Genomic DNA, 55558 nt, shown 5'->3' with positions numbered 1-55558 from the left:
TCCAGCCGCCACCATGGCCTGTCGTTCCTGATGGTGCCGCTGGATGCGCCCGGGGTCAGCATTCGCCCGATCAAGGCGCTCAACGGCAAGGACGCCTTTGCTGAAGTGTTCTTCGACGACGTGCGCGTGCCGGTGGCCAACCGCATCGGTGCCGAAGGCCAGGGCTGGCATGTGGCGATGGCCACCGCCGGCTTCGAGCGCGGGCTGCTGCTGCGCTCGCCGGCGCGCTTCCAGTACACCGCGCGCAAGCTGGTGGAGCTGTTCAAGGCCCACCCTGAAAGCGCCGCGCGCGACCCGGCCCTGGGCGATGCGGTGATCGACTGCTGGATGGGCGCCGAAGCCTATGCCTTGTCGGCCTATCACACGGTAGGGCGGCTGGCCCGTGGCGAGCAGATCGGTGCCGAGTCGAGCATCAACAAGATCATCTGGTCCGAGCTCGACCTGAAGATGCACGAAACCGCCATGCGTCTGCTGGGTGCCCGTGGCGAGCTGCTGGCCGGCGCAGCGGCGGGCTGGCTGGAGGGCTTTCTGTTCGCCCAGGCCGGGCCGATCTACGCCGGCACCAACGAGATCCAGCGCAACATCATCGCCGAGCGCATGCTCGGCCTGCCCAAGTAAGGACCAGGCCATGGACTTCACCTTTACCGATGACCAGCTGTCGTTTCGCGAAGCCATCAGCCGTTTCCTGATGACCGAAGCCGCCCCGGAGATGCTCCGGGAAATCTGGGAGACCGACGCCGGCCGCTCGCCGGACCTGCGCAACCGCATCGCCGCCCAGGGCCTGACCGCGCTGTCGGTGCCCGAAGCCGAGGGCGGGCTGGGCATGGACGATGTGGCCTGGGCGTTGATGACCCAGGAGCTGGGCTACTACGGCATCCCCGACTCGCTGGCCGACACCGCCTACGTGGCCGCCGGCCTGCTGGCCAGCCTCGACCCCGGCCACCCGGCGCGGGCCGAGCTGCTGCCGCGCATTGCCGAGGGCAGCGTGCGCCTGGCGATCAGCCATGGCATCAACCCGCTGGTCAGCGATGCCCAGCTGGCCGAGGTGCTGATCCTGCCGGCGGGCGACGACCTGCACTGGGTGTCGCGTGCGGCGGTGGATGTGCAGGCCAACCCGAGCATCGACGCCTCGCGGCGCCTCGGCCAGGTGAGCTGGAACCCGACGCCGCAGACCCTGCTGGCCAGTGGCGAAGAGGGCCGGAGCCTGCAGGCGCAGCTGCTCGACCGAGGCGCGCTGTCGGTGGCCGGCCAGTTGCTCGGCCTGGCTCAGCGCATGCTCGACCTGTCGGTGGACTACGTGGCCCAGCGCAAGCAGTTCGGCCGGCCGATCGGCAGCTTCCAGGCGGTGAAGCATCACCTGGCCGACGTGGCACGCCAGATCGAGCAGGCCAAGCCGGTGCTGTACCGCGCCGCCCATGGGCTGGCCCAGGGTGAAGCGAACGCTTCGGTGTGGGTTTCGCAGGCCCGCCTGGCGTGCTGCGAGGCCAGCTGGCTGGCGGCGCGCCAGGGCATCCAGGTGCATGGCGCGATGGGGTACACCTGGGAAGTCGACCTGCAGATGTTCATGAAGCGGGCCTGGGCGCTGGACGCGTCCTGGGGCGACCGCGGTTTCCACAAGTCCCGTGTCGGCGCCTTCCTGTTCGCCGACAACACCCGGCTCGGGCCGGGGCATACCTTCGAGGAGTAGAGCATGGCACAGGCATATATCGTCGATGCACTGCGCAGCCCCACCGGCAAGCGCAAGGGCGCGCTGGCCGAGGTGCACGCCATCGACCTGGGCGCGCATGTGCTCAAGGCCCTGGTGGCGCGCAATGCCATCCCGGCCGAGGATTACGACGACGTGATCTTTGGCTGCGTCGACACCATTGGCGCCCAGGCTGGCGACATCGCCCGCACCAGCTGGCTGGCTGCGGGGTTGCCGCTGTCGGTGCCGGGGACCACCGTCGACCGCCAGTGCGGTTCGTCGCAGCAGGCACTGCACTTTGCCGCCCAGGCGGTGATGAGTGGCACCCAGGATGTGGTGGCGGTCGGCGGCGTGCAGACCATGACCCGCATTCCGATCGCCTCGGCGATGCTCGCCGGGCAACCGCTGGGCTTTGCCGACCCGTTCAGCGGCAGCGAGGGCTGGCGTGCGCGCTTCGGCACGCAGCCGGTCAACCAGTTCTATGCCGCGCAGCGCATTGCCGACCATTGGCAGATCAGTCGAGAGCAGATGGAGGCATTCGCCCTGGAAAGCCACCAGCGGGCGTTGGCGGCCATTGCCAGTGGGCGCTTTGCCCGCGAGATCGTCGGTTACCAGGAGCTGAGCGTGGATGAAACGCCGCGCCAGAGTAGCCTGGCGAAAATGGCCGAGCTACAGCCGGTCGATCCGCAGTTCCCGTCGATCACGGCGGCAGTGTCGAGCCAGACCTGTGATGCATCGGCGGCCTTGTTGGTGGTCTCCGAGGCTGCGCTCAAGCGCTACGACCTGACCCCGAGGGCGCGCATCCACCACCTGACGGTGCTCGGCGACGACCCGATCTGGCACCTCACCGCGCCCATCGCCGCCACCCGCAGGGCGTTGCAACGCAGCGGCCTGCGCATGGCCGACATCGACCGGGTGGAAATCAACGAAGCGTTCGCCTCGGTGGTGATGGCCTGGAGCAAGGAACTTGACTACGACCCGGCCCGCACCAACGTCAATGGCGGCGCCATCGCCCTCGGCCACCCGCTCGGCGCGACCGGCGCCCGGTTGACCACCACGCTGCTCAACGAACTGGAATGCAGCGGTGGCCGATATGGCTTGCAGACCATGTGCGAGGGCGGCGGCCAGGCCAACGTGACGATCATCGAGCGCCTTTGAGCTGCGCTCTTCATTCCAAGCAAAAGGATTCAGACATGGCGATATGTGAAGGCCGCACCGTGATCATCACCGGTGCCGGCGGCGGGCTGGGCCGCGCCTACGCACTGGCATTTGCCGCGCAGGGCGCCCAGGTAGTGGTCAATGACATCCGCGCCGAGGCGGCCCAGGCGGTGGCCGAGGAGATCCGCGCCAGCGGTGGCCAGGCCATCGGCAACAGCGACGACATCACCAGCCTGGCCAGCGCCCAGCGCATCATCGATGCCGCGCTGGCGGCGTTCGGCGAGGTGCACGTGCTGGTCAACAACGCCGGGGTGCTGCGTGACCGCATGTTCATCAGCCTGGAAGAAGACGACTGGGACCTGGTGATGCGCGTGCACCTCAAGGGCCATTACTGCCTGGCCAACCTGCTCGGGCGCCGCTGGCGCGACCTGGCCAAGGCCGGCACCCCGGTGGCCGGGCGGATCATCAACACCAGCTCCGGGGCCGGCCTGCAGGGCTCGATCGGCCAGTCCAACTATGCCGCAGCCAAGGGCGGCATCGCCGCGCTGACCCTGGTGCAGGCGGCGGAGCTTGCGCGCTACGGGGTTACCGCCAATGCCTTGGCACCGGCAGCACGCACGGCCATGACCGAAAGCGCGATGCCCGAGGTGGTCAAGGCGCCGGTGGACGGCAGCTTCGATGCCTGGGCGCCGGAGAACGTCGCGCCGCTGGTGGTGTGGCTGGGCAGTGTCGAGTCCGCCCAGGTGACCGGGCAGGTGTTCGAAAGCCAGGGCGGGCGGATTTCGCTGGCCGATGGCTGGCGCACCGGCACCACCCAGGACAAGGGCGGGCGCTGGCAGGTCGAGGAAATCGGCCCGGCCGTGGCGCAGATCCTGGCCCAGGCACCCGCGGCACAACGGGTCTGGGGCAGCTGATCAGCGCCTGCAGACCTTCGACTTGAGGAAACCCCCCATGAAACACGTTCCCCCTTATGTACCTGGCCACCAGTTGCTGGCCGGCAAGTCGGTGCTGATCACGGCTGCTGCCGGTGCCGGTATCGGCTACTCGGCGGCCCGGCGCAGCGCCGAGGAAGGCTGCCGGGCACTGATGATTTCCGATGTGCACCCGCGCCGTCTTGAAGAGGCGGTGGCGCGCCTGAAAGCGGAAACCGGCCTGCAGGCCATTCATGGCCAGCTGTGCGACGTCACCGTTGAGGCTGACGTGCAGGCCCTGGTCGACCGTGCCGAGGGCCTGCTGGGCGGCGTCGATGTACTGATCAACAATGCCGGGCTCGGCGGCCAGAAGGCGGTGGTCGAGATGACCGACCAGGAATGGTCGCGGGTGCTGGATGTGACCCTGACCGGCACCTTCCGCATGACCCGGGCGATGCTGCCGCACATGCAGCGGCGCGGCGCCGGGGCCATCGTCAACAACGCCTCGGTGCTGGGATGGCGGGCGCAGAAGGAGCAGGCCCACTATGCCGCGGCCAAGGCCGGGGTGATGGCGCTGACCCGCTGCAGCGCGCTGGAGGCGGCCGAGCATGGCGTGCGCATCAACGCGGTGTCGCCGTCGATTGCCCTGCACGATTTCCTCAAGAAGGCCTCCAGTGAAGCGTTACTGGCCAGCCTGGCCAGCCGCGAGGCCTTTGGCCGCGCCGCCGAGGTCTGGGAGGTCGCCAACGTGATGATGTTCCTGGCCAGCGACTATGCGTCGTACATGGTCGGCGAAGTGTTGTCGGTCAGTTCGCAGCAAGCCTGAGGAGCGCCCCTATGAGTCATGTCTTCAACAGTGCCCAGGCCTTGCTTGCCGCCGAGGGCACCGACCTGGGTCACAGCGAGTGGCTGACCATAAGCCAGCCGCGCATCGACCTCTTTGCCGAAGCCACGGGTGACCACCAGTGGATCCATGTCGACCCGGAACGCGCCGCGCAAGGCCCGTTCGGTGCCTGCATTGCCCACGGCTACCTGACCCAGTCGCTGGTCAACCTGTTCCTGCCGCAGTTGCTGACCCTCGACAACCTGGCCATGGGGGTGAACTACGGCAGCGACCGGGTGCGCTTCCCGGCGCCGGTGCGCGTCGGTGCGCGGGTGCGTGGCCATGGCCAGATCCTGCGTGCCGAACAGCTGGCCGACAGCGTGCAGCTGGTGGTGCGGGTCAGCGTCGAGATCGAAGGCGAGAGCCGCCCAGGCTGCGTGATCGACACCATCAGCCGCTACACCTTCAACCCCGTTACCGAGTGAGCCGTCATGGACCAGAATGAAGCCGTCATCGTTGCCACCGCCCGTACCGCGTTGGCCAAGTCGTTCCGTGGGTCGTTCAACGATACCGAGGCCCCTGTACTGGGTGGGCACGTGGTGCGTGCCGTGGTCGAGCGCAGCGGGGTCGAGGCCGCGGCCATCGACGATGTGATCATGGGCGCCGCCGTGCAGCAGGGCACCCAGGCCTACAACATCGGCCGGCTGTGTGCCTATACCGGCGGGCTGCCCCACAGCGTGCCGGGCATGGCCGTGGACCGCATGTGCGCCTCGGGCCTGATCAGCATCGGCATGGCCGCCAAGGGCATCGTCACGGGCGAGCTGAACATTGCCATCGGCGGTGGCGTGGAGTCGCTGTCGCTGACCCAGACCAAGCACAAGAACAGCTACCGGGCCCAGTCCCAGGCGGTGCAGGCGGTGATGCCGGACGCCTATATCCCGATGCTGGAAACCGCCGAGATCGTGTCGCGCCGTTACGGCATCAGCCGCGCTGCGCAGGATGAGTATTCGCTGCAGAGCCAGCTGCGTACCGCGGCGGCCCAGCGTGACGGGCTGTTCGCCGAGGAACTGGTGCCGCTGGAGGTCGACAAGCTGCTGTTCGACCAGGACGGCCAGCCTGCCGGGCATCAGCGGGTGCGCGTCGAACGTGACGAATGCAACCGCCCGGGCACGCGCCTGGAAGACCTGGCCGCGCTGAAGCCGGTGTGGAAGGACGGCAAGTGGGTGGGCCATGGCGAGTTCGTCACGGCGGGCAATGCCTCGCAGTTTTCCGATGGTGCATCGGCCAGCCTGTTGATGAGCCGCGCCGAGGCGCGCAGGCGTGGGCTGAAGCCGTTGGGCATCTATCGCGGCATCGCCCTGGCGGGTTGTGCGCCGCAGGAGATGGGCATCGGGCCGGTGCTGGCGGTGCCCAAACTGCTCAAGCGCTTCGGCTTGGGGGTGGCGGACATTGGTTTGTGGGAGATCAACGAGGCGTTTGCCTGCCAGGTGCTGCATTGCCGGGATGCGCTGGAGATCCCGCCAGAGCGGTTGAATGTGAATGGCGGGGCGATTGCCATTGGGCACCCGTTTGGCATGTCCGGGGCGCGGATGGTGGGGCATGCGTTGTTGGAAGGGCGGCGGCGCGGGGTGCGGTATGTGGTGGTGGCGATGTGTATTGGTGGCGGGATGGGGGCGGCGGGATTGTTTGAGTTGCCATGAACCTGGCTTGGGATTTTCAGCGCCTGTGAGATCGAGCGCCGCCCGCGCGGCGCATCGCGAGCTGCGCTCGCTCCTACGTTTGTTTCGGGCCAGTAATGCCTGCGACAGGCGCGCGCGACAGCCTTGTTGGTACGACGCGATATCGAGCCATGCGCCAAGGCGTTCGCGCGCAAATCCCACAGGAATAATTGGCCCGAAACAAACGTAGGAGCGAGCAAAGCTCGCGATGCGCCGCGCGGGCGGCGCTCGATCTCATAAGCGCCACACCTCTAAAGGCGAACACCCCCGCGCTACCCCATTTGGACGATGCACCCAGCCCACCCCACCCAGATCATCCAGGCATAATTCCAAGAGGGTCACCCAATGAAGCCTGCCTCGCGCCAGCTGACCGGCTATGTCATGAGCGCCATCGTCATCGCCGCCGTGGTCTTTGCCTTCGCCCCCCGTCAACCCGCGCCCCTGGCGGTCACCGAGGTGCTGGCCGACCGGGTCCAGGTCAATGCGCTGATCAGCAGCGGTAACCGGCTGATCGCCGTCGGTGAGCGCGGCACTCTGCTGGCCAGCCGCGACAGCGGCCGCAGCTGGCAGGCCAGCCAGCCTGATGCCGGGCGCGAGGTGACGCTGACCGGCGTGGTCGCCCTCAGCGACCAGGTACTGGTCGCGGTCGGCCACGACGGCTGGATCCTGCGCTCGGGCGATGCCGGCCAGACCTGGCAGGAAAAACACTACGACGCCGACCTCGGCGAGCCGCTGCTGGGCGTGTGGAGCGCAGACGGCAAGCAGGTGGTGGCCTACGGCAGCTATGGCAAGTTCCTGGTCTCCGACGATGCCGGTGAGCACTGGGCCGCGCGCGAAATGCCCGGTGACGGTGCCCACTTCAACGGCCTCGATGGCGGCGCCGACGGCCGCCAGATGCTGGTTGGCGAGCAGGGCCTGGTGCTGCGCTCCAGCGATGGCGGCCAGCACTGGCAGCAGCTGCCGGCCTTCTACAATGGCTCGCTGTTCGGGGTGGTGCGCCTCTCGACCTCGACCTGGCTGGCCTACGGCATGCGCGGCCATGTGTTTCGCAGCCGCGACTTCGGCGACAGCTGGGAGCGTATCGAGGTCGGCAGCAACCAGCCGATCTACGGCCACGCGCGGTTGCCAGGGCAAGCCGGGCTGGTGCTGGTGGGGGGCGGCAGCCGGCTGATCAGCCTGGATGCCGAGGGCTACCTGCTCGGCATCGAACAGCGCAGCGGCTTGGGTACCTTGACCTCGGCGGTGGGGCTCAATGGCCGGCACCTGCTGGTGGCCGGTGAGCGCGGCGTGTTCCAGGGCGCACAGCCTGGCATCGCGCTGAGCACGCAACCGGGGCACTGATGCGGCCCGTCGCTTGAGGTGCGTTAGTCCGAGCGGACGATGCTGCTGCCGCGAGGGCCTATCGATACTGGGCCACCGCTATCGGTAACCAAGGAGAACAACAATGACCGAGAGTATTCTGGCGCGTCGCGGCCTGGCCCTGGGCCTGCTGCTGGTGGTTGCGGCGCCGGGTGTGGCGCTGGCCGCGCCCGAGGATGTCGAGCGCCTGGGCAAGGACCTGACCTGCCTCGGCGCCGACCCCAGCGGCAATGCCGACGGCAGCATCCCGCCATTCTCTGGCAAGTGGCTGGGTGTTCCGCCGCACGTTGCGTTCAAGGGCACCGGCCAGCACCCGGTCGATCCGTACCCTGATGAAAAGCCCTTGTTCGTGATCACCGCCGACAACCTCGGGCAATACGCCAATGCCCTGTCCGACGGGCAGAAGGCGCTGTTCAAGTTGTACCCGGCGACCTACAAGATGCCGGTCTATCCCAGCCACCGGGACTTTCGCTTTGACGATGCGGTGTGCCAGGCCACCCGCGAGAACGCCAGGCTGGCCAAGCTGGTGGACGACGGCGAGGGCGTGGTCGGCAAGACCGGCGGCACGCCATTCCCGGTACCGCGCAGCGGCCTGGAACTGCTGAAGAACGCTTCGACCTTCACCTTGCGCGCCTGGACCGAGGAATACACCTCCGACAACGCCTACGTGCTCAAGAGCGGCAACATCAACTGGGGCCGCGTGCATTCGCGCAACCTGGCGCCGGCGCTGGAACCGGGCAAGGTCGGTGACACGGCGGGCAACTCGTCGTTCTACCTCAACGAAACCCTGTTGCCGCAACGCGACAAGGGCGAGATCAACACCGGCACCGAGTTCTGGAACGACAAGACCGAACCCCGCCAGGCCTGGCGCTACGACCCGGGCACACGGCGGGTGCGGCAGTCGCCCGGCTATGGCTTCGACATGTCGTTCCCGGGCAGTGGCGGCTCGATCACTGTCGATGAGGTGCGCCTGTTCAACGGCTCGGGCCAGCGCTACGACTGGAAGATCGTCGGCAAGCGGGAAATGTTCATCCCCTACAACGCCTACCGCCTGCATGCGCCGGACCTCAAGTACGCCGACCTGCTCACCCCCGGGCACATCAACCCGCAGGCCATGCGCTACGAGCGCCACCGGGTGTGGGAACTGGAAGGCACGCTGAAGCCGGGTTACCGCCACTTGTACGGCAAGCGCAAGCTGTACATCGACGAGGACACCTGGTTCCCGATGCTGGCCGACAACTACGACACCCGTGGCGAGCTGTGGCGGACCTCGATGGTCAACTACTTCTATGCCTACGAGTCGCAACGGCCCCAGGCCGGCGTCGGCCTGTACCACGACCTCAACGCCGGCAGCTACCTGGCATTCAACCTGATTAACCAGCAGCGCACCGGCTACCTGCTCAACCGCCCCGGCTTCAGCCCGCGCGACTTCGGCCCGGAGGCGGCGCGGCGCTTCGGCCAATGAGCAACGGCCTAGTCCGATTGAAGGATGAGGGCCGGGCACGGCTGCTCAAAGATAGCGGCCAGGCAATCCCCCCGGAACCGCAGGGGTATTGCCGGTGATTGGCGTACCCCCTACAGGAATAACAAGAACATGACCAAACTCGCCGAACTCTCCATCGACAGCGCCCAGCGCACCCACCGCTACGCCCGGGGCTGGCATTGCCTGGGCGTGGCCGACGACTACCGGGATGGCAAGCTGCACACCCTCAACGTGTTCGGCACGCGCCTGGTGGCGTTTGCTAACAGTGCCGGCGCCATCAGCATTCTTGACGCATTCTGCCCGCACATGGGCGCCGACCTGTCCCAGGGCACCATCGAGAACGACACCGTGGTCTGCCCGTTCCACCACTGGAAGTACGACAACAGCGGCAAGTGCGTGGACATCCCTTACTGCAAGCGCATACCGCCCAAGGCCAAGACCCGCAGCTGGCTGACCTGCGTGGAAAACAACCTGCTGTTCGTCTGGAACAACCCGGAAGGGCGCCCGCCGAAGGAGGGCGTGGTCATTCCGCACCTGCCGGAGATGGACGACCCCGAGTGGATCCACGACTGGAACATCGACACCATGCTGATCGAGACCAACCCGCGCGAGCTGGTCGACAATCTGGTCGATGCCCAGCATTTCGGGCCGGTGCACGGCACCCCGACCAAGTATTTTGCCAACGAGTTTGAAGGGCATATCGGCCGGCAGATCTTCCATGGAGACTCCGAGCGCCTGGGCGGCGATTTGATTGCGCCGTCGGCCTACTACGGGCCGGCCACCCACTTCACCGAGCTGAGCTCGATGTTCGGCGAGGTGCGGGTGCACGCGATCCTGCTCAACAGCCACGTGCCGGTGACCCCGGACAGCTTCGTGCTGCGCTTCGGTTGCATGGTCAAGCGGGTGCCGGGCCTGACCGACGAGCAGAACAGTGAGATCGCCAAGGCCTACGTCAAAGGCAACCGCGATTCGTTCTACCAGGACGTGGATATCTGGAAGCACAAGGTGCGCATCGACAAGCCGGTACTGGCCGAAAACGACGGCCCGGTGTACCAGCTGCGCGAGTGGTACCAGCAGTTCTTCACCGACGAGGACCAGGTGCCGGCAAGCATGGCCGAGCGCCGCGAGATCATCACGGTGGATGAACGCTGAGTGCCAGCGCCCTGCCAGCCAGCCTGGCAGGGCGGCAGATCGAGAGGTGGGTCATGAAGCTACAGCGCTTGCTGGCGTACTGCGTGCCGCTGTCGGTGGTGTTGATCATCGGCCTGACGTTGCTGGCCTCGGCCGCGCCCGAGTCTGCCGGGGCCAGGGCGTGCCGGCAGATTCCGGGTTGCACGAGCATCCTGCCGAGCTTCCAGGGTTTCCCCGGGGTTCGCTGAGCGGTGCAGATGCCACGCAAAAGCCCGGCCCTCGTTTGAGGGCCGGGCTTTTGCGTGCGTGGATCAGGCCAGCTGTTCCAGTTCGGGAACGGCCTCGAACAGGTCGGCGACCAGGCCGTAGTCGGCCACCTGGAAGATCGGCGCTTCTTCATCCTTGTTGATCGCGACGATCACCTTGGAATCCTTCATGCCGGCCAGGTGCTGGATCGCGCCGGAAATACCGACGGCGATGTACAGCTGTGGCGCAACGATCTTGCCGGTCTGGCCGACCTGCATGTCGTTCGGCACGAAACCGGCATCGACCGCGGCGCGCGAGGCACCTACGGCAGCGCCAAGCTTGTCGGCCAGGCTGTACAGGTGCTTGAAGTTGTCACCGTTGCCCATGCCACGGCCGCCGGAAACGACGATCTTGGCAGCGGTCAGCTCTGGGCGGTCGGACTTGGCCAGTTCTTCGCCAACGAAGACCGAGATGCCGGCGTTGTGCGCAGCAGCGACAGCTTCTACAGCAGCCGAACCACCTTCGGCAGCCACGGCGTCGAAGCCGGTGGTACGCACGGTGATGACCTTGACCGAAGCGCTCGATTGCACGGTGGCAATGGCGTTGCCGGCGTAGATCGGGCGCTTGAAGGTGTCGGCCGATTCAACCGAGATGATCTCGGAGATCTGGTCAACGTCCAGCAGCGCGGCAACGCGTGGCAGGATGTTCTTGCCGTTGGTGGTGGCCGGGGCCAGCACGTGGCTGTAGCCTTTCGCCAGCTCGACGATCAGCGGCGCGACGTTTTCCGGCAACGCGTGGGCGTAGGCAGCGTTATCGGCAACCAGCACCTTGGCCACGCCAGCGATCTTGGCAGCAGATTCGGCAACGCCGCCGACGTTTGCGCCTGCGACCAGCACGTGGATATCACCACCGATCTTGGCGGCAGCGGCGACGGTGTTCAGGGTGGCCGGGGCTATGGCACCGCTAATGTGTTCAGCGACAACCAGAATAGTCATTGGATCACCTTCGCTTCGTTCTTGAGTTTCTCGACCAGTTCGGCCACCGATTTGACCTTGATGCCCGCGCTTCGGGCAGCCGGGGCTTCAACCTTCAGGGTCTTGCTGGTAGAGGTGAGGGACACGCCCAGCGCTTCTGGCGTAACGGTTTCCAGCGGCTTCTTCTTCGCCTTCATGATGTTCGGCAGCGACGCGTAGCGTGGCTCGTTCAGGCGCAGGTCGGTGGTGACGATGGCTGGCAGGTTCAGCGCAACGGTCTGCAGGCCGCCGTCGATTTCACGGGTGACGTTCAGCTTGTCGCCAGCCACTTCGACCTTGGAGGCGAAGGTGCCCTGGGCGAAGCCGGTCAGCGCGGCCAGCATCTGGCCGGTCTGGTTGTTGTCACTGTCGATGGCCTGCTTGCCGAGGATCACCAGCTGCGGCTGTTCCTTGTCGACAACGGCTTTCAGCGCCTTGGCCACGGCCAGGGCATTCAGCTCGTCAGCAGCTTCGACCAGGATGGCGCGGTCGGCACCCAGGGCCAGGGCAGTACGCAGTTGCTCCTGGACGGCGACCGGGCCGACCGAAACCACCACGACCTCGCTGGCGATACCCTGTTCCTTCAGGCGCACGGCTTGTTCCACGGCAATTTCGCAGAAGGGGTTCATGGCCATCTTGGCATTTGCCAGGTCGATACCGCTGTTGTCCGCCTTGACGCGAACCTTGACGTTGTAATCGACCACTCGCTTGACGCTTACCAATACCCTCATAGGTTCTCCAGTCATTGATGGTGGGGCGGCGGGGAGGGGGTTGGCAGCGACGGTAGCGCAGTGTTGGCGGGGGCGGATCGTCCGTTTCAACTAGCGGGGCTGGCGCTGATTGCGCTGAAGGCGTCATGAGCATGACTAAAGGTTCTGTGAAATCAATTCAGTTCCACTCGCTCAGACCCTCAACCTAGAATACGTCTCAATTAAAAGCTTTTTACGTATTCGAGTGAGACGGTCGATCATGACGTGCACAGATTTCCAGTTTTCCATCAACAGCATTTGTTTCGACGAAAACTATTGCCCGGCCGAAACAACGCGCCTCACGACCAACTTCGCCAACTTGGCGAGGGGGGCGAGCCGCCAGGAAAATTTGCGCAATACTTTGCAGATGATTGACAACCGCTTCAATGCCCTGGCGCACTGGGATAATCCCGAGGGTGATCGTTACACGGTCGAGCTGGAAATTGTTTCTGTCGCCATGAGCCTCGGCGACGACAATAACGATCAGGCATTGCCGTTGATTGAAATCCTGAAGACGAACATCGTCGACCGCACCACGGGCGAGCGCACCGCAGGCATGGTCGGCAACAACTTCTCATCTTACGTGCGCGATTACGACTTCAGCGTTCTGCTGCTGGGGCACAACAAAAACCAGGCCGCCTTCAGCACGCCCGAGCATTTTGGCGAGCTGCACGGCAAGCTGTTCAAGAGCTTCGTCAACTCGGCAGCGTATAAAGAACACTTTGCCAAGCCGCCGGTTATTTGCCTGAGTGTTTCCAGCAGCAAGAAGTATCACCGCACTGAAAATCAGCACCCTGTGTTGGGCCATGAATACCAGCAGGATGAATATTCGCTGACGGATGAATACTTCGGGAAAATGGGCCTGAAGGTCCGTTACTTCATGCCGCCGAACAGTGTTGCGCCCTTGGCGTTCTATTTCACCGGCGATTTGCTGGGTGACTACAGCAACCTTGAGTTGATCAGCACCATCAGCACCATGGATACCTTTCAGAAGATCTATCGGCCGGAAATTTACAATGCCAACTCCGCGGCAGGCAAATGCTACCAGCCCAGCCTGCAGCACCAGGATTATTCATTGACGCGCATCGTCTATGACCGCGAAGAACGTAGCCGGCTGGCCATCGAACAGGGGCGCTTTGTCGAAGAGCACTTCATCAAGCCCTATCAGGCTGTGCTCGAACAATGGTCCGCTCATTACGCGTGCTGAATTACCAGGAATACAAGGTCATCCGCCATGAAAAAACTGTTACCCACTTCCACCGCCGGCAGCCTGCCCAAGCCTTCCTGGCTGGCGCAACCGGAAACACTCTGGTCGCTCTGGAAGTTGCAAGATGAAGCCTTGATCGAAGGCAAGCAGGATGCGCTGCGCCTGGCCCTGCAAGAGCAGCAGCACGCCGGTATCGACATCGTCAGCGATGGCGAGCAAACCCGTCAGCATTTCGTCACGACCTTCATCGAACATCTCGATGGTGTGGATTTTGAAAAACGTGAAACCGTCAGGATTCGCGATCGCTACGATGCCAGCGTGCCATCGGTGGTGGGCGCCGTTGCGCGTCGCAAGCCGGTCTTCGTCGAAGACGCCAAGTTCCTGCGTCAGCAAACTTCGCAGCCGATCAAATGGGCGCTGCCAGGCCCGATGACCATGATCGACACGCTGTATGACGCGCATTACAAGAGCCGCGAAAAGCTGGCTTGGGAGTTCGCCAAGATCCTCAACCAGGAAGCGCGCGAACTCGAAGCGGCCGGTGTCGACATCATCCAGTTCGATGAACCCGCCTTCAACGTCTTCTTTGACGAGGTGAACGAGTGGGGGGTGGCCACACTGGAAAGGGCGGTCGAAGGCCTGAAATGCGAAACGGCCGTGCATATCTGCTATGGCTATGGCATCAAAGCCAACACCGACTGGAAGAAGACCCTGGGTTCGGAATGGCGGCAATACGAAGAAGCCTTCCCCAAGCTGCAGAAGTCCAGCATCGACATCATCTCGCTGGAATGCCACAACTCCCATGTCCCCATGGACCTGATCGAACTCATCCGTGGCAAGAAGGTGATGGTCGGTGCCATTGACGTGGCGAACCACACAATCGAGACCCCCGAGGAAGTCGCCAATACCCTGCGCAAGGCGCTGCAGTTCGTGGATGCCGACAAGCTCTACCCCTGCACCAACTGTGGCATGGCACCGTTGCCACGGCGCGTGGCCAACGGCAAGTTGAGTGCCTTGAGTGCGGGGGCAGAGATCGTCCGCCGCGAACTTGCGCGCCAATAAGCCCCCGACCGTCAGGATTTGCCATGTCACTTCTCAGTACGGCCATCGAGCCCGTGAGCTTTCGCCAGGCGCTGGGGCACTACGCCTCCGGCATCACGGTGATCACCTCAATGATCGAGGGCCAGCCGATCGGCTTCACCTGCCAATCGTTCTACAGCGTATCGGTGAACCCACCGCTGGTTTCCTTCAGCGTGATGGCCGGCTCGGCCAGTTATCCCGGTATGCGCCAGGCGGGTCGGTTCGCGGTCAACATCCTTTCCGGCGAGCAGGTGGGGATTTCCAACCAGTTCGCCCGCAAGGGCACTGACAAGTGGCAGGGCGTCGACTGGCAGGAATCGCCGCTGGGCAATCCGCTGATTGCCGGCAGCCTGCACTGGCTGGACTGCGAGCTTCACGCCGAACACGTTGCCGGTGATCACCTGATCGTGATCGGTGAGGTGAAGGCGTTGAAGGTGCAGGACGCTGCGGCGACGCAACCCTTGCTGTATTTCAAAGGACAATATTGCAACCTTGCCGCCCATGGCGCGCTGTGAGTTTGCCGGCTTCCCATGATTGATCTGAGACACCTGCGCACCCTGCATGCCCTGCGCGAAACCGACAGCATGCCCGACGCCGCCGAGCGCCTGCACCTGACCCAGTCGGCGTTGTCGCACCAGTTCCGCGAGCTGGAAAACCGCGTCGGCATGCCGGTGTTCGTGCGCAAGTCCAAACCGGTGCGCTTCACCACCGCCGGCCTCAAGCTGCTGCAACTGGCCGACCAGGTGCTGCCGCTGATCCGCACCACGGAGCGCAACTTGAGCAAGCTGGCCAACGGCACGGCCGATCGGCTGCACATCGCCATCGAGTGCCACAGCTGCTACCAGTGGTTGATGCCCTCGCTGGACGAGTTTCGCGGCGCCTGGCCGGAGGTTGAGCTGGACCTGGCATCGGGCCTGTCGTTCGCGCCGCTGCCGGCCCTGGAGCGCGGCGACCTCGATCTGGTGGTGACCTCCGACCCGCTGCCACTGCCTGGGATCACCTACGTGCCGCTGTTCGGCTACGAGGCGATGCTGGCCATCGACAAGCATCATGCGCTGCGCGACAAGCTGCATGTGGAACCCGCCGACATCGCCAGCCAGACCCTGATCACCTACCCGATCGAACGCAACCGCCTGGATATCTTCACCGGCTTTCTTGACCCCGCCGGCATCGAACCGGCTCAGGTCCGCACCGCAGAAATGACCGTCATGATGATGCAGCTGGTGGCCAGCGGCCGTGGCGTGTGCTGCCTGCCCAACTGGGCGGTGCACGAGTACACCTCGCGTGGCTATGTGATCGCCAGGCGCCTGGGCGAGCATGGCCTGCAGGCGACGCTGTATGCTGCGGTGCGCAGCGACATGCTCGAAGTGCCTTACATGAGCGATTTCCTGCTCACTGCAAAAGACATTTCCTTTGCCACGCTGGAGGGCGTGAACGCGGTGACAGGGCGCTCTGCCTGACATCCACGCTCCTGGCGCTGGTGTGAGGTCAGTCTGCAGCGTAGGCGAAATGCAGCCAGGATGAGGTTCAGTTCACCAGCACTTCGTCCAATGCCTGCTCAAGGGTGCTGACCGTGCGCTCGATGTTGTGCAGTTTTTCCAGCCCGAACAGGCCGATGCGGAAGGTCTGGAAGTCGGCGGGCTCGTCACATTGCAACGGCACGCCGGCGGCGATCTGCAGGCCGTGCTCGGCAAATTTGCTGCCGTTCTTGATGTCGGCATCATCGGTGTAACTCACCACCACGCCCGGGGCCTGGAATCCCGCTGCGGCCACGCTCCTGATGCCTTTGCCGGCCAGTATGGCGCGTACCCGATCGCCCAGCGCCTGTTGTTCGCCGCGCAGCTTGTCGAAGCCATAGGCTTGCATTTCGTTCATCACGTCGTTGAACCGCGCCAGTGAATCGCTGGGCATGGTCGCGTGGTAGGCATGCCCACCCTGTTCGTAGGCCTGCATGATCTGCAGCCACTTTTTCAGGTCGCAGGCAAAGCTGCTGCTCTGCGTCTGCCCGATGCGCTCCAGGGCCAAGGCACTGAACATCACCAGGGCGCAGCAAGGGGAGGCGCTCCAGCCTTTCTGGGGTGCGCTGATCAGCAGGTCGACGGCGCACTTTTGCATATCGACCCACAGCGTGCCTGAGGCGATGCAGTCCAGCACGAACAGGCCACCCACCGCATGCACGGCGTCGCCGACGGCCCGCAGGTAATCGTCGGGCAGAATCATCCCGGATGAGGTTTCAACATGGGGGGCGAAGACCACCTGCGGCTTGTGCGCTTCAATGGCCGTCAGCACTTCGTCCAGGGGAGGAGGGGCGTAGGCCGCCTGGCGACCGGTTTCGACCGGCCGGGCTTTCAGCACCGTGGTGGCCGCCGGGATGTTGCCCATCTCAAGGATCTGGCTCCAGCGGTAACTGAACCAGCCGTTGCGGATCACCAGGCATTGCTGGCCGGTGGCGAACTGCCGCGCTACCGCTTCCATGCCGAAGGTGCCGCTGCCTGGGACTACTGCAACGGCCTGGGCGTTGTAGACCTGTTTCAGGGTGCTGGAAATGTTCCTCATCACGCCCTGGAAGGCCTGCGACATGTGATTGAGCGAGCGGTCGGTGTAGACCACCGAGTACTCGACCAGCCCTTCGGGATCAATGGCGGGATAGATCTTGGACATGGGGTGACTCCTTTCGGCAGGGAGGTTGCGGCAGAGATATCAGTGGTATCGACCTTGGCCCAGGATTTGGCAAATGACAAGGTTGGGCGGGGCTGATTGCAGGCACCGCATACTCCCTTCGCCTGCTCTGAAGGTGGGTCAACGAATCGTGAGCGGCCTGTACACTGATAAGGTACGGTTCATTGGCTGTCGCGAGGGGCAGCTGTCAGGGGGATGGTCAAAGAGGTTGATGTTTTCAACCTCCCCGTTTATGTACTTCTTTCCTGTTGACTTACGCGGCTGGCGCTGGCCTGCATGATTTCAATAGCTATTAATATTGCTCTCCTAATCAGGCTCTTACGCTTTTGGATGCGGATGGGCAGTATGATCGAGACGGCGATGTACCCGTCCGATATGGGCGCATGTGGGAATCGGCAGTGATGCGTAGTCGTTCATTTATTTCGCTGATCCAGACATGAATTTATCCCTTTTGTAATTAATGACTAGCAAAATGGCCGTGCACCTCTTGGGGTGCCATCTTGGGGAAGCTGCACGCTAACGCAGGGCGGTTAATGACACTCAAGAAGTCCGTTAAGTAAACTATTTTCGCCTGCTTTAAAAAACAAGCTATGCTTTTAGCTCAAGCAAAGCAAGACAGCACCTTGCGATCTTAGAAATGCATTCCTTACCTCATCTATAAAGCGAAGCTTCAAGCAAAGCATCAGGTAAAGTTGGAGGGTTGGAAATGGTAAGAATCAGAGAAATAGTAGCGTTGTGCTTTTTGCTAAGCTTCAATTCAGCCTCGGCTGATCAAACATACGACTGCTCAGTACTAGATCCTCGTGTCGAACTATCCTCAAGCACAGAGGGGAAAGTTAAAGCTACCGCAGAAACAACCTTGAAAATTGCTAAAGCCGAAGGTGAAATTAGTGGAAAAGTATCGTCGGCGACTCAGAATATTCAAAAAGACTTCCCGCTATCAGAAAAAGCTAACGCTACAAACAGGTTTCTTTATTTGTTCTGTGAGATGATGTCAAAAGAGAAATTTAGTCCAGATCAAAAATTTGAAATGTATAAAATACTTTTGAATCGTTTTGTACCTGAAGAGGCTGGTAGTTCATCTGGCCAGCAAAGCTCTAGTGTGAAGAGCCAATCTGCAACAAAGTCAGCAAGTAAGGTGACTATTCAAAAAGCAAATCCCGCAGTTGTACCCGTCTCCCCCACTAATCAATCGACGTCAATGGTTTCTGTCTCTCCACCTCCTCAATCCAATAGAGACGCTTTTTTTGCAGGAAAATCAATTTCAGTTAATTGGTCGCCGAGAATCAGCAAAAGAGTTCAGCCAATAAGAATAATACTCACCTTAAAAAACAGCAAGCTCATAATAAGTAGTCTTTATTTTAAAATGACCCAGAGCCCGGAATTGAAAGAATTCTATTCGATCGAAAAAGAACCTCCTCGTGCGCTCATCGTTTTTCAGATACATGATCAAGGTTCGTTGGTGGCGACTGAAACATACTGCTGCTGGCGCAATATTGATTTCTACCCAGATTTCCCGACTATATTTAGCTTTAATGATAGGACCCTCATAATGGATTTTCCATTTAATCGCTTGGATGTGCAAAAGAAAATTACAATCTACTACGACTTGATCTTTGCCAGAGGCGACGGCGTAGGAAACTCTGCGTCAGGTAAAAGATTTGATGCAGATGTCAATAGTGACGAAATCTGGAGGCTGCTTGATTCTGGTACGATTTTAAACTGAGGAGCCACGACTCATCTCAAGTCAATGTGAATTCAATTGATAACCAATGCCTCGAGAGCTTGGGGAGTCATGCTGGGTATTAAAGCGTGGCCGCTAATTTAATGCAGTGATTAACGCAATGTGGTTTTTCTCTTTGAAATCTTATTGCCTGGCTTCGCGCGGAAAGTATGTGAGCACTTTGCGCGAACAACTTTGATCTGGCCGACGAAGAACCAGATGTCGCCCCAGGTCCAGTCGCTCGCACTTTCGAAGGTGAAGGTCTGCTGGATGGGCGGGTCGACCTTGTAGTTCTTGCCCCAGAGATAGGTCAGGCTTTCATTGTGCCAGAGCAGCGGCCCATCGTTGACGGTCGGCCCTGGCGCCATGTTGCCAGCAGGCCACTCGCGATCAGCAGCGAAGCCAGGGAGCGTTCGATGTTCATGCGCCTCACATTGCGATTTGACAATCCCATTCGCTAGTTTGCCCGGAGGTGGCTGTCAACTGCTGCGGGCCTTCAGAGCCAGCAACGGCTGTTCTTCCACCGGTAGTCGGAACCCGTTGGCATTCTGCATCGATCGCGTTGCGCTATCGGCCTTCTCCGCTATGGTGTGGTGAGCCATACACATAAGACTAAAGTCGTAGGAGGGCGGCATGCGGATTCGCGGGGATGTGTTCTGGAACTGGGCAGATCCGATACTTCACCATCGGGCTCACGGAGAAACCCTGGACGATGGCACGACCATCGATGTCCAGGTACGACTGTCGCGAACAGGCAACACGCAAATGTTCATCGGCGTTTACGCCGGCTGCGGCATGGCGCTGCATGAAGAAGCCTTTGCTTCAAGGCCTGGCGAGTCGATGACCCAGGCGCTGGCCTGGGGCGTGGGGCAGGCGAGACGTGTCGCCGTCGAAGGGCCGCCTCGATTCAGGCAGGCGGCTTACGCTTGACTTGACGTGCTGAGAGGGTGGCCGTTCACTTCACAGGCACTTCAGCGATTGCGCCGGGTCGACGAACCGGTACCCCTCGGTGATCAGCCCATCGACCTTCAGCGCCGTGCGGTTACGCTCCGCCTGCTCACGCATGGCCGCTGTGACATTGACGTTCAGCTCGATCTGCCGGGGCGTGAAGTCGGCATCCGACTCTTTGACCGGGACCGCCGATTTCTGCAACTGGGCAAAACCCTGCTCGGAAAGCTGCACCGGGTTGATATTGCGTTGCACGTCCCGCTCGCTGCGCGGGTTGTTGCTGCGGATGGTGAAGTCCGGCTGGGCGACGCGGCCCGTGGGGCTGTAGAAGATCGAGGTGGCGAGCCGGTCCAGGGCGCAGTCTTCTTCCTTGCGCCGATGCACCAGATCACGCACCGGGCGTTCGGGCAGCGCCAGGCGGGTGATGCCGAAATCGTTGATCGCACCCAGAATCTCGCGGTGGTCGTCCGCCACCTGGATCTCACGACGCGGCGGCCAGAAATCGAAGTTGCCATGGCCACCCCACCAGCCGCCGACATGGATCGCGAACATCTCGGGGTAGACCTTGCGCTCGGTGCGGCGCATCGGCTTGATGTCATAGAAGCACATGCACGCCAGCTGGATGAGGTGGGTCGCCCCTAGCGCGGCCAGTGGTTCGTAGATGACGATGCCGAAGCGATCATGGGCGTTCCAGCCCGGGAACACATCCCACATGCTGGCCGGTTTGTCTGCGCACTCGACTTCGTAGAAGTCCGAGCTCAAAGCGTTGATCACGTGCATATCAGTCCCTTGCCGAGGCGATGGCCGACCAGTAGACGCCCGGCAGCGCCTGATTGCATTTCAGCGCGCGCCTTGTTGTCGACAGATCGCGCCGCCGGTTGGCTGATGAGCGAGTCTTTGCAGGAAAGCCGGGTGAGGCGTTCACCGGTTGCATCACCACGAGTCAGCTGCTGGGCAGTGCCAGCCAGGCCGGCTGGCCAATCGAAAGTTGCAAGGCATCGCGCAGCTGAATGACCCCTTCGAGTGCCAATGCCTGAGCCGAATAGCACAGGCCGATGCGCCGACGCATGTCCAGTTGCGGCAGCGGTTCGGTGCGCACATCACGCTGCTCTGTGGCCAGCGATTGCGGCACGATCGCCGACCCCAGCCCGGCGGCTACCAGTTCCAAAGCCAGTGCAAAGGTTTCGGCTTCGGCCACCGGGACGCCATCGTAGAATGGCTGCAGCCGCTGATGGCTTGGCAGTGCGGGGCAGATGATCCAGCGTTCATGCCCGTCGCTGGCCAATGGCAGGGCCCGCACGAACGGGTCACTGAGCAAGGGTAGAAACAACTCATCCTCACAACGCAATTCTTCGCTGGCCAGCCGCGCGGCGCCCATGCAGCCGGTCACCAACTGCAGGCGCACGGCAGGTGTGATGGCTGCCGCAGCCAGCACAAGCTGCTTCACCGTCACCGAGCTGACATCGTGCTCCACGCCGATCTGCAAGGCTGCACAGGCGCGGTCGCTGCGAAACCGGGTCAGCAGCCTGCTCGCCTCGGCGACCATGCGCTGGGCTTCGGGGTAGAGGGCACGCGCATCGTCGGTGACCTCCACGCCCCTGGGCCGACGCACGAACAGTGTGGTGCCCAGTGCATCTTCCAGTGCCTTGATGCTGCCCGACAGCGCCGGCTGGCTCAGGTGTATGGCGCGTGCGGCGGCGGTGATATTGCGTTCTTCGAACACGGCGATGAACGCACGAAGCTGACGATAATCCACGGGTTACCCATAAGTTCTGCCGATGGCAGCCACAAGAATATCCCATTTTTCGTGGTTTTAACCCTTACCTATACTTGCCCTGCGTTTTATCAATAGGCACTTCGAATATCAGGAGTTTCACCATGACTACCCATAAACCCCTGGTCGTGATCAGCGGTGCCAGCTCCGGCATTGGCCTGGCCACCGCCAGGCTGCTGTCCAGCCGCGGCCACGCGTTGCTGCTGCTGGCACGCCGCCTGGAGCCGATGCTGCAACTGCAACTGCCCAATAGCCTGGCGCTGTCGGTCGACGTGACCGACCGGGCGGCGGTGCTGGCGGCGGTCGGCGAGGCCGAACAGCGTTTCGGCCCGGTGGATGCGATCATCAACAACGCTGGCGTGATGCTGCTGGGCAACATCGCTACCCAGGACCCTGGCGAATGGGACCGCATGCTCGACATCAATGTGCGTGGGCTGCTCAATGGCATCCATGCCGTGGCTGCCGGCATGGTCGCGCGCAAGCAAGGCACCATCATCAATGTCAGCTCCGTCGCCGGGCGCAAGACGTTCCCCAACCACGTCGCCTACGTCGGTACCAAATTTGCTGTCAGCGGCCTGTCCGAGAACCTGCGCGAAGAACTGTCGCCGAGCAATGTGCGGGTGATCACCATCGAGCCGGGCGCCGTGGATACCGAACTGCTGAGCCATACCAGCGATGAGGGCATCAAGGCGGGCTACGACGAGTGGAAGAAAGACATGGGCGGGGTACTGAGCGCCGAGCACATCGCTGAGGTGATCGACTTCGCTTACGGCCAACCGCAATCGGTCTGCGTGCGCGAGATCGTGGTCTGCGCCACGCGCCAGCAGCAATAACGGCAGACGGCTCAGAAGATCACCGTGCGCCGATGTTCTGCGGTCGCCACCACCTTGCCACGCTTGAGCACCATCAACCGCGCTGGCAGGTCGAGTATCACATCGCTGACCGCCTGCGTGTCCACCAGCACCAGGTCGGCGTCGTTGCCCACCGCCAGGCCATAGTTGTGCAACCCCAAGGCCTTGGCCGGGCGGGTAGTGAGCATCGACAACACCGTAGCCTGGTCATCGGCGCCGCCCAGGTGGCAGGCCGGCAGGGCGAGTTGGGCGATGTTCAGCAAGTCGCCGGTGCCATACGGGGTGAATGCATTGCGAATGTTGTTGGTGGCCAGGCACACGTTCACGCCGCCATCGCGCAGTGCCCGTACCGGGGTCAGTGTGCGCCGTATGTTGTGGCTGTCGCCGCGCGCCCCCAGGTGCAGGTCGGTGGCCGGCAGGCACATCACGCTGATGTCGGCCTCGCGCAGCAGTTCGATGATGCGCGCCTGCCGCTCGGGTTCGACTGCGGCCAGGCTGGTCAGGTGGCCGACGCAGACGCGGCCGTGGTAGCCCTCGGCGAGGGTGCGGCGGGCCACGTACTCGATGGTCATCTGCTCGGCGTCATCGGCGAAGTCCTGGTGGAAGTCGATGTCCTTGCCGTAGCGCTTGGCCAGGTCGAAGACGAAGTCGATGTGATCGAAGGGGGATACGTCGTTGTAGGGAATGCCGCCGACGACATTGGCGCCTTTTTCCATGGCCTCGACCATCATCGCCTTCATGCCCGGCAGTTTCAGGATGCCTTCCTGGGGGAACGCGACCACCTGGATGTCGATGATGTCGCGAAACTTCTCGCGCAGCTCAAGCACCACGTCGAGGCCGGTGAAGCCTTGCACCGGGTCGAACTCGGCATGGGCGCGGACATGGGTGCTGCCCGCCTGCACGAGGGCGCGCAGCACCTGGGTCGAGCGCTCGAGGATATCCTCGCGGGTCAGCATCGGCTTGAGCGCGGCGGTGACCGCGATCGCCTCCTTCAGGGTGCCGGAGCGATTGGCCTTGCGCTGCATGACGTTGGCCTTTTCAAGGTGCAGGTGGCCTTCGACGAAGCCCGGAATCAGCACATTGCCGTTGGCTTCGATTTCCTGCGCCGCGCGTGCGGCAATTGCCGGGGCGATCTGGGCGATCTTGCCGTCGTGCACGGCCACGTCCAGCAACGGTTGCGCGTCGTCGATGCGCACGTTTCGAAAGATGAGATCCATGGGCATTGCTCCTCGCATCGGGTCGGGCCCGCCGCCTTCTGGCGGCGAGCCGGTTACAGCAGGATCAGAACGGCTTGGTCGGCAGGTATTTGCCATCCAGGGTGATCACGGCGCGGGAGCCGCCTTCCGGGTCGTCGACCTTCTTCACGTCCAGCTTGAAGTTGATGGCGCTGATGATGCCGTCGCCGAACTTTTCGTGGACCAGTGCCTTCAGCGTGGTGCCGTAGACCTGCAGCATCTCGTAGAAGCGGTAGATGGTCGGGTCGGTCGGGATGCCGTTCTGCATGCAGCCGCGGATCGGGATGGTCTGCAGCAGGGCGATGCCGTCAAGGTCGAGGCCGAGCTTGTCGCCCACCACCTTGGCTGCGTCGGCCGGCAGCGGGTGCTGGCCAAGCAGGGCGGCGGTGACGAAGGCTTCGGACAGGCCGGTGCCCTCGGTGATCTGGGCGTAGGACAGGTCCTTGCGAGCCTTGGCCATGAGGATGACTTCGGTCAGGGCCTGGCGAACGCTCTGGGTAGCTTGCGACTGGATCATGGGGTTATCTCCGTGGGTGGAAAGCAGGGTCAGGCAACATGCCTGGCTTGATGGGAAACGGCGTGTACCTCGGGGTTGTCGGCGAGGGACACGAAGCTGTTGGTGCGGCCATCGAAGGCGTCGATGCGGCCGCTCTCGATGTCGTAGATCCAGCCGTGCAGGGTCACCCGGCCTTCTTCGAGGGCCAGGCGCACCGACGGGTGGGTCTGGATATTGGCCAGTTGGGCGATGACGTTCTCGCGCACCATGGTCGCGACCTTGGTCGGCTGGTCCGGGTGCTGGCGGGCTTCGTTGACCACCCGGGCGGAGTCGGCGTAGCGCAGCCAGCCGGCAACGGCGGGCATGTGCTCCAGACACTTGCAGGTGGCGATGGCGGTCATCGCGCCGCAGTCCGAGTGGCCGCAGATAACGATGTCGGCCACCTGCAGTGCGGCGACGGCGTATTCGACCGAGGCGGAAACGCCACCTGGCTCAGGGCCGTAGGAGGGCACGATATTGCCGGCGTTGCGGATGACGAACAGGTCGCCGGGCTCGCGCTGGGTGACCAGCTCCGGCACCAGGCGGCTGTCGGAGCAGGAGATGAACAGCGCCCGTGGGCTTTGCTGGGTGGCCAGGTCCTTGAACAGCTTGACCCGCTCCGGGAAGGCGTCGCGCTGGAATTTCAGGAAACCGTCAATGATGTCTTTCATGGCTGCTGCCTCAGTGTCGCGGTGTGTTGAAGCAGAGATTACGGAGCGTTTGGCATAAGGTAAAAGTCTCATTTATGATCTATGCCATCAGATTATCTTATGTGAGTAGCCATGCTTGCCCGACACATCCAGTACTTCCTCGCCGTGGCGGCGCACCACAGCTTCACCAAGGCCGCAACGGCCCTGCATGTGTCGCAGCCAGCGTTGTCGCAACAGGTCCGCCAGCTGGAGGAAAGCCTGGGGGCCCAGCTGTTCGATCGCTCGGGGCGTACCACGCGGCTGACCGATGCCGGGGAGGTCTACCTGGCCTATGCGCGCCGGGCCGCGCAGGAACTGGAGGAAGCCAGGCGCGCCATTCATGACGTGAGTGACCTCAGCCGCGGTTCGCTGCGGGTGGCGGTGACGCCGACGTTCACCACCTACCTGGTCGGCCCCTTGGTAGAGGCGTTCCACAACCGCTATGGGAACATCACCCTGAACGTGCGTGAAATGTCCCAGGAGCGCATGGAAACGCTGCTGCTCGCGGATGAGCTGGACGTGGGGATCGCCTTCGAGGGCACCCAGGCCCAGGACATCGAGGCCAGCCCGCTGCTGGTCGAGACGTTGGCGTTGGTGGTCAACCGCCGGCACCCTTTGGCCCAGGCAACGTCCATCGGGCTGGAGGCCTTGAGCGCAGAATCGTTGGTGCTGCTTAGCGGCGAGTTTGCTACCCGCGAACAGATCGACCGCTTTTGCCAGCAACATGGCATTCACCCGCAGGTGCGGATGGAAGCCAACACCATCAGTGCGGTGACCGAGATCGTCCGTCGCACGACCCTGTCGACCCTGTTGCCTGCGACCATCGCGCTGGCCCATGACGACCTGGCCGCCATTGCGCTCGACCCGGTCCGCCTACAGCGCACGGCCGTACTGATGCAGCGCAAAGGCGCCTATCAGAGCGCTGCGGCGCGGGTGTTCGTCGAGATGGCTACACAGGTGGCTGCGCAACTGGGCAATTGAACCGTGCGTCGCTTGGGTCAGCTTCGTGCGGCGAAGCGCAAGGCCTGCGGCAGGGCCAATGCCCACACAGGTGCCAGGATCAGCGCGGTTTTCAGCTGCCCCATTGGCAATTCGACCTCGGCCAGTCGGGCGCCGGCCAGGTAGGCCAACGGGCCACCAAGCAGGCCCAGCAGCACCGGGAGCCACGCGGGTTGGCCGAGCCCTGCCAAGCTATGACGCATGCCGCTGGCCAACACCAGCCACAGCAGTGCCAGCCAAAGCGGCAACGGCCACGGGTTGAAACTGAACACACCGAGCATGCCCAGGGTGCTGTCCAGCAGGCAGCCGGCTGCCGCTACCCAGAGCAGCACGCGCAACTCACCGCGCGGGCTCAGCCAGAGGTGCAGCAGCAGGCCGACCATCACCACCAGTAACAGCCAGGGCCTGTGTGCCCCCAGTACACACAGCCACCAGCCAGCCTGCAACCACAGCGCGTTGCCCAGCAGCCAGCCACGGCGGACCACGTTCAGGCACCCGGTAGCGGCGCCCGCCGCGCCTCGGGCCCGGCCCACAGCATCTGGGCCACGCCGATGGTCCGTTCCTCGAAGCCGCCCTGGCAATAACACAGGTAGAACTCCCACAGGCGCTGGAAGGTGTCGTCGTAACCGAGCCTGGCCAGCTCCGTGCGCGAGTGGCGCAGGTTGTCACGCCAATGGCGCAGGGTGCGCGCATAGTCCTGGCCGAAATCTTCGAGGTGCACCAGGTTCAGCGCAGTCTGGCGGCTGGCGGTGTTCAGCAGGACGCTCAGCGAGGGCAGGGCGCCGCCGGGGAAGATGTAGCGCTGGATGAAGTCCACCGAGCGTTGGGCCTGGGCGTAGCGCTGATCGCGAATGGTGATGGCCTGCAGCAGCATCAGGCCGTCGTCCTTGAGCAGCGCGGCGCACTGGCGGAAGTAGGTGGGCAGGTAGCGATGGCCGACGGCCTCGATCATTTCGATGGACACCAGCTTGTCGAAGCGCCCGTGCAGGTCGCGGTAGTCCTCGTGCAGCACGGTGACCAACCGCTCCAGGCCCAGCGCCTTGACCCGCTGCAAGGTGTGGGCGTGCTGCGCGGCGGAGAGTGTGGTGGTGGTGACCCGGCAGCCATGCTCCAAGGCGGCGTGGATGGCCAGGCTGCCCCAGCCGCTGCCGATTTCCAGCAGGTGTTCGCCGGGCTTGAGTTCGAGCTTCTGGCAGATCTGCCGGAGCTTGTTCGACTGGGCCTGTTCCAGGCTCTGCTCGGCACTGTCGAACTGAGCGGCAGAATACATCATGGTCGGATCGAGCAGCCGCTCGAACAGCGCATTGCCCAGGTCGTAGTGGGCCAGGATGTTGCGCCGCGCACCGCGCCGGCTGTTGCGGTTGAAGCGGTGCAGCAGGCGCAGGGCCGGGCGCGCCAGGCGGGCCAGGCCGCCTTCCATGGCGTCCAGCACGTCGAGGTTGGCGACGAACAGCCGAGTCACCGCGGCCAGGTCGGGGCTGCGCCAGTAGCCGTGGATGTAGCCTTCGCCCGCGCCGATCGAGCCATTGCCGGCCACCAGGCCCCAGGCGGCTTCGTCAACAATTTCCACTTCCGCGTACAGCGGGCTGGCGACGTCGCCGAAGGTCCATTGCTGGCCCTGGCTGATCAGGCGCAGATGGCCACGGCTCAGCTGGCGCAGTTGCGCCAGCACCGCACGCCGGGCCAGGCTGCCGAGCAGCGGCGTGATGCCGGCGGATTTGCTAACGCTCAAGATCGGTTCGGACATGGTCGGGTTCCTCGCGGATGGCTTGGCCAAGCGCCAGGTCGTGCTGGCTGGCGGTGTGGTCGTGCACGGGGGTACGTTTGAGCAGCAGGCGCAGGGCTTGCCAGTAGATGCCGCTGACGGTGCGCAAGCTCATCCAAGGAAAGGCCAGCAGGTGCCGATGCAGGCTGGCGCGGTCGAGCGGCCGGCGTTGCACGGCGAGGTCCGCTGCGAACACCGGGTGCCCGGCACGCCAGTTTTCCATGTGCACGTGCACGCGTTGCGCATCGACGGTGAAGCGCAGCCGGTAGTCCATGTCCATGGGCATGAACGGCGAGACGTGGAAGGCCTTGGCCACGGCAAATGGCTGGGTCAGGTCGCCCTGTACCGGCAACACGTAGTGGAAGCGCTCGCGCCAGGGGGTGTTGCGCACCTCCAGCAGTACGGCCGCGACTTGCCCTTGGCGGTCGTGGCAGAAGTAGACGCTCACGGGGTTGAACGACAGCCCCCAGCAGCGCGGTTGCGTCAGCAGGTGCACGGCACCCTCAGGCACCTGCCCGGTGGCTTGGCCAACCAGCAGGCGCGCGGCCTCGATCAGGGGCATGCCTTGGCGGGTCAACGCGGGCAGGTAGTCGGTTTCGCGCCAGCACAACGGCGCCAGGCGCGAGCGCCCGAGCCAACGAGAGAGGCTCGGCAGGCGGGGCAGCTCGTCGAGGTCCAGGTAGAACAGGCCGATGCGGTAGCGGAACGCGTGGGGCCTGGGCGTCAGGCGCCGGTGGCTGACCCAGCCGTGGCACAGGCTGCTGTTCACAGCTGCTCTCCAAAGTACCGGGCGACGTTCAGCGCACTGAGCACGCCGTCTTCGTGAAAGCCGTTGGCCCAGTAGGCACCGCAGTAATAGCTGTGCAGCGGGCCTTGCAATTCGACCTGACGGGCCTGGGCGGCGACGGCGGCGAGGCTGTACTGCGGGTGCGCATACTCGAAGCGGGCGAGTATCTGCGCCGGGTCCACCAACGCCGTCTGATTGAGGCTGACGCAGAAGGTGACCGGTGCCTCGATGCCCTGCAGGATGTTCATGTCGTAGGTGAGCGCAGCGGGGGCCTGTTCGCTGCCATCCAGGCGGTAGTTCCAGCTGGCCCAGGCCCTGCGCCGGCGGGGCAGCAGGCGGGTGTCGGTGTGCAGCACCACGTCGTTGCTGGCATAGCGGATGGCGCCGAGGATCGCCTGTTCCTGCTCGCTGGGGCTGCCTAGCAGCGCCAGGACCTGGTCGCTATGGCAGGCGAAGACCACCTTGTCGAAGCGTTCGCTGCCGCCTGCCCAGGTCACGGTCACGCCTTCATCGTCGCGGTTCACCCGTTGCACCGGGCAGTTCAGCCGGATGCGGTCGGCAAAGGGCCGGCACAGCGGTGCCAGGTAGCTGCGTGAACCGCCCTCGATCACCCGCCATTGCGGGCGCTGGTTGACCGACAGCAGGCCGTGGTTGCGGCAGAAACGCACGAAGAACTGCAATGGAAAATGCAGCATGTCGGCCCGTGACATCGACCAGATGGCCGAGCCCATGGGCACGATGTAATGCTCGATGAAGCGCTGACCGTAACGATTGTCGTGCAAGTAATCGCCCAGGGTGGTCGCGCCATCGATACGTTGCTGGTCGAGGTCGGCCAGTGACTGGCGGTTGAAACGCAACACATCGCGCAACATGCCCCAGAAGCCTGGCGACAACAGGTTGCGGCGCTGGGCGAACAGGCTGCGCAGGTTGTGCCCGTTGTATTCAAAGCCCGTACGCGGGTCGTGCACCGAAAAGCTCATCTCGGTGATCCGCGAGGCCACGCCCAGGTGTTCCAGCAGGCGGATGAAATGCGGGTAGGTCCAGTCGTTGAAGACGATGAAACCGGTGTCCACGGTAAAGTGCTGGCCACGCCAGTGAACATCGACGGTATGGGTGTGCCCGCCGACCCGGTCTGCCGCTTCGAATACCGTGACATCATGCCGGCGTGACAGCAGGTGGGTACAGGTGAGGCCGGCGATGCCGCTGCCGATGATGGCGATGCGCATGGTTCAACCCTGGGGCTGGCGCGCCAGGCGCCGGCCCAGCATCAGGCGCCAGCGTGCCGGCAGTGCGCCGAGCAGGCGCAGCAACAGGGTGAAGCTGGCGGGGAAGGTGATCTCCAGTGGGCGACGGGGCAGGCGTGCGGCAATGTATTTGGCGGCGCGCTCGGCGCTCCACAACTGGGGCATGGGGAAGTCGTTGCGGCGCGTCAGCGGGGTGTCGACGAAACCGGGGCTGACCAGGGTGACATCAATGCCCTCGCTGGCCAGGTCCAGGCGCAGCGACTCGACCAGGTAGCGCAGCGCGGCCTTGGACGCGCCATAGGCACCGGCCCGTGGCAAGGCAAACCAGCTGACCGAACTGCCCATCACCACCAGGTGCGGGCGTTGGCCGCGACGCAGCAAGGGCAGGGCGGCGGCCAGGCAATGGCTGGTGCCGATCAGGTTGGTGTGGATGACCCGCTCGACCAGCGCCGGGTCGAACTGCCCAGGCTCCAGGTATTCGCAGGTGCCGGCATTGAGGATCACCAGGTCCAGCGAGCCCCAGGCCTGCTCGATCTGCGCGGCGATGCGTGCCACCTGCTCAGGCTGGTCGACATCACCGACGGCCAGCAGCACCTGGCCTGCAAAGCGTGCAGCCAGGTCTGCCAGGCGCTCTGCCTGGCGAGCCCCAAGCGCTACCTGGTGGCCTTGCTCCAGCAGGCGCTGTGCCAGTTGCGCGCCGATGCCGCTGCTGGCACCGGTGAGCCAGCAGCGGCTCATGCCAACCTGCCCTTGAGCCAGCGAATTGCGCCGCCCAGGACTGGAACATGTTCATAGAGCAAGGCGCCGGCGTCGAAGTAGTCCTGATGCAAGTAGACCCGTCCACGCCAGCGCAGGTGGCTGCAGCCTTGCAGGCTGATCGGCTGGCCGCCGGCCAGGCGCGGGTGGCGATAGTGCAAGGTCCAGCGGATGTAGCCGTGGCCTGGCTGTGGCTCGTCAAGGTCCTCGAAGGTGTAGCGGACCTCGGCAACGTTGGCGTACAGCTGCGCGAAATAGGCACGCAAGGCTGTGAGCCCGCTGACGTGATGGAGCGGGTCGCGAAAGCTGACATCTTCGCTGTACAAGTCGCCGACTAGCTCGAGATTGTGCGGACCCAGCGTGGCAAAGCGTTCGGTGAAATGCTGCAGGTAGGTAGACATGCACAATACCTGTACAAAATCCAATATCTGTACAAGGTATAGTGCAGGTCAGCGGGGAAATCTATACAACAAAATTATTTTGTACAAATATCCTGAGGCTGCTTGCGGACCAGACCGCCACACAGCACGCCCACCTCGAACAACAGCCACATGGGCACGGCGAGCAGCGTTTGCGAGAAGATGTCCGGCGGGGTGAGGATCATGCCGACCACGAAGCAGCCGATGACCACGTACGGGCGGACCTTCTTCAGATACTTCACGTCGACCACGCCGATCCATACCAGCAGCACCACGGCCACCGGGATCTCGAAGGCAACGCCGAAGGCGAAGAACAGCGTCATGACGAAGTCGAGGTAGTTGGCGATGTCGGTCATCATCGCCACGCCTTGCGGAGTGGCGGCAGCGAAGAAGCTGAACATCAGCGGGAATACCAGGAAATAGGCGAAGGCCATGCCGGCGTAGAACAGCAGGATGCTCGACACCAGCAGCGGAATGGCGATGCGTTTTTCCTGGCGATACAGCCCCGGCGCGATGAAGCCCCAGATCTGCTGGAGGATGAACGGGATCGCCAGGAACAGCGAAACGATCATGGTCAGTTTGAATGGCGTGAGGAACGGTGAGGCCACGTCGGTGGCGATCATCGTCGCGTTGGCCGGCAGATGGTCGCGCAACGGCGCCGAGACCAGGGTGTAGATCTGCTGGGCGAAGGAGAACAGCCCGGCAAAGATCAGGAAGATGACCGCCACGCAGCGCAGCAGGCGGGTACGCAGTTCGGTCAGGTGCGAGACCAGCGGCATGGGCTGGTCGTGTTCGATTCTTTCGCTCATGGGGCTCGCGGCGGTTGAGGCGGTTCGGGCGTGGCAGGCGGATGCAGGCTATGCGTGTTGTGCGGCGGGTGGTGGATGTCGCTGGCAGCGATCTCGCGTTCGACTTCGTGCTTGATCGCGTTGAAGCTGCGTTTCAGCCGCCCGATCCACAGCCCCGCAGTACGCGCGGCACCGGGCAGGCGCTCGGGGCCGAGCACCAGCAAGGCCACCAGGCCGACCAGCAGCAGCTCGCTGAAACTGATACCGAACATGCTTCAGACGTTCTGCTGTGGCTGCGCGCTGCTTTGTTGCTGCGGCGCTGGTATCGGTGCGGCCGGCGCTTTCTCTTCATCGCTCATGGCCTTGCGAAAGCCCTTGATCGATTCGCCCAGGTCACCGCCAAGGTTCTTCAGCTTCTTGGTGCCGAAGACCAGGACCACGACGGCCAGCAGGACAATCCAGTGTTTCCAGTCAAAAATGCCCATGGTGCTCTCTATTGTCAGGGTGGGGAGAGGCTGGCGCGCGAAGCGCCAGCCTGCCGGGTCAGGCTTCCAGGCCAGCCTTGGCCTGGCCGGTGCGCAGGGTGAAGTTGACGCCCATCGACAGCACAGGCTGTGGCGGGTTCCAGTTAGGCTTCGGTGCGCTCAGCAGGAACTCGGTCAGCGGCTCCATCTTGCCGGCCAGCATGTTCGCCAGCAGGGTACCGGTGGCGGTGCCGCGCACGGTGCCCAGGCCGTTGCAGGCCAGTGCGCCATACACGTTCTCGCGCAGTTCGCCGAAGAAGCCGGCGCCGTTGCGGGTCATGCCCAGGCCACCGCCCCAGGTGTGCTCGAACGGCACCTCGGTAAGGGTCGGGAAGCGGCGCTCGAACGACAGCCGGTGGGAAGCACGCACCTTGTCGGTGTAGCCATCCTTGGAGCGGCCGTCAGGGTTGAAGCTGAAGCTGTTGCGCACCAGGATGCGGTTGTCGTGGGTACGACGCAGGGTCGAGCCGAACGGGTCGGCCGGGATCACGCCCCAGAACTCCTGGCCACCGATGCTGGCCTGTTCGGCCGGGGTCAGCGGGCGGGTCAGGCTGCCGTAGGTGAAGATCGGCAGCATGCGGTTCTGCAGGAAACCGAAATGCTGGCCGAAGTGGTTGTTGCCGAGGATCAGCTTGCCGGCAGTGATGCGCCCGGTCGGGTGGTGCAGCACGATCTTCTGGCCATAGTCGACTGCGGTGATCACCGTGTCTTCATACAGCGTGACGTTCTCCGGCAGGCTGTCGGCCAGGCCTTTGACCAGTGCCGAAGGCTGTACCAGCATGGTGCCCGGGGTGTACAGCGCCTTGCGGTAGAACGAGGTGCCGATGTGGTCCTTCAGCTCGTTGCCTTCGATCAGCTCGACCTTTTCGCCCAGGGCTTCCAGGCCGCCACGGTAGGCATTGAGCACCGCGATGCCCTTGTCCTCGATGGCTGCCTGGTATTTGCCGGAGTGGCGCAGGTGCGCGTCGACGATGTTGTGCTGCTCGACCAGGTCACGAAGGATGCCCTGGCCGCGCTGGTTCAAGTGCAGGATGTTCTTGGCGTTGGCCTTGTCGCCGATGTAGTCCGGCGCGCCGATGTCGTGGGGTACGTCGATCAGGAAGCCGGCGTTGCGGCCCGAGGTACCGAAGCCGACCTGCTGTGCTTCCACCAGGATCACCTTGTCCTGAGGGAAGTTCAGGGCCAGCTGGCGTGCAGCGGCAAGGCCGGTGAAGCCGCCACCGATGACCACCCATGGCGCCTGGTCATCACCGATCAGCGGGGCTTTAGGCTGACGCACGCGGCTGGTGTGGAACCAGCCAGGGGAGGAATCATCACGTGGCAGTGCATCGACGCGCACCAGCGAGGCCGGGTCGGCCGGGATTCCGTCATTGAGCAGTGCGCTTGCGCCACCTGCTGCGACAACACCTGCGCCGACGCCGGCGCCAATAAGTACTTTCCTGCGGGTAACTGCCATTTACATCCATCTCAGTCAAAGGTGATTGCGGCAAATCTGTGAAGCGCATTGATTCTTATTTGAAGAATACAATGTGTATACAGATTGTATGGCCGAGTTTGAGGGTGCGTCAATCTGACTCTGCGACCGAGTGGCCCATTCCTTGCTTTCATACGGCGCATGCAATCGAGGTAACAGTCACGCCATGCACGCCCAACGCCACCGCTTCAACGACGTCAACACCCATGCCAGCGCGATCCTCGGCTGGCAGCAGACCTACGACCAGATCAGCGCCGGCAGTGCACACACCGAGCTCACTCACCTCACCGCCGAGCGCTTCCAGATTTTTCGTGAATGCCTGGACAAGCGTGTGGTCCAGCACGGCGCGGCGCCGGCGCGGCGCTTTTGCCTGGCGCTACCCGCTGGCAGCGCGGGTGCCGGGGTGTTCCAGGGCAGCAGCGTCGGTAGCGCGGATGTCACGCTTCTTCACAGTGGTCAGGAGTTTTTCGTCCATGCGCCCGAGGGCATGGACCTGCTGGCGGTCAGTGTCGACGCCGATCGTCTGGAGCGACTGGCCGAGCGCGAGTTCAGCGCCCAGGAACTGCGTGCGTTGAACCGGACCACTCGGTTGAATGTCAGCCCGGCTTTTTTAAGTGCGATACGCCTGCAACTGCAGGGGCTGATAGATGCGGCGTTGCAGGGCGAAGCACTGGTGGAAGCGCAGCTCGAAGACTTGCTGCTGGAGTGCATGCTGGTGCTGCTGGACCAGGTCAGCCAAGGTGGCGCGGGGCGAGGGGGGAATGTTGCGGTCAGCGCCTATCTGGTCCGCCAGGCGCACCAGATGGCCCTGGATTGCCTGGACGAGCCGCTGTCGGTGCTGCAGATCTGCGAGCGCCTGGATGTCAGCCGCAGCACCTTGCAGCGCAGTTTCCTCGGGGTCACCGGACTGAGCCCGGTCGAGTACCTGCGTGCGGTGCGCCTGAATGCCGTGCGGCAACGGCTGCAGTGCACCGCCGCCGAGCAGTTCACCGTTGCCCGGGTGGCCAGCGACCTGGGCTTTACCCACCTTGGGCATTTCTCTGGCGCCTACCGCGCGCTGTTCGGTGAACTGCCTTCACACACCGCTCGCCAGGACAGCGTCGTTCAGGCGAAGCGATCCAGGCGATAAGGGGACGGGTCGACCAGCGGGTGGCTGCCATCGATCAGATCCGCCGCCAGTTGCCCGGCCGCGGGCGAGGTACCGAAGCCGTGGCCGGAGAAGCCGGTCGCCAGCACCATCCCCGGCAGTTGCTGAACCGGCCCGATCACTGGCAGTGAGTCAGGTGTCACGTCGATGGTGCCGGCCCACGCCTGCTCGATGCGCGCCTGCTTGAACACCGGCCAGGCGGCCCTGAGGTTGTCCAGCGCTTCCTGGTTCAAGGCCGGGTTGGCGGCAGGGTCCTGGGTGCGGATGCGCTCGAACGGGGACACCGAAGCAGGCGACCAGCGCCGCGCCAGTGCCAGGTCCTTGAAAAACGGCTTGCCGAACGACACCCGCAGCAAGCCCCGCTGAGCGCGGAACTGCGGCAGGTAGCGTCGCCCGAGCAAGGCATGATCGAGGGTCAGGTGGGCATCGAGGGCACCCCGTTGCGTGATGATGAAGCCACCGTCCATATGCTTGCGGAACGAGAAGTCCGGGCCGCCCACGGCAATGTCGGTTGGGCCTTCCATGGCCGCCGTGCGCAGCACCGAGCAGTTCAGCGGCAAGGTCGGCAAGGCGACCCCGTGGTTGCCCAGCAGGCGCCGCGACCATAAACCGCCGGCCAGCAGCACCTGCTCGCAGCGGATCTCGCCGTGTTCGGTCACCACGCCGTCGATGCGCCCGGCGGCGGTGGTTACGCTGCGCACCGCGCAGTTCTCCACGATCACCGCGCCACGGGCCATGGCGGCCTTGGCGATGGCACTGCTGGCCAGGGTCGGCTCGGCACGGCCGTCGCTTTCGGTGAAAATGCCTCCGGCCCAGGTGGCTTGCCCACCTGGAACGCGCTGGGCGATTTCGGCGTTGCTCAGCAGGCGTGAACCGACCGGCAGACCGTCTACCGATTTCAGCCAGGCCTCGTGCATCGCCATCTGCCCAAGCTCACGGGCGGCGAACAGGATGCCCGCCTGTCGGTAGCCGACCTCGCGTCCGACCCGGGCGGGCATTTGCGCCCACAACCGGTCTGCGGCCAGGGCCAGGGGCAGGTCCTCGCGGTGGCGGCTGGTCTTGCGCACCCAGCCGAGGTTGCGCGATGACTGCTCGCCGGCGATGCGGCCTTTCTCCAGCACCACCACCGGGATGTTGCGCTCGGCGAGGGTCAAGGCAGCGGTCAGGCCGACGATTCCGCCGCCGATGATGACCACGGTGGTGGCGCTGGGTGGCGTGTTTGCGCAGTGCACCGGCGCGATGACAGGGGACATGGACGGTTCTCCTCGAGGTCGGGCTAGCGCGACAGGTCGATCAGCTGGGTGGTGGCGCGGGAAGCACCGCGGTAGGCGGTGACCTCCAGCTCCACCCGGTAGACCGTCGCGCCCAATGGCGGGCAGGTGACCGTGCTCGCCGGGTCGATGCCGCGAAACACTTCGCCGACGATGGTCATCACGCTGGCGACATCCTCAGGCCTCTGGATGAACACCCGCGAGCAGACCACGTCGGCCAGGGTCGCATCCACGGCATTCAGCGCCGCTTCGATATTGGCGAACACCTGGCGGGTCTGGGCCTCGAGGTCCTCGGGGATTTCGCCGGTCGCTGGGTTACGCCCGGCGGTGTTGGAAACGAAGATCCAGTCGTCCACCGCCACCAGGCGCGAATAGCTGCCCAGGGTCTCGTACTTCGATCCGGTCTTGAGTTTGGTGATCTGCAGCATGGTATTGTCCTTGGGGTTGGAGGGATGAATCAGCTCAGGGCCGGGCTTTCCCACAGGTTGAGGCGTACGCCGACGCCGCGCTCCAGCGCCTGGCGGTACACCACCGTACCCCAGGCCACGTCCTCGACCGGCATGCCGCCGACCGACATGATGATGATCTCCTCGTCGTTGCAGCGGCCGGGGGCAACGCCTGCGACGATCTTGCCGATGTCTTCCAGCTGCTCGGCCGGCAGGCTGCCTTCGGCGATCATGTCCATGAAGCGCACGCCCACTAGCGGCACATGGTTGTGCGCAGGCTTGGGCAGCTCTTCGAACCAGGCTTCGTACAGGCCGGTGTTGTCGACCACCTTGCGCACGTCGGCCTGCTCCATGCCGGCGTCGATGCTGCAGCCGGCGGGCATGGCGAGAAACGCGCCTGGCTTGACCCATTCGCGCTTTACCAGCGGGTAGGTGGACGGGTCACCGGTTTCGCCGGAGGTGCAGTAGGTCACCAGGTCCGAACCGCGTACCACCTCTTCGATGCTGTCGACCACTTCGATGGTGGTGATCTGCGGGTAGGTGTCGCTTACCCAGCTGATGAAGTCGTCCAGGCTCTTCTGGCCGCGGCCCTTGAGCTTGAGCGTGTCGACCTGCGGGCACACGGCCATGAACGCGGCCACGGTGGTCTTGCCCATCACGCCGGGGCCCAGCAGGCCGATCACCCGCGAGTCGCGGCGGGCCAGGTGGCGTGCGCCGACACCCGGGATGGCGCCGGTCCGGTAGGCCGACAGCAGGTTGGCCGACATGTGCGCCAAGGGGGCGCCGGTGTCCGGGTCATTGAGGGTGAACATCAGGATCGAGCGCGGCAGGCCCTTTTCGCGGTTGGCGATGTTGGAACCGTACCACTTGACCCCGGCGGTGCAGAAGTCGCCGCCCAGGTAGGCAGGCATCGCCATCATGCGGCGGTCGGCCGTGGGCTTGGGCATGTTGGGGAAGGGCGAGTCCTTGGGGAAGGTGATCATCGCGCCGTGGGAATCGCTGTTCGGCCCGGCCATGCGGTAGTCGCCGTGATGGAGCAGGGCGAACATCTGCTCCATGGTGTTCACGCAGGCCAGCATGTCGGTGACACCGGCGCGGATCATGTCCTGCTCGGACAGGTAGAGAAAGTCGATTTTTGTAGTTGTAGTCATGGCTCATCTCGGGGCGGAGGAAGAGGGCCGGCAGCGAAGGCTGCTGCCGACGGGGCCGATGTTAGGAAGCCGCCAGGGCGGGCGGCTATCCCGAATTGGTCAGGAATGACGGGGTACCTGCCGCCATGTCGGTCCGCGCTGTCTAGCCTGCTGGTTTGCGCGATTTCAGCGGATTTCGGGTCGCACCAACGCTGGCAGCCATGACCAAAAGCCCGGCAATGGGGTACATGCCGCCGGCCTTTGGGCGTTGCACACTGTGGCGGTCACAAGGCGTTGAGCTCAGCACATCCAAATTCAGGATCAATCCATGAAAACAACAACATCCAATCCGATTGACAAGACCTCCGTGTACATCTGCGCCGGCCTGGTTTCCGCTGGTGGGGCCTTGCTGCTCAATGTGTTGCCGGTGCTGTTCGGCGCCCTGGCCGAGCAGTTCGGTTATGGCGAACAGCAACTGGGCAGCCTGGCCATGGCCATGAACCTCGGTTTCGGGGTGCTCGGCCTGGCCTCGCTGCTGTGGATCCAGCGCCTGAGCTGGCGGGTGATTTCCACCTTGTCCTCGCTGCTGGTGGTGGCTGCGCTGGCGGGCATGCTGGGCAACCCCACGTACGAGACGCTGATGCTGCTCATGGCCCTGGCCGGTGCCGGCACCGGTGCGCTGTATGCGCTGGCGATGACCATTTTCGGCGACAGCGCGCAACCTGAGCGGGCCTTCGGCTTCAAGCTGGGCATGGAGACCGTGCCCGGCGCCTTGCTGCTGATCGTGCTGCCGGTCGCGGTGGCGCCCCTGTGGGGCTTCCAGGGCATGCTGGTGACGCTGGTCATCAGCATGCTGCTGATGGGCGTGGTCCCGTTGCCATGGCTGCCAAGCCGCAGCGCACGGCAACTGGAGGCGCGTGCTGGCGGGGCGCCGGTGGTGTGCCGCCACAGCCGTACCATCGCCTGGCTGAGCCTGCTTGCCAGCCTGGTGTTCCTGACCGGCATCATGTCGGTGTGGGCCTTCCTTGAACTGATGGGCAAGAAGAGCGGCCTGTCTTCGGACACCATCGGCTCGGTGCTGGCGCTGGGCTTCATCATCAATGCGGGCGGCGGCTTCATTGCCTCGTCGGTCGGCCTCAAGGCCGGGCGCTTCCTGCCGGTGGCGGTGATCATCGCGGCCGAGGTAGCGGGCCTGGTGCTGCTGGCACAGTTCGACTCGCTGACCACCTACGTGGCCGGAGTGATGTGCTTCCTGTTCTCGATCAGCTTCGTGCTGGCCTACACCTTCGGCGTGATGGCCGAGTTTGACCTGTCGGGCCGCTTGGTGGCCCTGGGGGCACTGTGCCTGTCGGTCGGTGCGGCGGTGGGGCCGGCGGTCGGTGGCCTGCTGATCGAAGCCTATGGCTACACGGCGGTGCTGCTGTTCTCCGGTGCCTGCTCGATCAGCGTGCTGGCGATCTACGGTGCTGCGGTGCTGCGTTCGCAGCAGGCGGGCAAACGCGAGCCGATGGGCGACGCGGTGACCTTGCCGAAGCTGTGATGGCAGTCGCATATCCAGATGAGGCTCGCCGGGGATGACCTGGCGAGCTTTTTTCATGGCGTAGACAACAAGGACGAAACCCAACATGAAGATTGCCGTGATCGGGGCAGGGGCAATGGGCAGCCTGTTTGCCGCCCGGTTGATCGATGCCGGTACCGAGGTGACGCTGGTGGATGTCGATGAGCGCTTGCTCGACACCCTGCGTATCCATGGCCTGCGCCTGGAGGACGAGCAGGGCGTGCGTGTGTACTGGCCTCGGGTGGCACGCGCCGAACAGTTGCAGGGCGAGGTCGATGCCTTGCTGATGTTGACCAAGAGCCACCACACCCGCCAGGCCATCCAGGCGTGCCGGCACCTGCTTGGCCAGCAGACCCTGGTGCTGACGTTGCAGAACGGCCTGGACAGCGTGCCGGTGCTGCGCGAGTACGTGGCTGACCCTTGCCTGGCAATCGGCATGACCCTTTACCCGGCCGATGTGCTGGCACCCGGCAGCGTACGCAGCTGCGGCGGTGGCGAGGTGCGCTTGCGCGGGCTGTTGCCTGGGCCGGATTACGCCGGGCCGTTGCGGGTTCTGATCGATGGCTTGCGCCGTGGCGGCATGTGCTGCATCGAAGACCCGGATATCGAGGTGAGCATCTGGGAAAAGGTCGCCTTCAATACGGCCCTGAACTCGCTGTGTGCCCTGACAGGGGAGAGCGTGGGCGAGCTAGGCCGTTGCTCGCGTGGCCGCGAGGTGGCGTTGGCGTTGGTTGGCGAGGCGGCCGCGATTGCCGCGTCGGTGGGCGTGGCGCTGGATCAACAACGGGTTGTGCAGGCGGTGGAGGAGGCGTACGTCGTGCACGCCGGGCACAAGCCTTCCATGCTCCAGGACCTCGAGCACGGCAGGCGCATGGAGATCGACGCGCTGTCCGGCGCGTTGCTTGCCCATGCCCGGCGCCAGGGCGTGCAAGCCCCGTCCATGGCTGCCATCGACAGGTTGTTGCGCCGGGCGCAGCGTCAGCGCAGCGGTGAGAAGGCCGCTGGCAGATAGACCACCGAGGAAAGTGGCTGCGATTTGCTTGCCGGGAGATTGGGTGAGGGCTACCAGGTGCTTGCCTGGTGTTCTGAGGTGATACACAGATCGAGCGCCGCCCGCGCGGCGCATCGCGAGCTGGCGCTCGCTCCTACGTTTGTTTCGGGACAGTTATTTCTGTGGGATTCGCGCGCGTACGCTTTGGCGTATGACGCGATATCGCGCCGCACCACAAGGCGCTCGCGCGCGTCCGTCACAGGCGTTATTGGCCCGAAACAAACGTAGGAGCGAGCGCCAGCTCGCGATGCGCCGCGTGTGCGGCACTCGATCTCACCGACGCTGAAACTGCTGTGTCGAACGCTCTAAAGACCCAGGCAATGTTGATGCGCTATCCGAAACGACTGCCCGCTCGAAGACCACCCTGAGCAATGTGGCGCGGTATGTGCTTGCGCTTCGTTCACCTGTCTTTTTGTTACCCAAAATCACGTGAATATTGCACTAATATGGCGCGTGATCCCGATAGAGGTGGTTCATGAACGGTCAAGCGATGTCTGTCTGGAACGAGCGTGTCCACGCGGTATGCGGGCGCTTCGAAACCCGCTACGACCAGTGCCAGAGCCTTTTTATCGGCGATTTGCGCCCCTCGCTGCTGGGCACCACGCAGGTCGCCCACATCCGTAGCAATGCCCATGCGATCGCCCGTTCGGGGCGCGAGGCGGGGCGTGATGGCGATTCACATTGTTTCCTTGTGTTACAGCAGCACGGAGAAATGTCCATCGAGCTGGGCGACCGGGTGATGGAATTGCGCGAGGGTGACATGGCACTGCTGGATTCGGCGCAGGCCATGAAAATGACCCCCCGCGGGCTGTTCTCCCACGTGTCCATTCACCTGCCCCGTGAACGCTTGAAAAACCTCGATTCCAGCCGTTTCGGCAAGCTGTCCACCGCCGGCGCCTGCGGCCAGCTGCTGGCGACGATGGTGCGTCAGGTGGCCGAAGGCGAACTCGAGCAGTGGGCCTGCCCGGAAGACGGTGACGGCCTGCAGGCCGCGTTGGTGGGGCTGCTCGGCTCGGTGCTGGAATACCGGGCGCGTGACAGTTCACCCGGCCTGCATCTGCACGAAGTGCAGTCGCTGATCCAGCAGCGCCTGGACTCGCCGCGCCTGACGCCGGTGGCCCTGGCCGACGAGCTGGGCATTTCCAGCCGCCAGCTGTATCGCCTGTTCGAAGCCAGTGGCGACAGCGTCTGCCGTTACATCCTGCGCGAGCGGCTGCTCAAGGCTGCTCAGGACTTGCGCAACCCTGCCTATGGGCATCGCTCGATCACCGACATCGGCACTCGCTGGGGCTTCGCCGATTCTGCGCATTTCTCCAAGACCTTCAAGAAGCAGCTGGGCATGACACCGCGCAGCTACCGCAGCCAGGGGTAGTAGGGCAGACACCGCGGTGGATGGCACGGGCTTCGCCCGTGTTCGCGGGCAAGCCCGCTCCCACAGGGACCGCGTCAACGTTTGGAAGATGAGCAAGTCTGACCCTAGGTCGTGAGGGCGAGTGTTTCGATCAGCCAGTCGCTGAATGCCTTGACGATGGGGCGCTGCGCCTTGGCTGGATGGCAGACCAGAAAGTACGAACGGTTTGCCCGCGTACTGATGTCGAATGGGCTCACCAGCAGGCCTCGCCTCAGTGCGTCGCTGCTCAGCAGGTTGTCGCCCATCGCGATGCCTTGGCCTGCCAGGCAGGCGGCCAGTGCACAGGGGGCGTCGGAGAACAACACGCCGGATGAAGCATCGACTTTGTTGCGGCCCGCTGCCCCCAGCCATACCCGCCAATCCGTGTAGTCGTTCATGTGCAGCAAGGTGAAGTTCGACAGGTCATCGATATGCCGGAGACCGCCGTTGGCGTAGAGCAGTTGAGGGCTCAATACCGGAAAATAATGCAGGTCCATCAGCGGCATTACCTGCAGATTCGGCCAGTCGCCCGTGCCGTAGGCAATGAAGATATCCGCTTCGCTCGCGCTGGTATCGGCCGGCGTGCGTGGCGAGATCAGGTGGAACTGGACCTGAGGATGGAGCGTCATGAACGCGTTGATGTGCTGGCACAACCAGGCGCTGGCAAAACCGGTGTTGCAACTGACGCACAGGCGCCCCGCGATCTGTTGCCCCTGTTCACCTGCTGCGGCCAGTTGAACGCGCTCGAGGATCTGCTGCACCTCCCGGGCGTACTGCTCCCCTCGAAACGTCAGCCGTATGCCACGGCCAATGCGCTCGGTCAGGGCAAACCCCAGCTGCTCCTCAAGCGTGCCGATGCGGTGACTGATCGCACTCCGTGTGAGGCTGAGTTCGTCAGCTGCACTGGAGATGCTTCCGAGTCGTGCCACGGCATCCAGCGCGCGAAGCGCCGTCATTGATGGGAAGTGCATAGGCCCCTGCATCGCGTGTAAGTAAGCAATTGGTGAAACTAACACTACATTACCTGCGAAATTAATTCGATTGTTGCTTGTTTCAATTCACCGATACTGAGCTCACATCAGTATTGGAGCGAAGGACATGACCCCAACCGAGCAAACGCTGCGCGAGGAATTGGCAGCCTGCTACCGGCTAGTCGCGCATTTGCGCATGACCGACTTGATCTTTACCCATATCTCGGTACGCATACCGGGCCCGGAGCAGCATTTCCTGATCAATCCATACGGGTTGATGTTCGATGAAATCACCGCCTCCAGCCTGGTCAAGATCGACCTGGATGGGGCGCCAGTCGGCGATACGCCTTACGCTGTCAACCCGGCCGGTTTTGTCATCCACAGTGCCATTCACCGGGCACGCCACGATCTTCAATGCGTGCTGCATACCCACACGCGCGCCGGCTGTGCGGTTGCTGCCCTGGAGTGCGGATTGCTGCCTGTGAACCAGATATCCATGGAGTTCTATGGCAAGGTCGCCTATCACGCTTATGAAGGGATCGCCCTGGACCTCGATGAGCAACAACGCCTGGTCGCAGACCTGCAAGACAAGAATGTAATGATCTTGCGCAACCACGGCCTGCTGGCTGGCGGTCGCAGTGTGGCCGAAGCGTTCATGAGGATGTACTACCTGGAAAAAGCCTGTGAGATACAGCTCGCGGCCCAGCAAGCGGGGCAGTTGCTGCTGCCTGGCCATGAGATTTGCGCCCATACCGAGCGGCAGTTCAATGAGCCGCAGCGCGAGCTCAAAGAAGGCGAGTTGACAGATCCGGGGGCGACTTCCTTGGCCTGGACGGCCTTGTTGCGCATGCTGGACCGTGTAGCGCCCGACTATCGCTACTGAATCGAGATTCAATCCAGCACGTTGTGCAGCACCTACTACCGAAGGCAATGCCTGCGGACCGTAGGTATTTTCGTCGTGGACGCATGCATAGACGATGATATTGGACCTCGAATCGTAGCGAAAGAACAGCCGACAGCGCCTGCCGATTTTTGCGCGGCGCCCATGTCGGTGGGCGATGCCCAGCGCCATCTTTGCATCAACCCCGATCAGGAGGGGGCATTAGTGCGTCGCGGATATATGCTGTAGATTCTCAATCTGACGCACTAAGCGATGCACCCCTCTCGCCAATCCGCTGCTCACCGGCGGGTAGCCACTCCTGAGACAATCGCCATGGATTCATCGAACAACCTCGCTGAAAATCTCCGCACGCTATGTGAGCAAGGGGGGACGGTCTCTGAATTTTGCAGGAAGGTCGGCATCAACCGGCAACAGTTCAACAAGTACCTGGCGGGGAGTCACGTCCCTTCCAAGGGGAATCTCAGGACGATTGCCAATCATTTTGGTCTGTCCACCGAAGTTTTGTTTTCCGCGCCTGCTGACTTCAGAACGATCATTGACGGTAGCCATTTCCACCTTTTTCGCAGCTTGATCCAGGCGCCGAAAATGGTCAGTTTCATCAACGAGGTAACTAGCGCCGCCAGTCCCGCCCCAAGCAGTATCGTGGGTGTGTACGAGCGCTACCATTACTCATCGATTTATACGGGGCAAATCGTTCGCTCGATCTTCTGCATCTATGAGCACGAGGGAACTCTCATGCACTACTACGTAGAGCGGTTCCCCAGCGCTGATGGTACGGGGAAGATGGATTACCATTTCAAATACCATGGTTTGTGCTTCCCTGTGGCAGGTCGAATCTTCGCCATCGATTTCGAAACGATCCAGCGCAATGAACTCACCTTCAGCAACCTTGCCTCCGTGAGCCGCAACTCCAACAAATTCATCTTTGGCGTGATAAGTGGCGTAGCGGCGACGATGATGCGGCAACCGGTTGCGGCGAAGGTCGCGATGGCCTATGTCGGCAAAGGCCTGATCCGCAAGTCACATATCAAAAGGGCGACAGTGCTGTCCCCGTCCGATCCTTCCATTCCTCGCGAAGTGATCACTTACCTCGATACGGACAATTCATTCATCGATTCTGCTCGGATCTAGCCCCCGCATCCGCCACGTCTGTGTGCCAGAGCTGGAGGTTCCAGTTAGCTGGCTTTGGCCCAGTCAGTGTCCCTTGTGCGTCATATTGCGTCATATTTCGAACTCTTGAGAAATTGTGACGCAGTAGGCCAGGCCGTAACTTTATCGGCAGGCAGATCATGACCTCTGTTGTGATGCTTCACGGCACTGCCTGTTGAGCCGGTTTCCCTGCCCGTACCAGCGAGCGATATGTCACCGGCTCTCTTTGGTTTGGTCAACCAAAGCGATGCGACAAGGCGTTTGTCTCAAGAAATTTAAAGCGTAACCGAGCGTCGCCTTCAGGTTAGACGCCAGGGGTTCTGCTACCTACAAGAAAGGTGAAGTGATGGCTGAGTGGATCAAAAAGGCGAAACCTACGGAACAGCAAGTAGCCGCCAATGACAAGGTAAAGTCGGACGTCTCCCGCATTCTCCTGGATATTGAGAAGCGCGGTGATGCCGCTGTTCGCGAGCTGTCGATGCAGTTCGATGGCTGGGATCGCACTGATTACCGGCTGAGTCCAGCGGAGATTCAGGAGTGCATGAACAAACTGACTGATCGAGAGCGCGACGATATTCTCTTCGCTCAAGCTCAAGTACGTCGCTTTGCTGATGCTCAACGCGCCTCGATGCTCGATTGCGAAATTGAGACTATTCCAGGTGTGGTTCTGGGCCACAAGCACATACCGGTCAGCGCTGCCGGCTGCTACGTACCTGGTGGCAAGTATCCTTTGCTGGCCTCCGCTCACATGTCGATCGTCACCGCCAAGTCGGCAGGTGTTCGCAACATCACTACTGCTGCTCCTCCTTTCCAAGGTAAGCCGGCGCCCTACATCGTGGCTGCCCAATACCTGGCAGGTGCAGACTCGATCTACTGCCTTGGCGGGATCCAAGCTGTAGGCGCAATGGCTATCGGCACCCAAAACATTGACCCGGTGGATATCATCGTGGGCCCAGGCAACGCATATGTGGCTGAGGCCAAGCGTCAACTGTTCGGTCGTGTGGGCATCGACCTGTTCGCAGGCCCGACTGAAACGTTGCTGATTACTGATGACAGCGTTGACGGTGAGCTGTGTGCGACCGACCTGCTGGGCCAAGCGGAGCACGGCAAAGACTCTCCCGCCGTCATGCTGACGACATCCCGCGAACTGGCCGAGGACACTCTGAAGGAAATCGCACGCCTTCTGGAGCTGCTGCCGACCTCTGCTATTGCCTCGGAGGCATGGGAGAACTTCGGTGAAATCATCCTCTGTGAGTCCTTTGAGGAAATGGTCAAGTTCTCGGACGAGTATGCTTCTGAACACGTACAGATCATGACCCGTGATGACGGCTATTTCGTCCAGAACCTGGAAAACTATGGCGCGCTGTTCGTGGGCGCCCGCACCAATGTTTCATATGGCGACAAGGTGATTGGTACAAACCATACCCTGCCAACCAATAAGGCAGCTCGTTACACTGGCGGCCTGTGGGTCGGCAAGTACATCAAGACCTGTACCTATCAGCGTGTACTTACCGACGAAGCGTCGGCGCTTATTGGTGAATATTGCTCCCGCCTGTGCCTGATGGAAGGGTTCGTTGGCCATGCTGAGCAAGCCAACATTCGCGTCCGCCGGTACGGCAAGAAAGACGTACCGTTCGGGGCGCCTGCGCTGTAACGGAAAGTGAGCGAAGGGGTCGAAGCGAATACTTCGGCCCCTTTGTGTATAGGAAAGGCCAATTCATTGGCACACAAAACAGACCTTGCATTTGATCGATAACTGACTAACGGACGCTCGGCCAAACTTACCGGGTTCGGCTAAAAAAAAGCCAAAACATCCTCTGGCACTGATTCGCCTGATTGATGTACATGTCTCGATGGTTGAATCCATGCCGAGTAGTCATGAAGTTAGCGCACCTCAGCTGCGGTCTGAAAATAAAAAATAATCCCTATATTGAGGTGAAACGGATGGACGGTGTATCTAATAGCACTCAAGCCGTCGGGGAACTTGGACACGGGCTGAAGTCTCGACAAGTTGCCATGATATCCATCGCGGGCGTGATTGGCGCTGGGCTTTTCGTGGGCTCATCAAACGCGATCGCAATTGCGGGCCCTGCGGTAATTGTGTCTTACCTCCTTGCCGCGACGCTCGTCGTCCTGGTGATGCAAATGCTAGGGGAGATGGCTACTGCCAGACCGGACACAGGTTCATTTTCGTCATATGCCGATCAAGGGCTTGGTCGCTGGGCCGGCTTTTCTATCGGCTGGCTGTACTGGTGGTTCTACGTCCTGGTCATCGCGATTGAAGCAATCGTAGCGGGAGAAATCTTGGCCGGATGGCTCGGGATCTCACCTTGGATCGCCGCTTTTGCAATTACTTTCGCGCTAGTGGCTAGCAACTGCTTAAGCGTAGGCAATTATGGTGAGATCGAATACTGGCTGGCCTTGGTCAAGGTCATTGCGATCATGTCATTCATTGGCTTAGGCGTGCTTGCAATCTTTGGCATGCTACCCGGCTCCTCCACCAGTGGTATCCATAACCTTTACTCCAATGGTGGATTCGCCCCGCAAGGGTACGTTGCGATCGTGGCAGCGCTGCTAACGGCAATGTTCAGTTTCATGGGCAGTGAAGTAGTAACCATTGCAGCGGCGGAGTCCGAGAATCCAAAGAAAAATATCAAGAGAGCCATCCGCTCGGTTGTTTGGAGGTTGGCGCTGTTTTACTTGGGCTCCATCACGGTTGTCGTATGCCTTGTGCCATGGAACGGCCCTGATCTGGCAAAAGGTTCTTACCAGGCAGTGCTGGCGGCAATGAACATACCTGCCGCTTCCCAGATCATGAGCGTCGTGGTGCTCGTTGCGGTGGTCAGTTGTTTGAATTCCGCAATCTATACCGCTTCACGTATGTGCTACTCGTTGGCCAGGCGCGGTGATGCCCCGCAATCTGTTGCTGTCACCAGCCCCAAAGGTGTCCCATTTACTGCGATTGGACTGACAACCGTTGTGGCTTGCCTCGCCCTTGCTGCCAACTACGCTCTCCCCAAGCAAGTGTTCACTTTCCTGCTTGCCACGAGCGGCGCTATTGCATTGATCATGTACTTGGTAATCGCGCTGACTCAGCTGGTGATGAGGAAAAGGCTGATCGCCGCGGGCGAAAAACTCGACGTAAAGATGTGGCTGTTCCCATACCTCACAATCTTTACCATCATTTTGATCCTGGCGATTTTCGGCGTCATGGCTGCCTTTCCAGGGCAGCGCTCTGAGCTGATCGCGACATTTGGGCTCACTGCAATAGTTGTAGCCATTGGTGTTTGGCTGCAGCTGAAGCAGCCCCAGCTGTCTCAAGCGAGATCTCGAAACATCTCCACCACTGCCCTTTGAGAGTGAAAACAAGCCCGCGCTAATGCGCGGGCTTGTTTTGTTGGCACGCTGCAGCCTTCAGAGGGCGATCTCACAATCTTGCGCCGATGAGCCGGGGCCGCCCGCGGACCATGCTGCAAACCAGCGGACTCCAGGTGCAGATCCTTTGCGACAACCACTGTCCCTTGGACGCCCGTCGATCTGTGGATTGACGATGAGTACTGCAGGTACAAAAAATCGTGTTGTACAGCTCGTCCGATGCTGTCATTTGTTTTGGAGTGATGGCCTGCATGAGGTGATCTACCGCTGACAACAGCGGAGGGCAGGTAAATGAAGAAAAGAGGTGAAACTTATCGACAGTGGTGCGACCCGATCCTGCACCACCAGACCCATGAGGAAGCCCTCGACAGCGGAGCCTGCTTAGAGGTACAGACACGTTTATCACGCACGGGCGCCACCCAGCTTTTCATCGGTATCTATCGCGCAGACGGATCGGTACTGTGTGAACGAGCCTACGCCCAGCGCGCTGGTGAAACCATGAGTCGGTCGCTGGTATGGGGAGTCGAGTACGCCAGGCGTATCGCGGGTGAAGAGACGGCAGTTGGTGTCGAAACAGTGGGCCGCTGAAGCCGACGACAATGCCCGGCGCTCGATCCGGGGTGATGTGGCCGGGCATTCATCCCGGCTCCATCGCGGTGTTTTTCTTCCAGCCCCGCAGGTTCATGACGCACAGACACACCTGGAGGATGATCAGCGCCCAAGCCTGTGCCTGCCATCCCCACACCCCCCACAGCACATTGCTGGCGATGAAGCAGCAGAAGCCCAGTTTGCGTCTGCCCGGGCGCCTTGAACCAATGCACCAGGCGGCCAATACGGTAAGGACCATGGCGGGCCATTCTAGAAAGTCGATCCAGTCATTCATCCAGCAATACCCAAACTGATTGCGTTTCGATGTGGACTGGCGAGCGTGCACGCAGGTTCACAAGGCTTTGCCGACACTTACGGTGGCCAGATTCGTGGGACACGGTATTGACCCGTAATGCGACGCGAGCCGAGGTCGCGGACCAGGCCGCTGCTGAAGCCAGCAAGGCACCCTGTGTGGTCACTCCATTCGTGAACTGCACACAAAACTCATTTCAGTCGCCCGCCATTTTTCTCCCGCCGCGCTTACCGAAGAATGCGCCTCACTTTCCAATCTACTGAGGCTTGTTCCCATGACCGTCATCAAGAAGACCCTGCTGATGCTGACCACCCTGGTCACCCTTTCGTCTGCGCTTACTGCTCTGGCCGAAGAGTCGTCGGCATTCGTCGAACGCAGTCAGGCGTCCAGCGCCCGTGCCGTCAAGCACTGACCACGCCTGGCCTGGAGATCGCATCATGAAATTATCCGGACCTTTGGCGGCCTCGGCCCTTGCCTTGTCACTGGCTGCGGTACTGGTGGGCTGCGGCCCGCAGGCGCCGCAGAATGGCGCACCTGCTGCGCCGAGCGTGGTGGTGAGCGCGCCCTTGAAAGCCACCATCAGTGACTGGGACAGCTTCACCGGGCGTTTCGAGGCCACGGACTCGGTGGAAGTCCGCTCGCGGGTCAGCGGCTACCTGGAGAAAGTGGCGTTTACCGATGGCGCAGTGGTCAAGAAGGGCGACCTGTTGTTCGTCATCGACTCGCGCAGCTTCCAGGCGGCGGTGACCCAGGCCCAGGGCAAACTGGCCCAGGCCCGTTCGCAACAGGCCCTGGCCGAACAGGAGTATGCCCGCGCCAAGGTGCTGATCGATTCCAGGACCATTGCGCAGAGCCTGTACGACCAGCGCCTGCAAGCGCGCGAGGCAGCCCGCGCCGAAGTGCTCAGCGCCGAAGGCGCGCTGGCCAGTGCTCGCCTGGACCTTGAGTTCACCCGCATCACCGCGCCCATGAGCGGGCGTATCAGCCGCAAGCTGATCAGCGAAGGCAACCTGGTCAACGGTGGCAGCAACGATGCCACGCTGCTGACCACCATCGTCTCGCTCGACCCCATCGACATCTACTTCGACATCGACGAGCAGAGCTACCTGAAGTACCGCCGCCAGTCGGCCGGCAACATTGCCGGCAGCCAGGTGCGCATCGCCCTGCCAGGCGAGCTCCAGCCCTCGCTGAGCGGGCGCATGGATTTCATTGACAACCGCCTGGACCCATCCACCGGCACCCTGCGCCAGCGCGCGCGGGTCAGCAACCCGGACCTTGCGTTGAGCCCAGGCCAGTTCGGCCGCGTGCAGTTTTCCGCGCGGCCGGCCTACGAGGCTTTGCTGGTGCCGGATACGGCCGTTGGCATCGATGCCACCCGCAAGGTGCTGTATGTGCTTGATGCGCAGAACCGCGTCGAGCTGCGCCCGGTACAACTGGGCAAGCTGCATGATGGCCTGCGCGAAGTGGTCAGCGGCCTGCAGGCCGACGACCGGGTGATAGTCGATGGCCTGCAACGGGTGCGTGCCGGCGATACCGCGATCGGTGAGCAGCGCAGCCTGACCCGTGTGGCCGACGCCACCCCGGCCCAGGAGGCACCGCTATGAACCTGGGACGCACCTCGATCGAGCAGCCGGTGCTGGCGATCGTCCTCTCGGTGGTGCTGATAATCGTCGGCGGCCTGGCCTACCTGGTGCTGCCGACCTCCGAGTACCCCGACATCGCGCCACCCACGGTGGTGGTCCAGGCCACCTACCCGGGGGCCTCGGCACAGACCGTCGCCGAGACTCTGGCGATCCCTCTGGAGCAGGAGGTCAACGGCGTCGAGGACATGCTCTACATGTACAGCCAGGCCACCTCCGATGGCAGCCTGAACCTGACCGTGACCTTCAAGGGCGGCACCGACGTCGACAAGGCCCAGGTGCTGGTGCAGAACCGCGTCGCCCTGGCCACGCCACGCCTGCCCGAACCGGTGCAGCGCAGCGGTGTGTCGGTGCGCAAGTCCTCGCCGACCCAGCTGTCGACCATTTTCATTTCCTCGCCCAAGGGCACCTATGACCAGCTGTACGTGTCGAACTTCGCCATTCGCACTGTGGCCGATACCCTCAAGCGCATCGACGGCGTTGGCGACATAAACCCGCTGGGCGCGCGTGAGTATTCGATGCGCATCTGGCTGGACCCGGAGCGCGTCGCCGCCTTCGACCTGACCCCGGGCGACATCATCGCCGCCGTGCGTGCGCAGAACACCCAGGTGGCCGGCGGTGTCATCGCCCAACCACCGGTGGCCTCCCAGGCGTTTCAGCCGAACCTGATCTTTGAAGGGCGGCTCAAGGAGCCGGCTGACTTCGACAACATCGTGCTCAAGTCCGGCGAGGCGGGCCGCCTGGTGCGCCTGAAGGACGTGGCGCGTACCGAAATCGCCGGGCTGGCCTACGTCAACAACACCTATTACCTGCGCAACCCGGCCATCGGCCTGCAGGTGCTGCAGCGTCCGGGCGCCAACGCCCTGGCGACCATGCAGGTGGTGGAGCAGACCATGCAGCAACTGAGCAAGGACTTCCCGGAGGGCATCGAATACAGCATCGGCTACAACCCCACGGCGTTTATCGCCGACAGTATCGGTGAGTTGGGCAAGACCATCTACGAGGCGGTGATCCTGGTGGTGCTGGTGGTGCTGTTGTTCCTCCAGGGCTGGCGGCCGTCGATCATTCCGATCCTGGCCATCCCGGTGTCGTTGGTGGGCACCTTCGCGGTGATGGCGCTGCTGGGTTACTCGATCAACAACCTGACCCTGTTCGGCCTGGTACTGGCGGTAGGGATCGTGGTCGACAACGCCATCGTCGTGGTGGAGAACGTCGAGCGCCACCTGGCCGAAGGCAAGAGCCCGTTACAGGCTACCATCGTCACCATGCAGGAGATTGGTGGCGCGCTGGTGGCGATCACCCTGGTGCTGTGCGCGGTGTTCATTCCCACGGCGTTCATCCCGGGGATTTCCGGCGAGTTCTTCCGCCAGTTCGGCGTGACCATCGCGGTGGCCACGGCCATTTCGCTGTTCAACTCGCTGACCCTGTCGCCGGCGCTGGCGGCGATGATCCTGCGCCGTCACGGTGGCCATGCGCCGCTACGTGCCGGCCTGCCGGGCCTGCCGCGGCGCGCTGCCGAAGCGTTCAACCGGGGCTTTGCCCGGCTTTCCGACGGCTATGCCGGCAGCGTCCGCGGCCTGGTTGCCAGGACGCCGCTGATGCTGGCCGTGTATGCCGTACTGATCGCCGCCACCGCTTACCTGCTGATGGCCACGCCCAAGGGCTTCATCCCGGCCCAGGACCGTGGCTACCTGGTGGTGATCGTGCAACTGCCCGACGGCGCATCGCTGGAGCGCACCAACGCGATTTCCCAGCAGATCGAAGCCATCGCCCTGCAGGTGCCGGGTGTGGACAGGGTGCCGACCTTCTCGGGCTTTTCGATGGTCACCGGGACCAACTCGTCCAACTCGGCGGGTCTGGCCCCGGTGTTCGAACCTTGGTCCAAGCGCAAGCTGAAGGGCCGGACATCGGACGTGATCGCGGCCGACCTGCGCGAGCGCCTGAAAGCGGTCAGCGGTGCGTCGGTGATCGTCGCCACGCCGCCGCCGGTGCAAGGGTTGGGCAGTACCGGTGGTTTCTCCTTGCGTCTGCAGGATCGTGGTGGGCTGGGCAGTGACGCGCTGGCCAAGGCCACGGCAGAGCTGATCGCCGCCGCCAACGCTACACCGGGCATGACTGGCGTCTATTCGCCGTTTTCGGCCAGCACCCCGCAGGTGTTCGTCGAGCTCGACCGTGAGCGCGCCGAGATGCTGGGGGTGCCAAGCAGCCAGATCAACCAGGCCATCGAGACCTACTTTGGCTCGACCTACATCAACGACTTCAACCTGGTCGGCCGCACTTACCGCGTCACGGCCCAGGCCGACTTGCCGTACCGGGTCACACCAGAGGACCTGGCGCGGGTCAAGGTGCGCAACCAGGCCGGGCAGATGGTCCCGCTGGCCAGTGTGACGCAGCTGCGTGAGGCCCTGGGAGTCGAGCGCTTCCCGCGTTACAACCTGTTCCCGACCGCCGAGATTAATGGTGACACTGTGCCTGGTCTGGGCTCGACCTATGCCATCGAGACCATGGAACGGCTGGCCAAAGCGCACCTGCCGGCGGGCATCAGCTACCAGTGGACCGACCTGAGCTACCAGCAGACCACCGCCGGTAACATGGGGCTGCTGGTGTTCCCGCTGTGTGTGGTGTTCGTCTACCTGGTGCTGGCGGCGCAGTACGGAAGCTGGAGCCTACCGCTGGCGATTCTGCTGATCGTGCCGATGTGCCTGCTGGCCGCGGCTGCTGGCGTGCGCCTGATGGGCCAGGACATCAATATTCTCACCCAGATCGGCTTCATTGTTTTGGTGGGCCTGGCGGCGAAGAACGCCATCCTCATCGTCGAAGTGGCCCGGCAGCTGGAGAAAGAAGGGCAGGGCATCGTCGAGGCGGTGGTCGAAGCCTGTCGCCTGCGCCTGCGGCCGATCCTGATGACCTCGCTGGCATTCATCCTCGGCGTTCTGCCGCTGGTGCTGTCTGAGGGTGCCGGTTCCGAGATGCGCCTGGCGGTGGGTTCTGCGGTGTTCTTCGGGATGATCGGCGTGACCCTGTTCGGCCTGGTGTTCACACCGATCTTCTATGTGCTGGTGCGCCGCCTTGCCGGTGGTGAACGGCGGCTATCGTCACAGCCTGCGGCTGTCGAACAGGACTTCCAACAATGAACATGCGTCTTCGTTTCCCCGTAATGGCTTTTACTGCGGCGCTGCTGGCCGCGTGTGCCGCGCCGACCTTGCCGCCGCCCAGCGTTGCGCCTGCGCAGCATTACCTCAATGCCCGCTCCGAAGCGCCGCTGACGGTGACTGAGCAGTGGTGGCGCGGCTACCAGGATCCGTTGCTCGACCACCTGGTGCAGCGGGCGCTGGACGATAACCTCGATATGCAGGCCGCCCTGGCGCGCATCGACGCGGCCCGGGCCTTGAGGGCGGTCAGCGCCTCGGCTGGCAGCCCGACCCTGGACCTCGACGGCAGTGCCGCACGCCAGCGTACCTCGGCCTACCAGTCCGGCTTCAGCGAGGCACTGATCGATGCGCCGGTATCGCTGGGCCTGGATGCCAGCTGGGAGATCGACCTGTTTGGCCGCATCCGTGAAGGTGTCCGCGCTGCTGACGCCGAGGTGGCGGCCAGTGAAGAGCAGGCCCGCGCGGTGCGGGTTGCGCTGGTGGGTGAAGTGGTCCAGGCCTATGCCCAAGCCCGTGGCCTGGAGCAGCGCCTGGCGATCGTCCGCCAGAGTGCCCAGAGCCAGGCCGAGACCTTGCAGTTGAGCGAGCAGTTGTACGCGGCGGGCAGCAGCCCGGAGGCCGACCTGCTGCGGGCCCGCGCACAGACCGAGCGCACCGCGGCGCGGGTGCCGGCGCTGCGCCTGGAGTGGCAGCGCACGGTGCACAGGCTTGCAGTGTTGCTGGCTATGCCCAGCGTCGAGCTGTACGCACAGATGCAGGCGAGCCCGGCAAGTGTGCATGAGGTGGCCTTGCAGGATGTTGGCACACCAGCGGACCTGCTGCGTCGGCGCCCTGACGTGAAGGCCGCCGAGGCCCGGGTGATTGCCGCCTATGCGCGAGTTGGCGTGGCCAAGGCCGAGCTGATGCCACGCCTGAGTCTGTCGGCGGCGTTGGGTTCGTTGATCAATGGCATGAGCGCGGCCACCCTGGCCAACTCGACTTTCTGGCTGGCCGGCGTCAATGCCAGTGCGCCCCTGTTCGATGGTGGCCGACGCAAGGCGCAGGTGCAGGTACGGGACGCCGAGGCGCGGGAGGCATTGCTGAGTTACCGGCGCACGGTGCTGGTGGCGGTGTCGGAGGTGGAGTCGGCACTTGCGGCGGCCCAGCGCAATGCCGAACGCCAGGTACTGCTAGCCCGTGCGAGCGAGCAGTCGAGCTCGGCTTTCGAGCAGATCCGCCGTTCCTGGCAGGCTGGCGAGGCGCCGTTCCTCGATGTGCTGGAGGCTCAGCGCAGCCAACTCAGTGCCCAGGATGCGCTGGCCACTGTACGCACTGCCCAGTGGCAGAATCAGGCGGCGCTGGTCAGTGCGTTAGGTGGGTAAGTGTAGTGGGGCTGGATGTGTTTGTCCCGGCATCAGGCTGTCTACGCCACCATCAGGGGCCAGGACTCACTGAGCTCAAGGGGGCTCCTGTGTCAGGCAGGAGCATGATCCTCATCGTCAAAGCTAGGCGCGCCAAGGCGGGTATTCTTATTCCATGTAGTCTTTGGGTGGGGCCGGGAGTTCGGCCAGTAGGTCCCTGAGACCCGTGCACCACTGGCTGCGGATCTGACTGTAGTAGGGGTCGTCCTGGGTGATGCGATAGCTCTGCGTCGGCCTGAACGAATCCTTGCGATACACCAGCAAATCCAGCGGCATGCCCACTGACAGGTTGCTGCGAATAGTCGAGTCGAACGAGATCAAACCACA

General features: G+C 63.0%; 55 protein-coding genes and 3 pseudogenes (2 of these 58 cut by a window edge). 32 read left to right on the top strand and 26 right to left on the bottom strand.

Annotated features, from left to right (window positions below; translation table 11 throughout):
- The 11 genes from C2H86_RS28135 to C2H86_RS28085 all read left to right on the top strand — a co-directional run.
- Window positions 1–618, top strand: partial view of an acyl-CoA dehydrogenase family protein gene (locus C2H86_RS28135; RefSeq protein WP_159410888.1) — the 3' portion only. The gene continues 531 nt to the left of window position 1, outside the view; the window shows 618 of its 1149 coding nt (coding positions 532–1149); the start codon falls outside the window, past its left edge; the stop codon is at window positions 616–618.
- Between the two features lie 10 nt (window positions 619–628).
- Window positions 629–1687 (top strand): acyl-CoA dehydrogenase family protein, encoded by a 1059-nt coding sequence (locus tag C2H86_RS28130; protein ID WP_159410887.1) that lies wholly within the window; start codon window positions 629–631, stop codon window positions 1685–1687.
- Between the two features lie 3 nt (window positions 1688–1690).
- Window positions 1691–2842: an acetyl-CoA C-acetyltransferase gene (locus C2H86_RS28125; protein WP_159410886.1), complete on the top strand. Its 1152-nt coding sequence runs from the start codon at window positions 1691–1693 to the stop codon at window positions 2840–2842.
- A gap of 35 nt (window positions 2843–2877) precedes the next feature.
- Window positions 2878–3756 carry an SDR family oxidoreductase gene (locus C2H86_RS28120; RefSeq protein WP_159410885.1) on the top strand — a complete coding sequence of 293 codons (879 nt, stop codon included), beginning with the start codon at window positions 2878–2880 and terminating at the stop codon, window positions 3754–3756.
- Window positions 3757–3793: 37 nt separating this feature from the next.
- Window positions 3794–4579, top strand: coding sequence for an SDR family oxidoreductase (locus C2H86_RS28115; RefSeq protein WP_159410884.1), 786 nt, complete (start codon window positions 3794–3796; stop codon window positions 4577–4579).
- Window positions 4580–4590: 11 nt separating this feature from the next.
- On the top strand, window positions 4591–5061 hold the full coding sequence (locus tag C2H86_RS28110; protein WP_159410883.1) for a MaoC family dehydratase: 471 nt from the start codon (window positions 4591–4593) through the stop codon (window positions 5059–5061).
- A 6-nt stretch (window positions 5062–5067) separates the two neighbouring features.
- The gene (locus C2H86_RS28105; protein ID WP_159410882.1) at window positions 5068–6276 is read left to right on the top strand and encodes an acetyl-CoA C-acyltransferase; all 1209 of its coding nucleotides are present in this window, start codon (window positions 5068–5070) and stop codon (window positions 6274–6276) included.
- 363 nt (window positions 6277–6639) lie between these two features.
- Window positions 6640–7635, top strand: a complete 996-nt coding sequence (locus C2H86_RS28100; protein ID WP_159410881.1) for a WD40/YVTN/BNR-like repeat-containing protein — start codon at window positions 6640–6642, stop codon at window positions 7633–7635.
- Window positions 7636–7738: 103 nt separating this feature from the next.
- Window positions 7739–9118 (top strand): DUF1329 domain-containing protein, encoded by a 1380-nt coding sequence (locus C2H86_RS28095; protein WP_159410880.1) that lies wholly within the window; start codon window positions 7739–7741, stop codon window positions 9116–9118.
- 129 nt (window positions 9119–9247) lie between these two features.
- Entirely contained in the window at window positions 9248–10288 is a 1041-nt protein-coding gene (locus C2H86_RS28090; protein WP_159410879.1) for a Rieske 2Fe-2S domain-containing protein, read from the top strand.
- Between the two features lie 53 nt (window positions 10289–10341).
- Complete coding sequence (locus C2H86_RS28085) at window positions 10342–10515, top strand: hypothetical protein (protein ID WP_159410878.1); 174 nt, start codon at window positions 10342–10344, stop codon at window positions 10513–10515.
- A gap of 63 nt (window positions 10516–10578) precedes the next feature.
- On the opposite strand, the gene C2H86_RS28080 is transcribed toward C2H86_RS28085, so the two are convergent.
- Together C2H86_RS28080 and C2H86_RS28075 are read right to left on the bottom strand one after the other, a co-directional pair.
- A complete protein-coding gene (locus tag C2H86_RS28080; protein ID WP_159410877.1) occupies window positions 10579–11508 on the bottom strand; it encodes an electron transfer flavoprotein subunit alpha/FixB family protein in 930 nt (309 codons plus the stop codon).
- Window positions 11505–12257 (bottom strand): electron transfer flavoprotein subunit beta/FixA family protein, encoded by a 753-nt coding sequence (locus tag C2H86_RS28075; RefSeq protein WP_159410876.1) that lies wholly within the window; start codon window positions 12255–12257, stop codon window positions 11505–11507. Before C2H86_RS28075 ends, C2H86_RS28080 begins: the two co-directional genes overlap by 4 nt.
- A 238-nt stretch (window positions 12258–12495) precedes the next feature.
- On the opposite strand from C2H86_RS28075, the gene C2H86_RS28070 reads away from it, so the two are divergent.
- The 4 genes from C2H86_RS28070 to C2H86_RS28055 are packed head-to-tail and all read left to right on the top strand — an operon-like array spanning window position 12496 to window position 16019.
- Complete coding sequence (locus tag C2H86_RS28070) at window positions 12496–13482, top strand: DUF1852 domain-containing protein (RefSeq protein WP_159410875.1); 987 nt, start codon at window positions 12496–12498, stop codon at window positions 13480–13482.
- Window positions 13483–13509: 27 nt separating this feature from the next.
- The gene (locus C2H86_RS28065; RefSeq protein ID WP_159410874.1) at window positions 13510–14541 is read left to right on the top strand and encodes a methionine synthase; all 1032 of its coding nucleotides are present in this window, start codon (window positions 13510–13512) and stop codon (window positions 14539–14541) included.
- 23 nt (window positions 14542–14564) lie between these two features.
- Window positions 14565–15074 (top strand): flavin reductase family protein, encoded by a 510-nt coding sequence (locus C2H86_RS28060; protein WP_159410873.1) that lies wholly within the window; start codon window positions 14565–14567, stop codon window positions 15072–15074.
- A 15-nt stretch (window positions 15075–15089) separates the two neighbouring features.
- Window positions 15090–16019 (top strand): LysR family transcriptional regulator, encoded by a 930-nt coding sequence (locus C2H86_RS28055; protein WP_159410872.1) that lies wholly within the window; start codon window positions 15090–15092, stop codon window positions 16017–16019.
- Between the two features lie 67 nt (window positions 16020–16086).
- Here C2H86_RS28055 and C2H86_RS28050 read toward each other — a convergent pair whose 3' ends face one another.
- On the bottom strand, window positions 16087–17220 hold the full coding sequence (locus C2H86_RS28050) for an aminotransferase class V-fold PLP-dependent enzyme (RefSeq protein WP_159410871.1): 1134 nt from the start codon (window positions 17218–17220) through the stop codon (window positions 16087–16089).
- Between the two features lie 724 nt (window positions 17221–17944).
- Here C2H86_RS28050 and C2H86_RS28045 point away from each other — a divergent pair.
- Window positions 17945–18964, top strand: coding sequence for a hypothetical protein (locus C2H86_RS28045; protein ID WP_159410870.1), 1020 nt, complete (start codon window positions 17945–17947; stop codon window positions 18962–18964).
- Window positions 18965–19158: 194 nt separating this feature from the next.
- On the opposite strand, the pseudogene C2H86_RS28040 reads toward C2H86_RS28045, so the two are convergent.
- A pseudogene (locus tag C2H86_RS28040) lies at window positions 19159–19379 on the bottom strand (outer membrane protein OmpK); the annotation flags it as partial.
- 215 nt (window positions 19380–19594) lie between these two features.
- Here C2H86_RS28040 and C2H86_RS28035 point away from each other — a divergent pair.
- The gene (locus tag C2H86_RS28035; RefSeq protein WP_159410869.1) at window positions 19595–19891 is read left to right on the top strand and encodes a hypothetical protein; all 297 of its coding nucleotides are present in this window, start codon (window positions 19595–19597) and stop codon (window positions 19889–19891) included.
- A 30-nt stretch (window positions 19892–19921) separates the two neighbouring features.
- Here C2H86_RS28035 and C2H86_RS28030 read toward each other — a convergent pair whose 3' ends face one another.
- Window positions 19922–20689 (bottom strand): hypothetical protein, encoded by a 768-nt coding sequence (locus C2H86_RS28030; protein WP_159410868.1) that lies wholly within the window; start codon window positions 20687–20689, stop codon window positions 19922–19924.
- A gap of 163 nt (window positions 20690–20852) precedes the next feature.
- Window positions 20853–21665 carry a LysR family transcriptional regulator gene (locus tag C2H86_RS28025; protein ID WP_159410867.1) on the bottom strand — a complete coding sequence of 271 codons (813 nt, stop codon included), beginning with the start codon at window positions 21663–21665 and terminating at the stop codon, window positions 20853–20855.
- A 122-nt stretch (window positions 21666–21787) separates the two neighbouring features.
- Between C2H86_RS28025 and C2H86_RS28020 the strand changes: the two genes are divergently transcribed.
- Window positions 21788–22516 carry an SDR family oxidoreductase gene (locus C2H86_RS28020; RefSeq protein WP_159410866.1) on the top strand — a complete coding sequence of 243 codons (729 nt, stop codon included), beginning with the start codon at window positions 21788–21790 and terminating at the stop codon, window positions 22514–22516.
- Window positions 22517–22527: 11 nt separating this feature from the next.
- On the opposite strand, the gene C2H86_RS28015 is transcribed toward C2H86_RS28020, so the two are convergent.
- From C2H86_RS28015 to C2H86_RS28005, 3 genes are all read right to left on the bottom strand, one after another.
- A complete protein-coding gene (locus C2H86_RS28015; protein WP_159410865.1) occupies window positions 22528–23751 on the bottom strand; it encodes an amidohydrolase family protein in 1224 nt (407 codons plus the stop codon).
- A gap of 64 nt (window positions 23752–23815) precedes the next feature.
- A complete protein-coding gene (gene cynS, locus C2H86_RS28010; protein ID WP_159410864.1) occupies window positions 23816–24286 on the bottom strand; it encodes a cyanase in 471 nt (156 codons plus the stop codon).
- 29 nt (window positions 24287–24315) lie between these two features.
- A complete protein-coding gene (locus C2H86_RS28005) occupies window positions 24316–24975 on the bottom strand; it encodes a carbonic anhydrase (protein ID WP_159410863.1) in 660 nt (219 codons plus the stop codon).
- 111 nt (window positions 24976–25086) lie between these two features.
- Between C2H86_RS28005 and cynR the strand changes: the two genes are divergently transcribed.
- Window positions 25087–25974, top strand: a complete 888-nt coding sequence (gene cynR, locus C2H86_RS28000; protein WP_159410862.1) for a transcriptional regulator CynR — start codon at window positions 25087–25089, stop codon at window positions 25972–25974.
- Window positions 25975–25991: 17 nt separating this feature from the next.
- On the opposite strand, the gene C2H86_RS27995 is transcribed toward cynR, so the two are convergent.
- The 10 genes and pseudogenes from C2H86_RS27995 to C2H86_RS27950 form a co-directional block, all read right to left on the bottom strand.
- Window positions 25992–26477, bottom strand: a complete 486-nt coding sequence (locus C2H86_RS27995) for a DUF2878 domain-containing protein (RefSeq protein WP_159410861.1) — start codon at window positions 26475–26477, stop codon at window positions 25992–25994.
- 2 nt (window positions 26478–26479) lie between these two features.
- A complete protein-coding gene (locus tag C2H86_RS27990; protein WP_159410860.1) occupies window positions 26480–27739 on the bottom strand; it encodes an SAM-dependent methyltransferase in 1260 nt (419 codons plus the stop codon).
- On the bottom strand, window positions 27714–28526 hold the full coding sequence (locus C2H86_RS27985) for a DUF1365 domain-containing protein (RefSeq protein WP_159410859.1): 813 nt from the start codon (window positions 28524–28526) through the stop codon (window positions 27714–27716). Before C2H86_RS27985 ends, C2H86_RS27990 begins: the two co-directional genes overlap by 26 nt.
- The gene (locus C2H86_RS27980; protein WP_159410858.1) at window positions 28523–29770 is read right to left on the bottom strand and encodes an NAD(P)/FAD-dependent oxidoreductase; all 1248 of its coding nucleotides are present in this window, start codon (window positions 29768–29770) and stop codon (window positions 28523–28525) included. The genes C2H86_RS27985 and C2H86_RS27980 overlap by 4 nt, the downstream gene beginning before the upstream one ends.
- 3 nt (window positions 29771–29773) lie before the next feature.
- Window positions 29774–30526: an SDR family NAD(P)-dependent oxidoreductase gene (locus tag C2H86_RS27975; protein ID WP_159410857.1), complete on the bottom strand. Its 753-nt coding sequence runs from the start codon at window positions 30524–30526 to the stop codon at window positions 29774–29776.
- Window positions 30523–30945, bottom strand: coding sequence for a nuclear transport factor 2 family protein (locus C2H86_RS27970; protein ID WP_159410856.1), 423 nt, complete (start codon window positions 30943–30945; stop codon window positions 30523–30525). Before C2H86_RS27970 ends, C2H86_RS27975 begins: the two co-directional genes overlap by 4 nt.
- Window positions 30946–31019: 74 nt before the next feature.
- Window positions 31020–31772: a twin-arginine translocase subunit TatC gene (gene tatC, locus C2H86_RS27965; protein WP_159410855.1), complete on the bottom strand. Its 753-nt coding sequence runs from the start codon at window positions 31770–31772 to the stop codon at window positions 31020–31022.
- Between the two features lie 2 nt (window positions 31773–31774).
- Window positions 31775–32023, bottom strand: a pseudogene (gene tatB, locus C2H86_RS27960) (Sec-independent protein translocase protein TatB); the annotation flags it as partial.
- Window positions 32024–32026: 3 nt separating this feature from the next.
- Entirely contained in the window at window positions 32027–32236 is a 210-nt protein-coding gene (locus C2H86_RS27955) for a twin-arginine translocase TatA/TatE family subunit (RefSeq protein WP_159410853.1), read from the bottom strand.
- 58 nt (window positions 32237–32294) lie between these two features.
- Window positions 32295–33617, bottom strand: coding sequence for an NAD(P)/FAD-dependent oxidoreductase (locus tag C2H86_RS27950; RefSeq protein WP_165837371.1), 1323 nt, complete (start codon window positions 33615–33617; stop codon window positions 32295–32297).
- Window positions 33618–33915: 298 nt separating this feature from the next.
- Here C2H86_RS27950 and C2H86_RS27945 point away from each other — a divergent pair, with 298 nt between their 5' ends.
- Window positions 33916–34878, top strand: coding sequence for a helix-turn-helix domain-containing protein (locus C2H86_RS27945; RefSeq protein ID WP_159410851.1), 963 nt, complete (start codon window positions 33916–33918; stop codon window positions 34876–34878).
- Here C2H86_RS27945 and C2H86_RS27940 read toward each other — a convergent pair.
- Genes C2H86_RS27940 through C2H86_RS27930 form a run of 3 tightly spaced genes read right to left on the bottom strand, consistent with a single transcriptional unit; the run spans window position 34854 to window position 37764 of the window.
- Complete coding sequence (locus tag C2H86_RS27940; RefSeq protein WP_159410850.1) at window positions 34854–36149, bottom strand: NAD(P)/FAD-dependent oxidoreductase; 1296 nt, start codon at window positions 36147–36149, stop codon at window positions 34854–34856. The genes C2H86_RS27945 and C2H86_RS27940 overlap by 25 nt on opposite strands.
- Window positions 36150–36172: 23 nt before the next feature.
- Window positions 36173–36595: a Rid family hydrolase gene (locus C2H86_RS27935; protein WP_085677723.1), complete on the bottom strand. Its 423-nt coding sequence runs from the start codon at window positions 36593–36595 to the stop codon at window positions 36173–36175.
- Between the two features lie 29 nt (window positions 36596–36624).
- Window positions 36625–37764 (bottom strand): tyramine oxidase subunit B, encoded by a 1140-nt coding sequence (locus C2H86_RS27930; RefSeq protein ID WP_159410849.1) that lies wholly within the window; start codon window positions 37762–37764, stop codon window positions 36625–36627.
- A 307-nt stretch (window positions 37765–38071) separates the two neighbouring features.
- On the opposite strand from C2H86_RS27930, the gene C2H86_RS27925 reads away from it, so the two are divergent.
- The 3 genes from C2H86_RS27925 (at window position 38072) to feaR (ending at window position 41724) form a co-directional block, all read left to right on the top strand.
- On the top strand, window positions 38072–39283 hold the full coding sequence (locus C2H86_RS27925) for an MFS transporter (protein ID WP_159410848.1): 1212 nt from the start codon (window positions 38072–38074) through the stop codon (window positions 39281–39283).
- A gap of 85 nt (window positions 39284–39368) precedes the next feature.
- A complete protein-coding gene (locus C2H86_RS27920) occupies window positions 39369–40313 on the top strand; it encodes a ketopantoate reductase family protein (protein WP_159410847.1) in 945 nt (314 codons plus the stop codon).
- Window positions 40314–40827: 514 nt separating this feature from the next.
- Window positions 40828–41724: a transcriptional regulator FeaR gene (gene feaR, locus C2H86_RS27915; protein ID WP_159410846.1), complete on the top strand. Its 897-nt coding sequence runs from the start codon at window positions 40828–40830 to the stop codon at window positions 41722–41724.
- Between the two features lie 104 nt (window positions 41725–41828).
- On the opposite strand, the gene C2H86_RS27910 is transcribed toward feaR, so the two are convergent.
- A complete protein-coding gene (locus C2H86_RS27910; RefSeq protein ID WP_159410845.1) occupies window positions 41829–42713 on the bottom strand; it encodes a LysR substrate-binding domain-containing protein in 885 nt (294 codons plus the stop codon).
- 127 nt (window positions 42714–42840) lie between these two features.
- On the opposite strand from C2H86_RS27910, the gene C2H86_RS27905 reads away from it, so the two are divergent.
- The gene (locus C2H86_RS27905) at window positions 42841–43596 is read left to right on the top strand and encodes a class II aldolase/adducin family protein (RefSeq protein WP_159410844.1); all 756 of its coding nucleotides are present in this window, start codon (window positions 42841–42843) and stop codon (window positions 43594–43596) included.
- A gap of 63 nt (window positions 43597–43659) precedes the next feature.
- Here the strand turns inward: C2H86_RS27905 and C2H86_RS27900 are convergent.
- A pseudogene (locus C2H86_RS27900) lies at window positions 43660–43779 on the bottom strand (type II toxin-antitoxin system YhaV family toxin); the annotation flags it as partial.
- Window positions 43780–43926: 147 nt separating this feature from the next.
- Here C2H86_RS27900 and C2H86_RS27895 point away from each other — a divergent pair.
- The 4 genes from C2H86_RS27895 (at window position 43927) to C2H86_RS28530 (ending at window position 48726) form a co-directional block, all read left to right on the top strand.
- Window positions 43927–44745, top strand: coding sequence for a helix-turn-helix domain-containing protein (locus C2H86_RS27895; protein ID WP_159410843.1), 819 nt, complete (start codon window positions 43927–43929; stop codon window positions 44743–44745).
- Window positions 44746–45109: 364 nt separating this feature from the next.
- Window positions 45110–46417, top strand: a complete 1308-nt coding sequence (hisD, locus tag C2H86_RS27890) for a histidinol dehydrogenase (RefSeq protein ID WP_159410842.1) — start codon at window positions 45110–45112, stop codon at window positions 46415–46417.
- Window positions 46418–46707: 290 nt separating this feature from the next.
- Window positions 46708–48120: an amino acid permease gene (locus tag C2H86_RS27885; RefSeq protein WP_159413025.1), complete on the top strand. Its 1413-nt coding sequence runs from the start codon at window positions 46708–46710 to the stop codon at window positions 48118–48120.
- Window positions 48121–48429: 309 nt separating this feature from the next.
- On the top strand, window positions 48430–48726 hold the full coding sequence (locus tag C2H86_RS28530; protein ID WP_240349661.1) for a hypothetical protein: 297 nt from the start codon (window positions 48430–48432) through the stop codon (window positions 48724–48726).
- A gap of 49 nt (window positions 48727–48775) precedes the next feature.
- On the opposite strand, the gene C2H86_RS27880 is transcribed toward C2H86_RS28530, so the two are convergent.
- Entirely contained in the window at window positions 48776–49021 is a 246-nt protein-coding gene (locus C2H86_RS27880) for a hypothetical protein (RefSeq protein WP_159410841.1), read from the bottom strand.
- Window positions 49022–49313: 292 nt separating this feature from the next.
- Between C2H86_RS27880 and C2H86_RS27875 the strand changes: the two genes are divergently transcribed.
- The 4 genes from C2H86_RS27875 to C2H86_RS27860 are packed head-to-tail and all read left to right on the top strand — an operon-like array spanning window position 49314 to window position 55192.
- Window positions 49314–49451, top strand: coding sequence for a hypothetical protein (locus C2H86_RS27875; RefSeq protein ID WP_159410840.1), 138 nt, complete (start codon window positions 49314–49316; stop codon window positions 49449–49451).
- A gap of 25 nt (window positions 49452–49476) precedes the next feature.
- Window positions 49477–50643 (top strand): efflux RND transporter periplasmic adaptor subunit, encoded by a 1167-nt coding sequence (locus C2H86_RS27870; protein WP_159410839.1) that lies wholly within the window; start codon window positions 49477–49479, stop codon window positions 50641–50643.
- Window positions 50640–53813, top strand: coding sequence for an efflux RND transporter permease subunit (locus C2H86_RS27865; RefSeq protein ID WP_159410838.1), 3174 nt, complete (start codon window positions 50640–50642; stop codon window positions 53811–53813). The genes C2H86_RS27870 and C2H86_RS27865 overlap by 4 nt, the downstream gene beginning before the upstream one ends.
- The gene (locus tag C2H86_RS27860; RefSeq protein WP_159410837.1) at window positions 53810–55192 is read left to right on the top strand and encodes an efflux transporter outer membrane subunit; all 1383 of its coding nucleotides are present in this window, start codon (window positions 53810–53812) and stop codon (window positions 55190–55192) included. The genes C2H86_RS27865 and C2H86_RS27860 overlap by 4 nt, the downstream gene beginning before the upstream one ends.
- 147 nt (window positions 55193–55339) lie before the next feature.
- Here the strand turns inward: C2H86_RS27860 and C2H86_RS27855 are convergent, their stop codons facing one another.
- On the bottom strand, window positions 55340–55558 hold the end of the coding sequence (locus C2H86_RS27855; protein ID WP_159410836.1) for a proteasome-type protease. It continues 513 nt past the right edge of the window; the window shows 219 of its 732 coding nt (coding positions 514–732); its start codon lies off the right edge, out of view; the stop codon is at window positions 55340–55342.

This window comes from Pseudomonas putida, from assembly GCF_009883635.2.
GTDB lineage: Bacteria > Pseudomonadota > Gammaproteobacteria > Pseudomonadales > Pseudomonadaceae > Aquipseudomonas > Aquipseudomonas putida_W.
This window is presented reverse-complemented; position numbering and strand designations above follow the sequence as displayed.

Bases quoted from the DNA above. Each gene is read 5' to 3' on its own strand.
- C2H86_RS28110 (WP_159410883.1), top strand. From the start codon at position 4,591: ATGAGTCATGTCTTCAACAGTGCCCAGGCCTTGCTTGCCGCCGAGGGC.
- C2H86_RS27970 (WP_159410856.1), bottom strand. From the start codon at position 30,945: ATGTCTACCTACCTGCAGCATTTCACCGAACGCTTTGCCACGCTGGGT.
- C2H86_RS28080 (WP_159410877.1), bottom strand. From the start codon at position 11,508: ATGACTATTCTGGTTGTCGCTGAACACATTAGCGGTGCCATAGCCCCG.
- tatC (WP_159410855.1), bottom strand. From the start codon at position 31,772: ATGAGCGAAAGAATCGAACACGACCAGCCCATGCCGCTGGTCTCGCAC.
- C2H86_RS28055 (WP_159410872.1), top strand. From the start codon at position 15,090: ATGATTGATCTGAGACACCTGCGCACCCTGCATGCCCTGCGCGAAACC.
- C2H86_RS28015 (WP_159410865.1), bottom strand. From the start codon at position 23,751: ATGGATCTCATCTTTCGAAACGTGCGCATCGACGACGCGCAACCGTTG.
- C2H86_RS28090 (WP_159410879.1), top strand. From the start codon at position 9,248: ATGACCAAACTCGCCGAACTCTCCATCGACAGCGCCCAGCGCACCCAC.
- C2H86_RS27895 (WP_159410843.1), top strand. From the start codon at position 43,927: ATGGATTCATCGAACAACCTCGCTGAAAATCTCCGCACGCTATGTGAG.
- C2H86_RS27860 (WP_159410837.1), top strand. From the start codon at position 53,810: ATGAACATGCGTCTTCGTTTCCCCGTAATGGCTTTTACTGCGGCGCTG.
- C2H86_RS27870 (WP_159410839.1), top strand. From the start codon at position 49,477: ATGAAATTATCCGGACCTTTGGCGGCCTCGGCCCTTGCCTTGTCACTG.
- C2H86_RS27940 (WP_159410850.1), bottom strand. From the start codon at position 36,149: ATGTCCCCTGTCATCGCGCCGGTGCACTGCGCAAACACGCCACCCAGC.
- C2H86_RS28065 (WP_159410874.1), top strand. From the start codon at position 13,510: ATGAAAAAACTGTTACCCACTTCCACCGCCGGCAGCCTGCCCAAGCCT.
- C2H86_RS28530 (WP_240349661.1), top strand. From the start codon at position 48,430: ATGAAGAAAAGAGGTGAAACTTATCGACAGTGGTGCGACCCGATCCTG.
- C2H86_RS27865 (WP_159410838.1), top strand. From the start codon at position 50,640: ATGAACCTGGGACGCACCTCGATCGAGCAGCCGGTGCTGGCGATCGTC.
- C2H86_RS28130 (WP_159410887.1), top strand. From the start codon at position 629: ATGGACTTCACCTTTACCGATGACCAGCTGTCGTTTCGCGAAGCCATC.
- C2H86_RS27930 (WP_159410849.1), bottom strand. From the start codon at position 37,764: ATGACTACAACTACAAAAATCGACTTTCTCTACCTGTCCGAGCAGGAC.
- C2H86_RS27935 (WP_085677723.1), bottom strand. From the start codon at position 36,595: ATGCTGCAGATCACCAAACTCAAGACCGGATCGAAGTACGAGACCCTG.
- C2H86_RS27945 (WP_159410851.1), top strand. From the start codon at position 33,916: ATGCACGCCCAACGCCACCGCTTCAACGACGTCAACACCCATGCCAGC.
- C2H86_RS27905 (WP_159410844.1), top strand. From the start codon at position 42,841: ATGACCCCAACCGAGCAAACGCTGCGCGAGGAATTGGCAGCCTGCTAC.
- cynS (WP_159410864.1), bottom strand. From the start codon at position 24,286: ATGATCCAGTCGCAAGCTACCCAGAGCGTTCGCCAGGCCCTGACCGAA.
- C2H86_RS28035 (WP_159410869.1), top strand. From the start codon at position 19,595: ATGCGGATTCGCGGGGATGTGTTCTGGAACTGGGCAGATCCGATACTT.
- C2H86_RS28125 (WP_159410886.1), top strand. From the start codon at position 1,691: ATGGCACAGGCATATATCGTCGATGCACTGCGCAGCCCCACCGGCAAG.
- C2H86_RS28050 (WP_159410871.1), bottom strand. From the start codon at position 17,220: ATGTCCAAGATCTATCCCGCCATTGATCCCGAAGGGCTGGTCGAGTAC.
- C2H86_RS28070 (WP_159410875.1), top strand. From the start codon at position 12,496: ATGACGTGCACAGATTTCCAGTTTTCCATCAACAGCATTTGTTTCGAC.
- C2H86_RS28005 (WP_159410863.1), bottom strand. From the start codon at position 24,975: ATGAAAGACATCATTGACGGTTTCCTGAAATTCCAGCGCGACGCCTTC.
- hisD (WP_159410842.1), top strand. From the start codon at position 45,110: ATGGCTGAGTGGATCAAAAAGGCGAAACCTACGGAACAGCAAGTAGCC.
- C2H86_RS27910 (WP_159410845.1), bottom strand. From the start codon at position 42,713: ATGCACTTCCCATCAATGACGGCGCTTCGCGCGCTGGATGCCGTGGCA.
- cynR (WP_159410862.1), top strand. From the start codon at position 25,087: ATGCTTGCCCGACACATCCAGTACTTCCTCGCCGTGGCGGCGCACCAC.
- C2H86_RS28075 (WP_159410876.1), bottom strand. From the start codon at position 12,257: ATGAGGGTATTGGTAAGCGTCAAGCGAGTGGTCGATTACAACGTCAAG.
- C2H86_RS27920 (WP_159410847.1), top strand. From the start codon at position 39,369: ATGAAGATTGCCGTGATCGGGGCAGGGGCAATGGGCAGCCTGTTTGCC.
- feaR (WP_159410846.1), top strand. From the start codon at position 40,828: ATGAACGGTCAAGCGATGTCTGTCTGGAACGAGCGTGTCCACGCGGTA.
- C2H86_RS27880 (WP_159410841.1), bottom strand. From the start codon at position 49,021: ATGAATGACTGGATCGACTTTCTAGAATGGCCCGCCATGGTCCTTACC.
- C2H86_RS28115 (WP_159410884.1), top strand. From the start codon at position 3,794: ATGAAACACGTTCCCCCTTATGTACCTGGCCACCAGTTGCTGGCCGGC.
- C2H86_RS28105 (WP_159410882.1), top strand. From the start codon at position 5,068: ATGGACCAGAATGAAGCCGTCATCGTTGCCACCGCCCGTACCGCGTTG.
- C2H86_RS27885 (WP_159413025.1), top strand. From the start codon at position 46,708: ATGGACGGTGTATCTAATAGCACTCAAGCCGTCGGGGAACTTGGACAC.
- C2H86_RS27925 (WP_159410848.1), top strand. From the start codon at position 38,072: ATGAAAACAACAACATCCAATCCGATTGACAAGACCTCCGTGTACATC.
- C2H86_RS27980 (WP_159410858.1), bottom strand. From the start codon at position 29,770: ATGCGCATCGCCATCATCGGCAGCGGCATCGCCGGCCTCACCTGTACC.
- C2H86_RS27875 (WP_159410840.1), top strand. From the start codon at position 49,314: ATGACCGTCATCAAGAAGACCCTGCTGATGCTGACCACCCTGGTCACC.
- C2H86_RS27990 (WP_159410860.1), bottom strand. From the start codon at position 27,739: ATGTCCGAACCGATCTTGAGCGTTAGCAAATCCGCCGGCATCACGCCG.
- C2H86_RS28030 (WP_159410868.1), bottom strand. From the start codon at position 20,689: ATGCACGTGATCAACGCTTTGAGCTCGGACTTCTACGAAGTCGAGTGC.
- C2H86_RS27975 (WP_159410857.1), bottom strand. From the start codon at position 30,526: ATGAGCCGCTGCTGGCTCACCGGTGCCAGCAGCGGCATCGGCGCGCAA.
- C2H86_RS28045 (WP_159410870.1), top strand. From the start codon at position 17,945: ATGGTAAGAATCAGAGAAATAGTAGCGTTGTGCTTTTTGCTAAGCTTC.
- C2H86_RS28020 (WP_159410866.1), top strand. From the start codon at position 21,788: ATGACTACCCATAAACCCCTGGTCGTGATCAGCGGTGCCAGCTCCGGC.
- C2H86_RS28120 (WP_159410885.1), top strand. From the start codon at position 2,878: ATGGCGATATGTGAAGGCCGCACCGTGATCATCACCGGTGCCGGCGGC.
- C2H86_RS28100 (WP_159410881.1), top strand. From the start codon at position 6,640: ATGAAGCCTGCCTCGCGCCAGCTGACCGGCTATGTCATGAGCGCCATC.
- C2H86_RS27955 (WP_159410853.1), bottom strand. From the start codon at position 32,236: ATGGGCATTTTTGACTGGAAACACTGGATTGTCCTGCTGGCCGTCGTG.
- C2H86_RS28095 (WP_159410880.1), top strand. From the start codon at position 7,739: ATGACCGAGAGTATTCTGGCGCGTCGCGGCCTGGCCCTGGGCCTGCTG.
- C2H86_RS28085 (WP_159410878.1), top strand. From the start codon at position 10,342: ATGAAGCTACAGCGCTTGCTGGCGTACTGCGTGCCGCTGTCGGTGGTG.
- C2H86_RS28060 (WP_159410873.1), top strand. From the start codon at position 14,565: ATGTCACTTCTCAGTACGGCCATCGAGCCCGTGAGCTTTCGCCAGGCG.